The organism is Amorphoplanes friuliensis DSM 7358 (assembly GCF_000494755.1).
Taxonomy (GTDB): domain Bacteria; phylum Actinomycetota; class Actinomycetes; order Mycobacteriales; family Micromonosporaceae; genus Actinoplanes; species Actinoplanes friuliensis.
This window is the reverse complement of record NC_022657.1, coordinates 2,106,295-2,163,965: the sequence shown is the minus strand read 5'-3', so window position 1 is coordinate 2,163,965 and position 57,671 is coordinate 2,106,295. Positions and strand designations below refer to the sequence as shown.

46 protein-coding genes, 1 pseudogene and 1 riboswitch (2 of these 48 only partly in view) are annotated in these 57,671 nt (G+C 70.8%); of the genes and pseudogenes, 23 read left to right on the top strand and 24 right to left on the bottom strand.

Annotated elements, in window-relative coordinates; all coding sequences use genetic code 11:
• The 6 genes from AFR_RS10095 to AFR_RS10070 all read right to left on the bottom strand — a co-directional run.
• Window positions 1–596: the beginning of a UDP-N-acetylmuramoyl-L-alanyl-D-glutamate--2,6-diaminopimelate ligase gene (locus tag AFR_RS10095; protein ID WP_023360017.1), read on the bottom strand. Its footprint begins 919 nt before the window's first position; only the first 596 of its 1,515 coding nucleotides appear in the window; its start codon is at window positions 594–596; the stop codon falls past the left edge of the window.
• Window positions 597–650: 54 nt separating this feature from the next.
• Window positions 651–3,050: a peptidoglycan D,D-transpeptidase FtsI family protein gene (locus AFR_RS10090; protein WP_023360015.1), complete on the bottom strand. Its 2,400-nt coding sequence runs from the start codon at window positions 3,048–3,050 to the stop codon at window positions 651–653.
• A 2-nt stretch (window positions 3,051–3,052) separates the two neighbouring features.
• Window positions 3,053–3,643, bottom strand: a complete 591-nt coding sequence (gene ftsL / locus AFR_RS10085) for a cell division protein FtsL (RefSeq protein WP_023360013.1) — start codon at window positions 3,641–3,643, stop codon at window positions 3,053–3,055.
• A gap of 99 nt (window positions 3,644–3,742) precedes the next feature.
• On the bottom strand, window positions 3,743–4,708 hold the full coding sequence (gene rsmH, locus AFR_RS10080; RefSeq protein ID WP_023360011.1) for a 16S rRNA (cytosine(1402)-N(4))-methyltransferase RsmH: 966 nt from the start codon (window positions 4,706–4,708) through the stop codon (window positions 3,743–3,745).
• A 218-nt stretch (window positions 4,709–4,926) separates the two neighbouring features.
• Window positions 4,927–5,358 (bottom strand): division/cell wall cluster transcriptional repressor MraZ, encoded by a 432-nt coding sequence (gene mraZ, locus AFR_RS10075; RefSeq protein WP_023360009.1) that lies wholly within the window; start codon window positions 5,356–5,358, stop codon window positions 4,927–4,929.
• 409 nt (window positions 5,359–5,767) lie between these two features.
• Window positions 5,768–6,541 (bottom strand): C40 family peptidase, encoded by a 774-nt coding sequence (locus AFR_RS10070; RefSeq protein ID WP_023360007.1) that lies wholly within the window; start codon window positions 6,539–6,541, stop codon window positions 5,768–5,770.
• Between the two features lie 39 nt (window positions 6,542–6,580).
• A riboswitch (cyclic di-AMP (ydaO/yuaA leader) is annotated at window positions 6,581–6,744 on the bottom strand.
• A 461-nt stretch (window positions 6,745–7,205) separates the two neighbouring features.
• On the opposite strand from AFR_RS10070, the gene AFR_RS10065 reads away from it, so the two are divergent.
• Both AFR_RS10065 and AFR_RS10060 read left to right on the top strand, forming a co-directional pair.
• Window positions 7,206–8,426 carry a Mur ligase family protein gene (locus AFR_RS10065; RefSeq protein ID WP_041841983.1) on the top strand — a complete coding sequence of 407 codons (1,221 nt, stop codon included), beginning with the start codon at window positions 7,206–7,208 and terminating at the stop codon, window positions 8,424–8,426.
• Window positions 8,416–9,132 carry a type 1 glutamine amidotransferase gene (locus AFR_RS10060; RefSeq protein ID WP_023360003.1) on the top strand — a complete coding sequence of 239 codons (717 nt, stop codon included), beginning with the start codon at window positions 8,416–8,418 and terminating at the stop codon, window positions 9,130–9,132. Before AFR_RS10065 ends, AFR_RS10060 begins: the two co-directional genes overlap by 11 nt.
• Before the next feature lie 117 nt (window positions 9,133–9,249).
• Here the strand turns inward: AFR_RS10060 and AFR_RS47715 are convergent, their stop codons facing one another.
• The gene (locus AFR_RS47715) at window positions 9,250–9,438 is read right to left on the bottom strand and encodes a hypothetical protein (protein ID WP_238547259.1); all 189 of its coding nucleotides are present in this window, start codon (window positions 9,436–9,438) and stop codon (window positions 9,250–9,252) included.
• Window positions 9,439–9,442: 4 nt separating this feature from the next.
• On the opposite strand from AFR_RS47715, the gene AFR_RS47710 reads away from it, so the two are divergent.
• A complete protein-coding gene (locus tag AFR_RS47710; RefSeq protein ID WP_338012115.1) occupies window positions 9,443–9,913 on the top strand; it encodes a TVP38/TMEM64 family protein in 471 nt (156 codons plus the stop codon).
• A 1,555-nt stretch (window positions 9,914–11,468) separates the two neighbouring features.
• Here AFR_RS47710 and aroA read toward each other — a convergent pair.
• Both aroA and leuS read right to left on the bottom strand, forming a co-directional pair.
• Window positions 11,469–12,725: a 3-phosphoshikimate 1-carboxyvinyltransferase gene (gene aroA / locus AFR_RS10050; RefSeq protein ID WP_023359997.1), complete on the bottom strand. Its 1,257-nt coding sequence runs from the start codon at window positions 12,723–12,725 to the stop codon at window positions 11,469–11,471.
• Window positions 12,726–12,799: 74 nt separating this feature from the next.
• Window positions 12,800–15,619, bottom strand: a complete 2,820-nt coding sequence (gene leuS, locus AFR_RS10045) for a leucine--tRNA ligase (RefSeq protein WP_023359995.1) — start codon at window positions 15,617–15,619, stop codon at window positions 12,800–12,802.
• 409 nt (window positions 15,620–16,028) lie between these two features.
• Between leuS and AFR_RS10040 the strand changes: the two genes are divergently transcribed.
• From AFR_RS10040 to AFR_RS10030, 3 genes are read left to right on the top strand one after another with little or no spacing between them, the layout of a single operon-like run.
• Window positions 16,029–17,078 carry an AAA family ATPase gene (locus AFR_RS10040; RefSeq protein WP_023359994.1) on the top strand — a complete coding sequence of 350 codons (1,050 nt, stop codon included), beginning with the start codon at window positions 16,029–16,031 and terminating at the stop codon, window positions 17,076–17,078.
• A gap of 1 nt (window position 17,079) precedes the next feature.
• The gene (locus AFR_RS10035; RefSeq protein ID WP_041840750.1) at window positions 17,080–18,369 is read left to right on the top strand and encodes a DUF58 domain-containing protein; all 1,290 of its coding nucleotides are present in this window, start codon (window positions 17,080–17,082) and stop codon (window positions 18,367–18,369) included.
• A gap of 13 nt (window positions 18,370–18,382) precedes the next feature.
• The gene (locus tag AFR_RS10030) at window positions 18,383–20,845 is read left to right on the top strand and encodes a transglutaminase TgpA family protein (RefSeq protein ID WP_041840749.1); all 2,463 of its coding nucleotides are present in this window, start codon (window positions 18,383–18,385) and stop codon (window positions 20,843–20,845) included.
• 977 nt (window positions 20,846–21,822) lie between these two features.
• Here AFR_RS10030 and AFR_RS10025 read toward each other — a convergent pair.
• The 10 genes and pseudogenes from AFR_RS10025 to AFR_RS09980 all read right to left on the bottom strand — a co-directional run bounded on the left by AFR_RS10025 (window position 21,823) and on the right by AFR_RS09980 (window position 37,347).
• On the bottom strand, window positions 21,823–22,209 hold the full coding sequence (locus tag AFR_RS10025; RefSeq protein WP_023359988.1) for an SCO2097 family morphological protein: 387 nt from the start codon (window positions 22,207–22,209) through the stop codon (window positions 21,823–21,825).
• A gap of 92 nt (window positions 22,210–22,301) precedes the next feature.
• Window positions 22,302–23,597: a DNA polymerase IV gene (locus tag AFR_RS10020; RefSeq protein WP_041840748.1), complete on the bottom strand. Its 1,296-nt coding sequence runs from the start codon at window positions 23,595–23,597 to the stop codon at window positions 22,302–22,304.
• A 30-nt stretch (window positions 23,598–23,627) separates the two neighbouring features.
• Window positions 23,628–24,770 (bottom strand): alkaline phosphatase family protein, encoded by a 1,143-nt coding sequence (locus AFR_RS10015; protein WP_023359984.1) that lies wholly within the window; start codon window positions 24,768–24,770, stop codon window positions 23,628–23,630.
• The gene (locus AFR_RS10010) at window positions 24,767–25,513 is read right to left on the bottom strand and encodes a methyltransferase (protein WP_041840747.1); all 747 of its coding nucleotides are present in this window, start codon (window positions 25,511–25,513) and stop codon (window positions 24,767–24,769) included. Before AFR_RS10010 ends, AFR_RS10015 begins: the two co-directional genes overlap by 4 nt.
• A gap of 80 nt (window positions 25,514–25,593) precedes the next feature.
• Window positions 25,594–28,890, bottom strand: a complete 3,297-nt coding sequence (locus AFR_RS10005; protein WP_023359980.1) for a S8 family serine peptidase — start codon at window positions 28,888–28,890, stop codon at window positions 25,594–25,596.
• Between the two features lie 105 nt (window positions 28,891–28,995).
• On the bottom strand, window positions 28,996–29,520 hold the full coding sequence (locus tag AFR_RS44505; RefSeq protein ID WP_023359978.1) for an SSI family serine proteinase inhibitor: 525 nt from the start codon (window positions 29,518–29,520) through the stop codon (window positions 28,996–28,998).
• Between the two features lie 91 nt (window positions 29,521–29,611).
• Window positions 29,612–32,953 (bottom strand): error-prone DNA polymerase, encoded by a 3,342-nt coding sequence (locus AFR_RS09995; RefSeq protein ID WP_041840746.1) that lies wholly within the window; start codon window positions 32,951–32,953, stop codon window positions 29,612–29,614.
• A gap of 11 nt (window positions 32,954–32,964) precedes the next feature.
• A complete protein-coding gene (locus AFR_RS09990) occupies window positions 32,965–34,938 on the bottom strand; it encodes a Y-family DNA polymerase (protein WP_023359974.1) in 1,974 nt (657 codons plus the stop codon).
• Between the two features lie 457 nt (window positions 34,939–35,395).
• Window positions 35,396–36,131, bottom strand: a pseudogene (imuA', locus tag AFR_RS44975) (DnaE2-dependent mutagenesis accessory factor ImuA'); the annotation flags it as partial.
• 706 nt (window positions 36,132–36,837) lie between these two features.
• Complete coding sequence (locus AFR_RS09980) at window positions 36,838–37,347, bottom strand: SAV_6107 family HEPN domain-containing protein (RefSeq protein WP_023359970.1); 510 nt, start codon at window positions 37,345–37,347, stop codon at window positions 36,838–36,840.
• 711 nt (window positions 37,348–38,058) lie between these two features.
• On the opposite strand from AFR_RS09980, the gene AFR_RS09975 reads away from it, so the two are divergent.
• The 9 genes from AFR_RS09975 (at window position 38,059) to AFR_RS09935 (ending at window position 46,452) form a co-directional block, all read left to right on the top strand.
• Complete coding sequence (locus AFR_RS09975) at window positions 38,059–38,868, top strand: SDR family NAD(P)-dependent oxidoreductase (protein WP_023359968.1); 810 nt, start codon at window positions 38,059–38,061, stop codon at window positions 38,866–38,868.
• 17 nt (window positions 38,869–38,885) lie between these two features.
• Window positions 38,886–39,800: an EamA family transporter gene (locus AFR_RS09970; RefSeq protein WP_063749592.1), complete on the top strand. Its 915-nt coding sequence runs from the start codon at window positions 38,886–38,888 to the stop codon at window positions 39,798–39,800.
• A gap of 74 nt (window positions 39,801–39,874) precedes the next feature.
• Window positions 39,875–41,236 (top strand): ferredoxin reductase family protein, encoded by a 1,362-nt coding sequence (locus AFR_RS09965; RefSeq protein ID WP_041840744.1) that lies wholly within the window; start codon window positions 39,875–39,877, stop codon window positions 41,234–41,236.
• A 124-nt stretch (window positions 41,237–41,360) separates the two neighbouring features.
• Entirely contained in the window at window positions 41,361–41,849 is a 489-nt protein-coding gene (locus AFR_RS09960) for a YbaK/EbsC family protein (RefSeq protein WP_023359962.1), read from the top strand.
• A 23-nt stretch (window positions 41,850–41,872) separates the two neighbouring features.
• Complete coding sequence (locus tag AFR_RS09955) at window positions 41,873–42,574, top strand: spheroidene monooxygenase (protein WP_023359960.1); 702 nt, start codon at window positions 41,873–41,875, stop codon at window positions 42,572–42,574.
• The gene (locus AFR_RS09950) at window positions 42,571–43,152 is read left to right on the top strand and encodes a GNAT family N-acetyltransferase (RefSeq protein ID WP_023359958.1); all 582 of its coding nucleotides are present in this window, start codon (window positions 42,571–42,573) and stop codon (window positions 43,150–43,152) included. The genes AFR_RS09955 and AFR_RS09950 overlap by 4 nt, the downstream gene beginning before the upstream one ends.
• Before the next feature lie 2 nt (window positions 43,153–43,154).
• Window positions 43,155–43,922, top strand: a complete 768-nt coding sequence (locus tag AFR_RS09945) for a carotenoid biosynthesis protein (protein ID WP_023359956.1) — start codon at window positions 43,155–43,157, stop codon at window positions 43,920–43,922.
• A complete protein-coding gene (locus AFR_RS09940) occupies window positions 43,919–45,013 on the top strand; it encodes a glycosyltransferase family 2 protein (RefSeq protein WP_023359954.1) in 1,095 nt (364 codons plus the stop codon). Before AFR_RS09945 ends, AFR_RS09940 begins: the two co-directional genes overlap by 4 nt.
• Window positions 45,010–46,452 carry a phytoene desaturase family protein gene (locus AFR_RS09935; protein WP_041840742.1) on the top strand — a complete coding sequence of 481 codons (1,443 nt, stop codon included), beginning with the start codon at window positions 45,010–45,012 and terminating at the stop codon, window positions 46,450–46,452. Before AFR_RS09940 ends, AFR_RS09935 begins: the two co-directional genes overlap by 4 nt.
• A gap of 4 nt (window positions 46,453–46,456) precedes the next feature.
• Here AFR_RS09935 and AFR_RS09930 read toward each other — a convergent pair whose 3' ends face one another.
• Complete coding sequence (locus AFR_RS09930; protein ID WP_023359950.1) at window positions 46,457–46,885, bottom strand: MarR family winged helix-turn-helix transcriptional regulator; 429 nt, start codon at window positions 46,883–46,885, stop codon at window positions 46,457–46,459.
• A 92-nt stretch (window positions 46,886–46,977) separates the two neighbouring features.
• Here AFR_RS09930 and AFR_RS09925 point away from each other — a divergent pair, with 92 nt between their 5' ends.
• Window positions 46,978–47,730 (top strand): NAD(P)H-binding protein, encoded by a 753-nt coding sequence (locus AFR_RS09925; RefSeq protein WP_023359948.1) that lies wholly within the window; start codon window positions 46,978–46,980, stop codon window positions 47,728–47,730.
• On the opposite strand, the gene AFR_RS09920 is transcribed toward AFR_RS09925, so the two are convergent.
• Window positions 47,717–49,057, bottom strand: a complete 1,341-nt coding sequence (locus AFR_RS09920) for a phospholipase D-like domain-containing protein (protein ID WP_023359947.1) — start codon at window positions 49,055–49,057, stop codon at window positions 47,717–47,719. The genes AFR_RS09925 and AFR_RS09920 overlap by 14 nt on opposite strands.
• Window positions 49,058–49,067: 10 nt before the next feature.
• Window positions 49,068–49,997: a LysR family transcriptional regulator gene (locus AFR_RS09915; protein WP_041840740.1), complete on the bottom strand. Its 930-nt coding sequence runs from the start codon at window positions 49,995–49,997 to the stop codon at window positions 49,068–49,070.
• Window positions 49,998–50,200: 203 nt separating this feature from the next.
• Between AFR_RS09915 and AFR_RS09910 the strand changes: the two genes are divergently transcribed.
• From AFR_RS09910 to AFR_RS09885, 6 genes are all read left to right on the top strand, one after another.
• A complete protein-coding gene (locus AFR_RS09910; protein WP_023359943.1) occupies window positions 50,201–50,833 on the top strand; it encodes a succinate dehydrogenase cytochrome b subunit in 633 nt (210 codons plus the stop codon).
• 1 nt (window position 50,834) lies between these two features.
• Window positions 50,835–52,763 carry a fumarate reductase/succinate dehydrogenase flavoprotein subunit gene (locus AFR_RS09905; protein WP_023359941.1) on the top strand — a complete coding sequence of 643 codons (1,929 nt, stop codon included), beginning with the start codon at window positions 50,835–50,837 and terminating at the stop codon, window positions 52,761–52,763.
• Window positions 52,763–53,506, top strand: a complete 744-nt coding sequence (locus tag AFR_RS09900; protein ID WP_023359939.1) for a succinate dehydrogenase/fumarate reductase iron-sulfur subunit — start codon at window positions 52,763–52,765, stop codon at window positions 53,504–53,506. The genes AFR_RS09905 and AFR_RS09900 overlap by 1 nt, the downstream gene beginning before the upstream one ends.
• Window positions 53,507–53,641: 135 nt before the next feature.
• The gene (locus tag AFR_RS09895) at window positions 53,642–54,055 is read left to right on the top strand and encodes a pyridoxamine 5'-phosphate oxidase family protein (protein ID WP_023359937.1); all 414 of its coding nucleotides are present in this window, start codon (window positions 53,642–53,644) and stop codon (window positions 54,053–54,055) included.
• Between the two features lie 73 nt (window positions 54,056–54,128).
• Window positions 54,129–54,671: a nucleoside/nucleotide kinase family protein gene (locus tag AFR_RS09890; protein WP_238547258.1), complete on the top strand. Its 543-nt coding sequence runs from the start codon at window positions 54,129–54,131 to the stop codon at window positions 54,669–54,671.
• Between the two features lie 3 nt (window positions 54,672–54,674).
• Window positions 54,675–55,244: a cadmium resistance transporter gene (locus AFR_RS09885; protein WP_023359933.1), complete on the top strand. Its 570-nt coding sequence runs from the start codon at window positions 54,675–54,677 to the stop codon at window positions 55,242–55,244.
• Window positions 55,245–55,251: 7 nt separating this feature from the next.
• On the opposite strand, the gene AFR_RS09880 is transcribed toward AFR_RS09885, so the two are convergent.
• Entirely contained in the window at window positions 55,252–55,869 is a 618-nt protein-coding gene (locus tag AFR_RS09880) for a TetR/AcrR family transcriptional regulator (protein WP_023359931.1), read from the bottom strand.
• A 104-nt stretch (window positions 55,870–55,973) separates the two neighbouring features.
• On the opposite strand from AFR_RS09880, the gene AFR_RS09875 reads away from it, so the two are divergent.
• Entirely contained in the window at window positions 55,974–57,413 is a 1,440-nt protein-coding gene (locus tag AFR_RS09875; protein WP_023359929.1) for an FAD-dependent monooxygenase, read from the top strand.
• Here the strand turns inward: AFR_RS09875 and AFR_RS09870 are convergent.
• Window positions 57,379–57,671, bottom strand: the end of a protein-coding gene (locus tag AFR_RS09870; protein WP_023359927.1) for an MFS transporter. Its footprint extends 865 nt past the window's final position; 293 of the gene's 1,158 nt are visible here — the last part of the coding sequence; its start codon lies off the right edge, out of view; the stop codon is at window positions 57,379–57,381. The genes AFR_RS09875 and AFR_RS09870 overlap by 35 nt on opposite strands.

The window sequence follows — 57,671 nt, the reverse complement described above, 5'->3', positions numbered from 1 at the left end:
CCCATGACCAGCGCGTGGCTGGACACCTCCATCACGACCGCCGTGACACCCCGCTCGAGGGCGGACGCCAGGATCGCGTGCAGGTCGGTGGCCTCGGGTGTGGTGCGCACGCTCTGCACGACCAGGTCACCGAGGCGGGTCTCGACGGTGCCGATCAGGCCCGTGGTCAGCCCGGCGGCCTGCAGCCCGGACTCGACCAGGTACGCCGTGGACGTCTTCCCGGCCGTACCGGTGAGACCGATGACCGTGAGCCGCTCGGTGGGATCGCCGTAGATCCGGGAGGCGGCCACGCCGAGCACCTCGCGGGGATCCTCGGCGACGAGGACCGGCAGACCGGCCGCGACCGCCGCGTCGTGACCGGCGGCGTCGGTCAGGACGGCGAGCGCCCCGGCCTCGACCGCACCCGCGACGAACTCGGCGCCGTGCCGGTTGGCACCCGGCAGCGCGGCGTAGAGGTCGCCGGGGCGGACCTCGTTGCTGGCGTGCGTCACGCCGGTGACCTCGGCGTCCGCACCGGTCAGACGAGCACCGATGAGGGCCGCGAGGTCGGCCAGCCGGGTAGGCCGGACGCTTCTGGGACGGGGAATGCCGGACACGGCGTCAGACCCTACCCGGTGTCCCGGATCCGACTGCGAACGCCATGGGCGCGCCTACTGCTTCAGCTTGAAGGTCTGCGGTTCCGTGCCCGACGGCGGCACCTTGAAGTGCCGCAGAGCGGACGCCATCATCTGGCTGAAGGCGGGCGCGGCCACGTCGCCGCCGGTGCCGTCGGCCACGTCGGCGAAGACCCCGATCACAAAACGGGGGTTGTCGGCCGGCGCCATGCCGATGAACGAGCCGGCGTTGTGCTTGGTGTAACGGCCCTCGACCAGCATCTTGCCGGTGCCGGTCTTGCCGGAGATGCGGTACCCGTCGACGGCGGCGCGGGCGCCCGTACCGCCCTTGGCGTCGACGACCGACTCCATCATGGTCCGCAGCTGGGCCGCGACCTCGGGGCTGAGCACCTCGTGGGTCTCGGGGGCCGGCGTCGGGATGACCTTGCCGTCCTTGCCCGAGATCGTGGCCTGGATCAGCCGGGGCTGGATGTAGACGCCGTCGTTGGCGATGGCCGCGTACCCCGCCGCCATCTGGATCAGCGTGGCGTCGACGCTCATGCCGATCGGCACCGAGCCCCACGCCGAGCCGCTCCACTCGTCCGGGGCGAGCAGCCGTCCCGTGGCCTCACCCGGCATGCCCTCGTTGGTCGCCTGGCCCAGGCCGAACCGGCGCTGGTACTCGTACAGCTTCTCCTTGCCGAGCTTCTGCGCGATGCGGATCGTGCCGATGTTCGACGAGTAGGCGAGCACACCCGGAATGGTCAGCTTGGTGCCGGCCGGGAACCTGTGGGTGTCGGAGAACGGCTCCCCGCCGAGGATCAGCCCGGGGCCGACCGTCACGGTCGAGTCCGGGGTGATGACACCCTCCTGCAGGGCGGCGCCGATGGTGAACGCCTTGTGCGTCGAGCCCGGGTCGGCGATGACGCTGCTGGCGACGTCCTCACGCTCGGTCGGCTTGAAGTCGAACGGCTTCGCCGCGTTGTACGCCGGATAGCTGGCCTGCGCGAGCACCTCACCGGTGTGCGTGTCGATGACCACGGCGGCGCCGATGGTGGCGTCGACCTTCTCCATCTGGCGGCTCAGGATGCCCTGCACCTCGTACTGGAGGTCGCGCTCGATGGTCAGCTGGATCGACGAGCCGGGCTTCGCGGGCTGGAAGGAGCTGTAACCGCCCGGGATCTCCTTGGCGAGCATGCCCTTCTGGACGTCCGGGTTGCCGCGCTCGAACACCCGCTTGCCGTCGGTACCGCGCAGCAGGTCGTCGTACCGGGCCTCGAGACCTTCCAGGCCGGAGTGGTCCTCGCCGGTGAAGCCGATGAGGTTCGCGGCCAGGTCGGCACCGGGCACGTCGCGGCGTTCGTCACGGTCGGAGCTGATGCCGGCCAGGTTCATCCCGGCGATCCGGTCGGCCACGGCGATGTCGACACCCCGGGCCAGGTACTCGAAGCGGGAGGCGCCGCCACCGGGACGCTTCTTCTTCGCCATCAGCTGCATCAGCCGCGACGGGGCGATGCCGAGCAGCGGCGACAGCTTCGCCGCCGTGCCGGGGGCGTCGTTGACCAGCTCCGGGTCGGCGTAGATGTACCGCGCCTCGACGCTGTGCGCCAGCACCGCGCCCGAACGGTCCAGGATGCTGCCGCGCGGTGCGGGCAGGGTGACGTCGGTGAGGCGGCTCTTGCGCTGCTCGAGCAGGCTGTGCGCCGACGCGGGCGTCTCGACGACCTGGAGCACGACGAGGCGTACCCCGATCGTCACGAACAGCGCGAGCGCCAGCACGGTGCCCAGCCGCAGCCGGCGTGTGCTGTTGGCGAGCTTCGGCGGCTCGGCCGGGACCGCGGGTGCGGGCCGTCGCGAGACGGGCCGGGCCGGCGGTGCGGGCCGGCCGGGGCGCGCGACCGGCGTCCGTCGTGGTCCCGCCGGGACCGCGACCTTCCGCTCGCGGGCGATCCGGGCACTCGCTTCGGTACGGGTGGCAGCCGCGCCCCTGCGCGGGTTCGCGGTCGAGCGCGAGCGGGCGGCACCGGCGGTGGTGCGGCCGCCCCGCCGCGGCGCGTCGTCCCACTCGTCGTCGTCCTGCGGGGCTGGAGCGGTCACGCCCCGGCTGTTACGGGCCCTGGGCTCGCGGTCCTGCTTGTCACGCCCACGGCGCTGCGGGGGCGGTGGCTCCTCCTCGGCCTCGCGCCGCCGGTCACGGGCGGGCCGTCCACCGTCGAGCACCTGCAGCGCCGGACGGAACGGGTCGGTGTTGCGGCCGGTACGCGGCGACCGTGTGCGCTGGTCCCCCTCGCGCACGGTCCGGCCCCGCGGGGTGTACGCCCGCGCGTCGCCGATGCCGCCGAAACCACGGGCCCGGTCGTCGTCGCGTCCGGAGCCTTCCGCCGATGGCAGGTCACGCGAAGCGCCGCGCCGGGGCTCCTGGCCCCGGCGCGGCGTCTCGTCGGAACGCGGCGACACGCTTACCGTCCGGTCGCCGAAGTGGCGGCGGAGTCCTGCGCGGTCACGGCGACCTCACCGGTGGCCGGCTTCGGCACACCGAGGATCTTGCCGTCGGGCAGCCGGATGTAGGCGGGGCTGTCCGCCTTGACCAGGCCCAGCCGGCGGGCGGCCGCGTCGAGGCTGCCCGGGCTGTTGTTGGCGGCGATCTGGTTCTCCAGATCCTGCTGCTGCGAGTCCAGCTTCTTCTGCTGCTGCTGAAGCGTGTCGATGCGGAACGAGTTCTCCGCGGTCTTGGTGTTGATCAGCAGGATGCCGATCACACCGGCCACGACCACCGCGACCACGAGCGCGATGAACGGCGCGCGAGGCGCGTTGATCGGTGCCGGCGGCGCGACCCGCAGCCGGGGACGCGCAGCCGTCTCGTGCTGCTGCTCGGCCGTCAGCTTGAGGGCGGCGCTGCCCTCGGTGGCGCCGACGGTCGGGTAGTGGCGCGCCCCCCGGGCGCCACCGCCCGTCGTGGCGCCGGTCTTCGCGGCGGGCTTGCGCCCGCCCTGGCCAACCTGCTCCGCGGTCCGGCCCCCCGACCGCGCAGTGGTGATGCGCTCGCTCATGCCCCTCCCCCTCCTGGTGTTCCCCCGGGCGTAACCGCCCTTGTCCCCCGTGCGTTACAAGCATTCGGGGCCGTTCGCGGCGGCCCGTCCAGCCCGGTCCTACTTGTCGATCTTTTCCGCCGCGCGCAGCTTCACCGAAGCCGCTCGCGGGTTCTCCGCCACTTCCGCCTCGCTGGGCGGCTCCGACCCGCGGGTCAGCAGTCGCACCGAAGGTCCGGTCCCGGGCAGCTCGACCGGCAGGTCGATCGGCCCGGTGCTGCGTGCCCTCGCGGTGAGGGCGCGCTTCACGATCCGGTCCTCCAGTGATTGATACGACATCACCACAAGGCGCCCTTTCGGGGCCAACAAGTCCAATGCCGCCGGTACGGCGGACTCGACTGCGGCGAGCTCCGCATTTACCTCAATACGTAACGCCTGAAACGTTCTTTTCGCGGGATTTCCACCCGTTCGCCGCGCGGCGGCCGGGATCGCGTCCCTGACCAGGTCCGCGAGCGCCGACGACGAGACGATCCGTGACTTGGATCTCTGCTTGACGATCGCCGAGACGACCCGCGTCGCGAACTTCTCCTCGCCGTACACCCGCAGGATGCGGACGAGCTCGCCCGGCTCGTAGCCGTTGACGACCTCCTCCGCGGTGATCCCCCGCGACTGGTCCATCCGCATGTCGAGCGGTGCGTCCCGCGAATAGGCAAAACCCCGGTCGGGTTCGTCGAGCTGCAGCGAGGACACGCCGAGATCGAAGAGCCCACTGTGGAACGCCGGAAGACGGAGGCCGGCCAGCACGTCCGGCAGCTCGTCGTAGACCGCGTGCACGAAGTGCACCCGATCGCCGAAACGGGCCAGCCGGTGCCGGGAGTGCGCGAGAGCCTCGGTGTCCCGGTCGAGTCCGATGAGGACCACGTCCGGGTACCGCTCCAGCACGGCCTCGGCGTGCCCGCCCAGGCCCAGCGTGAAGTCGACGTGCACCGCGCCCGGCAGGACCAGGGCGGGGGCGAGCAGCTCGAGGCAGCGCTCGAGCAGCACCGGCACGTGTGTGCCGCGAAGCTCCCCCATGTCGACCCCCATTGCCTGCTCTTTCCGCGCTCACCCGGTGTCCTGCGACGACCGGTCGTCTGTCCGTACCGCCAGATCCCCATCCGCTCGTGCCCGTTGCCTTCGGGCGCGCCCGACCGGACACACGCCTGGCACCGGGGAAGAGGCGCCAGGAGCGGGAGCGGCTGGAGATCTCGCAGTACGGCGGCAGCGACGTCCGGACCGTGTCGACGGCCCACAGGTGCCACGCCTCACAGTCCGCCGGGCAGCACCCCCTCCTCGATGTCGGCGAACTCGTCCTCGCTCGCCGAGAGGTACTGCTCCCAGGACTGCTTGTCCCAGATCTCCACCCGCGTGCTCGCGCCGATCACGACGAGCTCACGATCCAGCGCCGCGTACTCCCGCAAGTGGCCCGGGATGGTGACCCGGCCCTGCTTGTCGGGGATCTCGTCGTGCGCGCTGGCGAAGAACACCCGGCTGTAGGCCCGGGCGGCCTTGTTCGTGACCGGTGCCTCACGGAGCTGCCCCGCGATGCGCTGGAACTCGGGCATCGGGAAGACGTAAAGGCAACGTTCCTGCCCCTTGGTGATCACGACACCTCCCGCCAGTTCGTCACGGAACTTCGCCGGGAGGATCAGCCGGCCCTTGTCGTCGAGGCGCGGGGTGTGAGTGCCGAGAAACATCGGCCTGACCCCCCTGCCCCCGGCGGTTTCGCGGACCGCCTGTCGTCTGGGCCGGCAACCCCCTCGGAGTCAGCTCCTCAGGCCCTGCCACTGCGCTCCACTCTACTCCACTTCCCTCCACTCGCAACAAGAATGGACCGGTCTGCGAAGCCGATTCGCGGATGAATGCGCACGTCAGAGCCGGTGAGGTGGAAGTGGAGGGGTTCGGGCCTCCGACCATGGTCCACTTTCCGACATGCCGCCCAGGCGGGCACGAAAGTCCCCAGAAATCGGGCGTTCTTTACCGCCCGCGAACCCTCCTCCCGCGATCCGGGGAGCGAAGTGGAGGGAATACGACAGTGGGGCGTGACCCGAAACGGGTCACGCCCCACTGACTCTCGTACTGCTCTTACTACTTCACTGCTCTACCTCACGCGGCGACGAGGCGGCGCACGACGTAGTTCTTGCTCCAGATCTTGTGCTTGCCGACCCGGGCGCCCGAGTGCGGCGAGTCCCACATGTACCCGTTGCCGGCGTAGATGCCGGCGTGGGTGCCGTAGGAACCCGACCGGACGACGATCAGGTCGCCGATCTTCTTCTTGCTCTTGGCGACCGCCTTGCCGTACTTCTGCTGCGAGTTCGCCTTGTGCGGGAGCTTCTTACCCGTCGTCTTCTTGTAGACGTACTGGGTGTAGCCCGAGCAGTCGAAGCGCTTGGGGCCCGAGGCACCGAACTTGTACAGCGCGCCCTTGTGCTTCTTCGCCTGGGCGAGAACCTTCGCCCCGCTGCTCTTCACCGTGATCTTGATGGCCCCGCTGGTCGCCCAGCGGATGTTCGTGGCCCCGGTGTACTGCGTGCGGAAGTAGCCGGTGATGTGCGGCTCCGCGGTGAGCTTCACCGTCCCCTTCGAGGACAGCTTCTTCGTCACCCAGGTGCGCCACTTGCCGTCTCGCTTGGCCTGGAGGCGTACCGAACCGCGGGTGACGACCTTGCCGGTCTTCGGGTCGATCACCTTGGCGGTGACGCTGACCTTCTTGCCCCACGCGACGGAGCGGGTCGCGGAGTTGGTGATCTTCGGCTTGACCGCCGGCGCCGCGGCTGCCGCCGTGACGACGGGAGCGGCGGATGCCGCCGGCGTACCGATCAGCTGGCCGGCGCAGAGGCACGCACCCAGGGACAGTGCGATGGTTCCGGTTCCGGGCATGCGGCGGCCACGGCTCGAACTGCGTTCGTGCACGGTAGAGATATCCCTCCGGCACGCCTGCGAGGTTAGCTGTCGGGTTCGGGCGGGAAGGTGTGCCCGGTCGCCAAAAGGTGACTTCACCCCAAGGTCCGCAACTGCCGGACCGGATCTGGGTCCCCCGTCCCTGCCCCCGTATGCCTGTGTGGTTGAAGCTGCTTCCGTGGTCGTGCCGCGCGGACCGGGGCAGGGCTCGGCGTGGTCCGGTGCGGTACGAGCGGCGAGCGGATGCTCACCGGCAGGGACCTTGCTACCCGATTTCCGGGCCGACTGTCGGGCCTTGCTTGGTTACGCAGCGTATTTGGCATACCGGAGCCTGTCCGGTTTGTAACCACCCCGTGACAAATGCCAGCGCTTTGCGTAGTTCTGTGATCACGCTCCGGTGAAGGTTACGGGTGAAACACAACACACAAAAAGCCGCAGCAGGGTGGATCATGCGCGTGTCCGAGGTCGGGAGATTGCCGTCGCAAACGCCCCCAGCGGGCCAAACACGACGCCGGGCGGCGGGGTGGAGATCATCCGTTCGGCCGAGCTTCGGCCTGCGGACCCCTCCCAGGCCGCGCGGGCCGCTCCACCACTCGACGTAGTGTCCGTTTCCGGTACCCTCGTCGCCGTGACGGACGGGAAATTGCCCCTACGGGCCAAGGTCGCGACCTCCGTGTCGCGAACCGCTGCGGCGCTCTCTCGGGCCGCGGGACGCGGTGACGGCTCGGTGATCGGCGGGTGGATCGGTCTCAAGATCGATCCTGACCTGCTCAGGAACCTCGCCGCCGGCCGTGCGATCGCGCTCGTGTCGGGCACCAACGGCAAGACCACCACGACCCGGTTCACCGCCGCCGCCCTCGGCGTCCTCGGCCCGGTCGCCACCAACTCCTTCGGCGCCAACATGCCCACCGGGCACACCTCGGCGCTGGCCAAGGCCGGTGCCACCCCGTTCGCGGTCCTCGAGGTCGACGAGCACTACCTCGCCCGGGTGATCGACGAGACCACCCCGCGTGTGGTCGCCTTGCTCAACCTGTCCCGCGACCAGCTCGACCGGGCGAAGGAGGTGGCGATGATGGCGCAGATGTGGCGCACCGCCCTCGCCGCCCACCCCGACATCCACGTCGTCGCGAACGCGGACGACCCGATGGTCGTCTGGGCCGCGATCAACACCGCCAATGTCGTCTGGTTCAGCGCCGGTCAGCGCTGGCACGACGACTCCTTCGTCTGCCCCGAGTGCGGCTCCCCCATCGAGCGCGCCAACGGCGAATGGTGGTGCACCGGCTGCCCGCTGCGCCGCCCCCAGGCCCAGTGGACCGTCGAGGACGAGGGTGTCCTCGACCCCAAGGGCGACTGGCACCTGGTCAAGCTCCAGCTCCCCGGACAGGTGAACCTCGGCAACGCCGCCACCGCGCTGGCCGTCGCCGCCGAGTTCGGCGTCCGGCCCATAGAGGCCGTCCCCCGCCTGGCCGGTGTCGCCTCGGTGGCCGGCCGGTACGCCCAGGTCGAGCGCGACGGCCGCAACATCCGGCTGCTGCTGGCCAAGAACCCCGCCAGCTGGCTCGAGGCCTTCGACATGGCCGAGGTGGCTCCGACACTGCTCTCCATCAACGCCCGGGACCCCGACGGCTTCGACACGTCGTGGCTCTACGACGTCGACTTCTCCCCTCTGCGCGGGCGGCAGGTCCTGATCACCGGTGACCGGGCCTACGACCTCGCCGTACGACTGGAAGTGAACGATGTGGCCTTCCGCCACGTGACTACCTTCGACGAGGCAGTGCGGGCGAGCCCGCCGGGACGCCTCGAAGTGATCGCGAACTACACGGCGTTCCAGGACATCCGAGCGGAGTTGGACCGTGTCAACTGAGAGCACCCTCCGGATCGTCTGGATCTACCCGGACCTGCTTTCCACGTACGGCGACCGCGGCAACATGCTGATCCTCGGCCGCCGCGCCGCCCAGCGGGGCATCCCGGTGGAGACGTACGAGGTCCGCTCGGACCAGGCCATGCCCACCACCGCCGACATCTACCTGATCGGTGGCGGTGAGGACGGCCCGCAGGCGCTCGCAGCCCAGCGCCTGATCGCCGACGGCGGCCTCCACCGCGCCGTCCACCAGGGCGCGGCCGTGCTGGCCGTCTGCGCGGGTTACCAACTCTTCGGTCGCTCGTTCTTCGCCAAGGGAGCCCAGTGCGCCGGGCTCGACCTGATGGACCTGTACTCCGACCGGGGCGAGACCCGCGCGGTCGGCGAAGTTCGCGGCGACATCGATCCGCGGCTAGGGTTGCCCCCGTTGACCGGTTTCGAGAACCACGGCGGCCGCACCCACCTGGGCCCCGGCGTAGCCCCCCTGGCCCGCGTCACAGCAGGCATCGGCAACGACAGCCAGACCGAGGGCGCCTGGCACGGCAAGATCCTCGGCACGTACGCCCACGGCCCCGCTCTCGCTCGCAACCCAGCTATAGCCGATCTGCTACTGCGTTGGGCGATCGGCGCGGATAGTCTTCAACCGCTCGACGACACCTGGGCCGACCGGCTCCGAGGCGAGCGACTCGCCGCAGCCGGCGCCGCATGACCCGCACCTCAGTCCTCGACCGACGAGAAGTAGGGACACGCCTGCATGACTGACACCCTGATCGCCCCGCGGGGCATCACAACCCCCGCCACGGACCCTCAGGTCAGCACGCAGCCCTCAACCGGCTGGCGCCACCGCGCCCTCCGCTTCGGCGTCCTCGGCGCCGTCGTGGCAGGCCTCGGCGTCGCCGCCGCCGTCCTCCCCCTGCAGGCCATCGCCGACTCGGTGGTCGCCCTCGGCCCCGCCGCCGCCGTGGCGATCGCCGTGGTCGGCGGCCTGCTCCTCTCGGTCCTGGTCCCCCCGCACCGCCATCACCCTGGCCTGCGGCGCCCTCCTCGGCCCCGCCACCGGCGCAGTCACCGCCCTGGCCGCAGCCATCATCGCCGCAGTCGCCACCTACTACGCAGGCCGCTGGGCCGGCCGCGGCGCCCTCGGCTCCCGCGCGGGCGGCAAGCTCGAGCGCCTCGACGGCTGGCTCAACCGCCGCGGCCTGTCAGCGGTGCTGCTGGTCCGCTTCCTGCCGCTCGCACCGTTCGGCCTGATCGGCTACGCCTACGGCACGACCTCGGTCTGCCGCAAGCGCTACCTCCTCGGCACCACCCTCGCTTCGGTCCCGTCCGCGGTTTCGTACGCCGTGATCGGCGCGGCGGTGACGTCGCCGGGCTCGATGAACCCGCTGACGCTGGCCCCGGCCGCGATCGGCATCGGCCTCACGACGACGATCGTCCTGCGCTGGCGCCTCGCGGCCCGTCGCAACGCCGCCGCTCTCGCCACTGCCTGACCCTCAACCACCGAAAAGGCCCGCCACTGGCGGGCCTTTTTCGCATCCACCCCCGGTACTCAAGTTGTGCTGGTCAACCCACCTCAGCAGCGGGGCGCCCCCAAGCGCTCCAACGGCTCGGTCCCCTGACGCGCCACCGCACCGCACCCCGCCATCGCCCGGCGGCCGTCGACCACGCCCAACTTCCTTGAAGTCGGGCCCTCCGGCGCCACGGAAGGCCCAACTTCCGCGAAGTTGGGCCTTAGGGCCGCCCTGGAAGGCCCAACTTCACCGAAGTTGCGCTGATCAACCCACCTCAACAGCGCGGGACCAACGAGCACCCCAGCACCTGCCCCGACGCCTCACGGCACCGCCAACACGCCTAAGAGTGCCCACCCACCAACCCAGCCCGGCCGCCGGCTGTGCCCACCTTCCTTGAAGTCGGAGCCACCAGGCGGCGCAGAAGGCCCAACTTCATCGAAGTTGTGCTGATCAACCGACCCTCAGGCCGCCCCGAAGGTTCTGCCCTCCAGGAGCAGGTAGCCGGCGCGGCGGCGCCAACCGCTCCAACGGCTTGGCCCCTGACGCCTCAAAAACCGCCACCACACCGTCGAACGGCCCACCCGCCGTCCGTGGATCTCCGCCACGCGGTGTGTCCGCAGCCCTGGCCGCCGTCCGCGCCGCACCCGGCTCGTCGGCCACGCCCAACTTCCTTGAAGTCGGGCCTCAGGCGCCATGGAAGGCCCGCCTTCGCGGAAGTTGGGCCTCCACCCGCCTTGGAAGGCCCAACTTCGCGGAAGTCGGGCCTTCCGCCCACCCTGGAAGGCCCGACCTCACGGAAGCTGGGCCTTCCGCCCGCCCAGGAAGGCCCAACTTCACCGAAGTTGCGCTGATCAACCCACCTCAACAGCGCGGGACCGCCGAGCACCCCAGCACCTGCCCCGACGCCTCACGACACCGCCAACACGCTTCAGAGCGCCCACCCAGCCGGACCGCCGGGCTGTGCCCAACTTCCTTGAAGTCGGGGCCTCAGAGCGCCACAGAAGGCCCACCTTCGCGGAAGTTGGGCCTTCCGCCTGCCCTGAAAGGCCCGACTTCACGGAAGTTGTGCTGATCTACCCTTCTCAGGCCACCGCCGAAAGTTCCGTCTCCAGCAGCGGGTTCCCGGCACGGCGGCGCCAAGCGCTCCAACGGCTTGGCCACCCCTCGCCGCGCCGCGACCCCGCCGTCAAACGGCCCACCCAGCCGCCCGTCGACCGCCGGCCACGCCCAACTTCCTTGAAGTCGGGGCCTCAGAGCGCCACGGAAGGCCCAACTTCCGCGAAGTCGGGGCCTCAGAGCGCCACGGAAGGCCCAACTTCCGCGAAGTTGGGCCTTCCGGCCGCTCCGGAAGGCACAGCTTCAAGGAAGTTGGGCATGATCAAGAGGGTGAACAGCCGGAGTCTTGGGTCGGCCGCTCAGCGCTCGACCGGGGCCGAAACAAACTCTTCCGCTGCCGAGCCCCACCCCACCAGCCCCGAACCGCAGACCGATTCGGCGTAGGCGCGGCCAGGACGCCGGGCACAGGTAGGTGGGGTCAGGAGAGGGCGGCGAGGTCGGTGAAGTACGCGGGGTAGGTCTTGGCGACGCAGCCCGGGTCCGCGATCTCGATCCCCGGCGACCGCAGCCCGAGCAGCGACATGCTCATAGCCATCCGATGATCGTCATACGTGGCGATCCGCGTAGGCCGCGGCGCCCCGGGCCGAATGGTGAAGCCGTCCTCATCCTCGGTAGCGTCGATGCCGGCCCGGCGCAGCTCGGTCACCACGGCGGCGAGGCGGTCGGTTTCCTTACGGCGGATGAAGCCGATCCCGCGGACCCGCGTCGGCGAGCTCGCGTACACCGCGACCGCCGCCAACGTCTGCGCCGTGTCCGAAATATCAGACATGTCGACGTCGACGCCGCGCAAAGGGCCGCTGATACGGACGGTCAGCGAGTCCGAGGTGCGGGAGACCTGGGCCCCCATCTGTTCGAGGACGTCCGCGAAGCCGACGTCACCCTGCAGGCTGCCAGTGCCAAGGCCGTCGATCGTCACGCGGCCGCCGGTGACTGCGGCCGCGCCCAAAAAGTAGGACGCGGCGCTCGCGTCGGGTTCGATGGCGTAGTCGGTCGGGCGGTAGGAGCCCGGGGTCACGGTCAGACCTTCCACCGGTACGCCAAAGGCCGCCATCACCGCCTTGGTCATCTCGACGTAGGGCACCGACACCAGCGCCGAGGTCAGTTCGACGTCGAGGCCGTCGGTCATCAGCGGGCCGGCCATGAGGAGGCCGGACAGGAACTGGCTGGAGATGTGGCCGCTGACGCGTACCGGGCCGCCGCGCAGCGGGCCTTGGACGGTGGCGGGCAGGAACGAGTCGCTGGAGACGGAGGCGCCGACGTCGCGGAGCGCGGACAGCACGGGCCCGAACGGCCGGGATCGGAGCTGCTCAGACCCGTCGACCACCGTACGGCCGGGGCGCAGGGCCGCGGCCGGGAGGATGAAGCGGGATGTGGTGCCGGAGTACCGGGCGTCGACCGCAGCGTCCGTGGTGCCGAGTCGCGGGTCCACGCCTGTCACCGTGACGGTCGCGGCTTCCGGGTCGGCGGCGACGGTTGCGCCGAGCGCCGAGATCGCGCCGAGCATCGCCAGGGTGTCGTCGGCGAAGAGGACGCCGGTCAGCGTCGACGTGCCCGGGGCCAGGGCGGCGCAGAGGAGCGCGCGGTTGGTGATGCTCTTCGAGCCGGGCGGGCGTACCGAGGTGTCCAGGGGTGCGGTCAGCGGGGTGATGGGCAGGACTTGCGGGAGTTCGGGCACAGCAGAGAGTCTTCCGGGCACCGGTGCCCACGCCTGGACGTGTGGGTACCGGTGCCCGGAATGTGGAACCGGGGTCAGACGACGACGCTGACCAGGCGGCCCTTGACGACGATGACCTTGCGGGGTTCGCGGCCCGCCAGGACTTCGGCGATCGACTCCAGCGCTGCTGCGCGTACCAGATCCTCGGTCGTGTCGGGCGCGACCTCGACCCGGCCGCGGACCTTGCCGTTCACCTGGACGGGGTAGGTGATCGACTCGGCGACCAGGTGGGCCGGGTCGGCCACCGGGAACTCCGTGTAGGCCAGGGTGCCGTCGTGGCCCAGCTTGCGCCACAGCTCCTCGGCCAGGTGCGGGGCGAACGGCGACATCATCAGCACCAGCGGCTCGATCGCCTCCCGTGACGCCGTTCCCAGCGGGGTCAGGGTGTTGGTCAGCTCGATCAGCTTGGCGATGGCGGTGTTGAAGCGCAGCTCGTCCATGTCGGTGCGGACGCCGTCGATGATCCGGTGCAGGACGCGCCGGGTCTTGGCGTCCAGCGGGTCGTCGGTGACCCGGACGGCGCCGGTCTCCTCGTCGACGACCAGGCGCCAGACCCGCTGCAGGAAGCGCTGCGAGCCGACGACCGCTCGGGTGTCCCAGGGGCGCGAGACGTCCAGCGGGCCCATCGCCATCTCGTAGACCCGGAACGTGTCGGCGCCGTACTGCTCGCTCATCTCGTCCGGGGTGACGACGTTCTTCAGGCCCTTGCCCATCTTGCCGTACTCGCGGGCGACCTCGGCGTCACCCAGGTACCACTTGCCGTCCCGCTCGACGACGTCGTCGGCGGGCACGATCATCCCGCGGGCGTCACGGAACGCGTACGCCTGGATGTAGCCCTGGTTGAACAGCTTGCGGAACGGCTCGAAGGACGAGACGTGACCCAGGTCGAACAGGATCTTGTGCCAGAAGCGGGCGTACAGCAGGTGCAGGACCGCGTGCTCGACACCGCCGACGTACAGGTCGACGCCGCCCGGGTCGCCCTGGCGCTGCGGGCCCATCCAGTAGGCCTCGTTGTCCGGGTCGACCAGGACCTTGTCGTTGTGCGGGTCCAGGTAACGCAGCTCGTACCAGCAGGAGCCGGCCCACTGCGGCATCGTGTTGGTCTCGCGGGTGTACTGCTTGGGGCCGTCACCCAGGTCCAGCTCGACGTTGACCCAGTCCTTGATCCGGGACAGCGGCGTCTCCGGGGTCGAGTCGGCGTCGTCCTGGTCGAACGTGCGCGGCGAGAAGTCGTCCGTGTCGGGCAGGACCACGGGCAGCATCGAGTCGGGCAGCGCGATCGGCAGGCCGGTCTCGTCGTAGACGATCGGGAACGGCTCGCCCCAGTACCGCTGCCGGCTGAACAGCCAGTCACGCAGGCGGAACGTGGTCGCGCCGCGGCCGTGGCCCTTCTCCTCCAGCCAGGAGGTCATCGACGCCTTCGCGTCGACCATGCCCATGCCGTTCAGGAACTCGCTGTTGATCACCACGCCGTCGCCGGTGAAAGCGCCGTCGTGGTCGTCCGGGGTCTCGATGGTACGGATGACGGGCAGCTCGAACGTCTGGGCGAAGTCCCAGTCGCGCTCGTCGTGGCCCGGCACCGCCATGATCGCGCCGGTGCCGTACCCGGCCAGCACGTAGTCGGCGATGAACACCGGGATGCGCGCGCCGTTGACGGGGTTGGTCGCGTAGGCGCCCGTGAAGACACCCGTCTTGACCTTGGCGTCGGCGGTCCGCTCCTCCTCGGTCTTCGCGGCGGCCTCCGCCCGGTACGCGGCGACAGCCGCCTCCGGGGTGCCGTGCCCACCGGTCCACGCGTCCTTGGTCCCCTCGGGCCAAGCAGCCGGGACGATCGAGTCGACCAGGCCGTGCTCGGGTGCCATGACCATGTAGGTGGCGCCGAACAGCGTGTCGGGACGCGTGGTGAAGACGGAGATCGTGTCGTCGCCGTCCATCGGGAAGTCGACGTGCGCACCGCGCGAGCGGCCGATCCAGTTGCGCTGCATCAGCTTGACCGGCTCCGGCCAGTCCAGGGCGTCCAGATCCTCGACCAGACGATCCCCGTACGCGGTGATCCGCATCTTCCACTGCTTCAGGCTGCGCTGGAAGACGGGGTAGTTGCCGCGCTCGCTGCGGCCCTCGGGCGTGACCTCTTCGTTGGCCAGCACCGTGCCCAGGCCGGGGCACCAGTTGACCGGGGCCTCGCTGACGTAGGCCAGGCGGTAGTCGTTGATCACCGCACGCTGCTCGGCGGGCGACAGCGCCGACCACTCACGGCCGCCGGGCACGGCACGCTCGCCGGAGGCGAACTGGTCCACCAGTGTCGCGATCGGGCGGGCCTTGCGCAGCGACGGGTCGAACCACGAGTTGAACACCTGCAGGAAGATCCACTGGGTCCACCGGTAGTACTCCGGGTCCGTGGTGGAGAAGGTGCGGCGCTCGTCGTAGGCCAGGCCCAGGCGGCGCAGCTGGCCGCGGTACCGCTCGACGTTCGCCTCGGTCGTGGTCCGCGGGTGGGTGCCGGTCTGGACCGCGTACTGCTCGGCGGGCAGGCCGAACGCGTCGAAGCCCATCGGGTGCAGGACGTTGTATCCCGCCATCCGCTTGTAGCGGGTGTAGGAGTCCGTGCCGATGTAGCCCAGCGGGTGCCCGACATGCAGGCCGGCACCGGACGGGTACGGGAACATGTCCTGGACGTGCAGCTTGGGCGCACCGGCCCGGGGGTGGTCGGGATCGGCCAGCTCACCGGCGGGGTTCGGCGCGAAGAACGTGCCGTTGTCGGCCCAGAAGGCCTGCCAGCGGGGCTCGATCTCGGCGGCCATGGCCGCTGTGTAGCGGTACGGCGGGACGTCCGCGTTGGTCTCGGACTCGCTCATCGTCACCATCTCGTTCTTGTGAAGTCAGTGGACAGGGTCGCCTACTTCAGGGCATAAAAAAGCCCCTCTCGCAGGAGGGGGCGCCGCGCTGTTCTCTGCTAGGAGATCAGTGCGGCCAGCTAAGAAGCAGGAAAGACCGAGCCATGGGTACACCTTACCGCGAGCACTAAGTCCGCGGCGACCGGTATCAGCCCGTCCCAATTCGTAACCCATCCGATATGCGTGTCTGGTTGACCACGTACCGCAATGGGAGCTAGTGCCCCACTCGGCAGGTTGCTGTGACCGGGCTAACCTGTGGTGAACGGGCGGCGAGCGCCGGAGGCCCACGGACCGCCGGCCGCCCGCGAACCTTCGGTTTCCTTTCTACGTGGCCACGTAGAAAGGGGCTTGAACGACATGGAGGAGGCCCGTGACAACGCCAACCTGGGACCAGCCCGGCGGTCCCCTGCCGAGCGATGAGTTCCTCGCCGCAAGCGGGGCCATCATGGCCAACATCGAGCAGGTCATCGAGGGCAAGAGCGCGACGGTCCGGCTGGCTCTGGCCGTGCTCCTCGCCGAAGGTCACCTGCTGATCGAGGACGTGCCGGGCGTCGGCAAGACCAAGCTCGCCAAGGCGCTGGCCCGCTCGATCGACTGTTCGGTCCGGCGCATCCAGTTCACGCCCGACCTGCTGCCCAGCGACGTGACCGGCGTCAGCGTCTACAACCAGGAGACGCGCGACTTCGAGTTCAAGCCGGGCGCGGTCTTCGCCAACCTGGTGGTCGGCGACGAGATCAACCGGGCCTCGCCCAAGACCCAGTCGGCCCTCCTCGAATGCATGGAGGAACGCCAGGTCACGGTCGACGGCACCACGTACGAGCTGCAGGCTCCGTTCATGGTGATCGCGACCCAGAACCCCATCGAGATGGAGGGCACCTACCCCCTCCCCGAGGCGCAGCGCGACCGCTTCACCGCCCGGATCGCGATGGGCTACCCGGACCCGCGCGCCGAGATGGCCATGCTCAACGGTCACGGAGCGCACGACCCGCTGAACGACCTGCGGTCCGTCGCCGACGCCGCGCTCGTGCGCCGGCTGATCGCGACCGCCCGTGACGTGCACGCGGCCGAAGCCGTCCAGCAGTACGCGATCGCGCTTGTCACGGCCACCCGGGAGGCACCGGAGATCCGCCTCGGCGCGTCACCCCGGTGCACCCTGCAGCTCATCCGCACGGCGAAGGCGGTCGCAGCCCTCGAGGGCCGTGACTACGTCCTGCCGGACGACCTGCAGACCCTGGCCGTGCCGGTGCTGGCCCACCGGATCATCCCGACGGCCGACGCGCAGCTGAACAGGCGCACCACCGACGCCATCGTGGCGGAGATCGTGCACCGGCTCCCGCTGCCGCACGACCGCAGCCGTTCGCCGTACGACACCCGCAGCACGGGTGGACCGGTCGGGCAGTACGAGTCGCGGGGACGCTGACATGCGGGAGGCTATGCGGGGAATGACCACCCGCGGCCGCTCGTTCCTGGCGGCGGCCGCGGCGGCCGGGATCTCCGCCATCGTGCTGGGCGAGAAGGACCTGCTGCGCGTCGCGATCCTGCTGGCGGCCCTGCCGCTGCTGGCCGCGGCGTACGTCGGGCGCAGCCGGTACAAGCTGGCGTGCACCCGCTCGCTGGAGCCCGGCCGCGCGCCGGTCGGTTCCAGCGCGCGGGTCATCCTGCGCCTGCAGAACATGTCGCGGCTCCCCACCGGCACGCTGCTCCTCGAGGACCGTCTCCCGTACGCCCTGGGCAGCCGCCCGCGGGTCGTGCTCGAGCGGCTCGGGGCGCACCAGGCGAGCTCGGTGGCCTACACCGTCCGCGCCGACGTGCGCGGCCGGTACCCGGTCGGCCCGCTGGTGATCCGCCTCACCGACCCGTTCGGCCTGTGCGAGCTCACCCGCTCGTTCCCGAGCGTCGACCGGCTGACGGTCATCCCGCAGGTCGTCCCGCTGCCGGCGGTGCGCCTCGCCGGTGAATACGCCGGTACGGGCGACAGCCGCGCCCGGTCGGTGGCCGTGCACGGGGAGGACGATGCCGCGACTCGCGAGTACCGTCGTGGCGACGACTTGCGGCGGGTGCACTGGCGCTCCACCGCGCGTACCGGTGAGCTCATGGTCCGCCGCGAGGAGCAGCCCTGGGAGAGCCGGGCCACGGTGGTTCTCGACACCCGGCTGGACGCGCACCGGGGTGAGGGACCGACGGCCAGCTTCGAGTGGGCGGTGTCGGCGGCCGCGAGCATCGCGGTGCACCTGCGCCAGTCCGGTTACAAGCTGCGGCTGGTCACGGGGACGGGCATCGACGTGGATGCCACCGAGATCGGCGGCGAGGGCGCGATCCTGGACACGCTGGCGGACGTGAAGCTCAGCGCGGCCGGCGACGTGTCGGTGCTGGTCGAACAGGTGCGGCGACGCTCCGACGGCGGTCTGGTGATCGGGCTCTTCGGCACGCTCAGTGTCGCCGAGGCCGAGGTGCTGACCGGGCTGCGGGGCAACGGCGCGACCTGCATCGGGTTCGCGATCGACAGCTCCACCTGGGTGAACATGCTGCCGCCGGACCGCACCGAGGCCGACCGGCTCCACGGCTCCACGGCCCTGGCGCTGGTCCGCAGCGGCTGGCGATCGGTGCCGGTCGCGCACGGCGATTCCCTCGCCGCGCTGTGGCCGGCGGCGGGCCGCGGGTCGCAGGGCTTCGCGTACCGCGCGGCGATGGCGGAGACAGTAGGACGATGACGGGAGTGCTGCAGTGACCGGGCGACGACGACTGGGGCTCGTGGCAGCAGCCGCGACCCTCCTGGCGGCGGCACCGCTGAAGGCGATCTTCGACAGCTGGACGTGGTTGCTGGAGTGCATCCTCGCGGTCGGCCTCATCGCCGGCGCAGCGGTGCTCGCCCGGACACTGCGGTTCCCGACCTGGGCCCAGGCCCTGTCGATGGTGTCGGTGCTGCTGCTGACCCTGACCTGGATGTTCCCCAGCGGCGACGAGTTGTTGTCACTGCTGCCCTCACCGGCCACGTTCAACCACTTCGGGCAGCTCTTCACCGACGCCGGGAACGACACCCGCTCGTACGGCGTACCGGTGCCGGACCGCAGTGGTCTGCTCTTCATCGCCGTGCTGGGCATCGGCACGGTCGCCATCGCGGTCGACCTGCTCACCGTGGTGGCCCGCAAGCCGGCCCTGGCCGGTCTGCCGATGCTGGCGATCTACTCGGTCCCGGTCGCCGTCTACGTCGACAGCGTGCCGGTGCTCCCGTTCATCGTCGGCGCGACCGGTTTCCTCTGGCTGCTGGTCGCTGACAACGTCGACCGGGTGCGCCGCTTCGGCCGCCGCTTCACCGGCGACGGCCGCGACGTGGACGTCTGGGAGCCGTCACCGCTGGCCGCCGCCGGACGCCGGCTCGCCGTGATCGGTGTTGCGGTCGCCGTACTGCTCCCGCTGGCCGTGCCGGGCCTCAACACCGGCCTGCTCAACTCCCTGACCCAGGTCGGCACGGGCAACGGCACCGGCAACGGCTCGGGCGGCACCGGCCGCATCAACCTGTTCGCGTCGCTGAGCGGCCAGCTCAACCAGACGCAGACCACCAACTACGTCCGGGTCACCACGAACGAACCCGACCCGTTCTACCTGCGCTTCGGCGTCGCCGACGTGATCACGGCCGAGGCGGTCACCAACCGCACGCCGACCGGCCGGCCGATCTCCCGCGGCCTCGACGACCCCCGGCAGAACAACACCTCCGGCCGCGCGAACTACCAGCAGTACCGCGCCGAGGTCGAGATCACCGAGGACTTCGGCCAGACCCTCGCCCCGGTGTACTCGTCGGTCATCGACACGGACGGCCTCGACGGCGCCTGGTCGTTCGACCCGAACACCCAGGTCGTCTTCTCGAACCGGACGACCACCAAGGGCAAGAAGTACTCGTTCGACTACGTGCGGGCCAAGTTCACACCGGCCGAGCTGCGGACCGCCGAGGCCCTCCCCCGCGACAACCCGCTGCGCACCCAGTTCACGGCGGTCCCGGACGACCCCAAGGTCAAGACCCTGGTCGCCAACCTGACCAAGAACTCCAACACCGAGTACGACAAGGTGTCGGCGATCTACCGCTACTTCTCCCGCGACAACGGCTTCTCGTACAGCCTGGCAACCGTCGACCCGGCCGCCGGCGCCTCTGCGATCTCGTCGTTCCTGGACAGCAAGGCCGGCTACTGCCAGCAGTACGCGGCAGCGATGGCCTGGATGGTCCGCGAAGCCGGCATCCCGGCCCGGGTCGCCTTCGGCTTCACCCGCGGCAGCACCCGCGACGGCAACGCGTACGTGCTGACCAACCGCAACGCCCACGCGTGGACCGAGGTCTACCTGGACGGCTTCGGCTGGGTCCCCTTCGACGCCACCCCGGCAGCGTCCGTGGTCGGCTCGACCCGGTCCGCATGGGCCACCGACACCGACGCCGTCGAAACCCCGTCGCCCACCTCCACGGCCTCCCTGGCCCCGGGCGCCGACGCCTCAGCCGCCCCCGGCGCGGCCGACCGTCCCGACCGGGACCTCAACGACGGCGCCCTCGACGCCCCGGGCGCCTCGTCCGACGCGGGCATCTCGACGACCACCCTGCTGACCGTGGCCCTGATCGCGCTGCTCCTGGCGCTGCTCACGATCCCCGCGCTACGCCGCCTGATGGTCCGCAAGCGCCGCCACGCAGCAACGATCCCCAAAACGGCAACCGTCGCGACCGGTCCCGCACCACCGGGCAGTCGCGAAGTCGTGGTGACCACGGAGGCGGTCCAGGCCCGCGAGGACGCCCACGCGGCCTGGGACGAACTGGTCGACACGATGGTCGACTACCGCGTACCGGTGGACCCGACCGAAACGCCGCGCCACACCGCGCAGCGGCTGGTCCGCGAGGCCGACCTGGCCGGCCCCCCAGCCGACTCGGCGACCCTGCTGGGCCGCGCCGAAGAACGCGCCCGGTACGCCCGCCAGCCGCTGCAGGGCGGTGAGCTCACAGCGGCCCTGAACCAGGTCCGCAAGGGCCTGGCCAAAACCGCCACCAAACGCACCCGCCTCGCAGCGGTCCTGCTCCCCCCGTCCGTGCTGATGCGCTGGCGCCTGAGCGTCGGCGACGTGTCGGCCCGCGGAATGGGCTTCTTCAGCCGCGGGCGCGACGTCCTGGTCCGCTTCAGCCCCCGCCGCCTGCTGGCTAGCCGCGCACGCTGACGCTCCACACTGCCGCCCGGCTGGACCTCGGTCCACCCGGGCGGCGTTCTCTTTGCTGGCTCCACCGCTCTGTCCGCTGGCCTGGCCTGTAGACGCCGTCTTGGGCGGTAAGGCCCTGCTGGCTTCACACCCGGGACAAGCTCCGAACGCGGCAGCTCTCGGCCGCTGGACTCAACCAAGGGTGGCTCGACCGGTTGGGCTGGGGCGACTCGGCGCAGCTGGGCGGCTCGGCTGGGGCGGCTCGGTCGGGGTGACTCGGCTTGGGTGGCTCGGCCGGGCCGAACGGCCGCTTCGGGCAGAATCAGTGACGAACAGCAGCGCTGATCATGCAGGGGCCAGCGTCGGCTGATGCCTTCTCGACTAACAGGCCTATTGAAGGCCCAACTTCAAGGAAAACGGGCTCACCCAAGCCCGCCGAGAGCCCAACTTCAAGGAAAACGGGCTCACCCAAGCCCGCCGAAGGCCCAACTTCAAGGAAAACGGGCTTATCCGGGCCTACCGCATCAGAAGCACCGGCCGTGCCGGAGACCGATCAGACCAGCCAACGGACAGGCCGCGGTCACCAGGTGAGTCACGCGGGCCATCTCGCGCATTAAGCCAGGCAACCGGACTGGCAAGGCCGTAACGGCGGACCAGGCCCGGCGATCAGCCGGGCAGCGCGGTCAGCCCCGCAGCGCAGGGGTCACGCCACCCCACATGGCAAGGCAGCAGGTTGCTCGCGCAGTGTGAGGGCGGACGGCACCGGGCCGGGCTGCGCATTCAGTATGCCGATCGCCGACCCAAGACCGTCACCGCGCAAAGGCCGGCATGCGGTCGAGCCCCGGACAAGCCGTCGGCGAGCGCAGCGGGCGTAGCAATCAGCGGCGTCCCCCCAGGGACGCCGCTCAGGTGTTTTCAGGCTCGTCGGCGGGGGCGAGCCTGAAGATACGGCGATGGCGGCCGGGTGGCCGCCATGGGTTGCCGCTGGTTGTACGGGTTCAGCGATGGCCTTCGGGGCGCTGACGCCAGCGGTCCTCGAGGCGGTCGATGAAGCCGGCTTTGCGGGTTGTGCGGGTGCGGCGGGTCGCGGTGCCGCCGACGGCGTGCAGGTCGGGTGCCTGCCCTTTCCGGCGGCTTTGCATCGCGAACGCGGCCGAGGCCAGCATGACCACGAAGCCGGCCACGCCGAGCGGCGTATTGCTGCTCACCGTGCCGTAGACAACCAAGGCGAGTCCAGCGACGATCACGAACGCGGCGACGACGAGTCGGCGCCGGGCGTGGAAACGCGGGTCGCTGGCCCGCACAGCCGAGGCGAATTTGGGGTCCTCGGCAAGCGACTGCTCGATCTGGTCGAACAGCCGCTGCTCGTGCTCCGAGAGCGGCACGGCATTCCTCCCCGGGCGCATGTCCGGCCCCCCGGCGGTGGTGCAGGCGGGCCGATGGTGCGAGACAGCCGACTGGCTGCCTTGGCGCAAGTCTACGAGGGCGTCGGCGGGTCGGAAAGCGGGACGACCGTCGAGTGCGGGTGATTTTCGGTTCTGCGGAGATCGGTTTGTCCCAAAAGACTGGCCGGTCCGACGATGGAGCGACCGAACCGGGCCGAAACGGCGTCCGCGGCGGCCTCGGCCTCGCGCCAGCCGCGTTCCGGTTCGCCCAGGGTGAGCTGGCGTGATGTGGTCGCCGCGGAGGCGAGTCCTTCGACCCGGACGCCGACGAGGCGGATCGACTCGCCCGGGGCGAGGGCTTTGAACAGGGCCCAGGAGGTCTCGAAAATCTCCCGTGCCACATCGGTGGCTGTCGGCATCTTGCGGGACCGGTTGACCGTGCGGAAGTCCGCCATGCGGATCTTGATGGTGACGGTGCGGCCGACGTGGCCCGCGGCGCGCAGGCGGGCTCCGACCTTGTCGGCCAGCGCGAGCAGGCTGCGGCGGATCACGGCGGGGTCGGTGACGTCGATGTCGTAGGTCATCTCGGCGCCGACCGACTTCTCCTGGTGCTCGGAGACGACCCGGCGGGGGTCGCGGCCCCAGGCGAGCTCGTGCAGGTGGGCGGAGGACGCCTCGCCGAGCGCGCCGCGCAGCATGCCCAGCGGCGCCGCGGCCAGGTCGCCGACCGTCATCAGGCCGAGCCGGTGCAGCGTCTCGGCGGCCTTCTCCCCCACACCCCAGAGCGCGTCGACCGGCAGGGGGTGCAGGAAGTCGAGCACCTGGCCGGCCGGGACGACGATGACCCCGTCGGGTTTGGCGCGGGTGGAGCCGAGCTTGGCCACGAACTTGCTCGGCGCGACACCGACCGAGCAGGTCAGCCGCTGCTCCTCGGCGACCCGGGCGCGGATGTCGCGGGCGATCACCGCGGGGCGGCCGAGCAGTCGCTGGGCGCCGGCCACGTCGAGGAAGGCCTCGTCGAGCGAGAGCGGCTCGACCAGCGGGGTCACGTCCCGGAAGATCTGCATGACGGCGCGGGAGGCCGCCGTGTATTCGCTGAAGTCGGGCGGCAGGAAGATCGCGTGCGGGCACAGCGCCCGGGCGCGCATCCCGGGCATCGCGCTGCGGATGCCGTATCTCCGGGCCTCGTAACTGGCGGAGCTGACCACACCGCGGGGGCCGGCGCCGCCGACAACCACGGGCTTGCCGCGCAGCTCGGGGCGGCGGCGGACCTCGACGGCGGCAAAAAACGCGTCCATGTCGACGTGCAGGATCGTGCACCCCGCGTCGTCGGCCTCCGGCCCGAACCGCGGATCACGTCCCCGGCCGATAGCCTGACTTCGTCCCACACCAGCACGCTATCCGCGGGGTACGACAAGTCAGCGGGCGACCAGCAGCGGGATCGTCATCTCGGCCGCCGTCACCGACCCGTGGTACGCGATCAGCTGCCCCACCGCGGGCGGTTCCCAGCCACCGGCGAGCACCACGGTGCGCCCCTGGCAGATCACCACGACGTCGCCGAGGCGGCTCAGGTGGGCCGGAGGCACCGGCCCGTAGAGGCCCGAGGCGATGGCTTCCTCGCGGGTGAGCACCCAGGCGGCGTCCCCGAGGACCTCTCGCCACGCGGCGACGACGTCATCGAGTGCCCCGTCCTCGACGTACAGGTAGCGGACCCGGGGTTCACCCGCGACGGCGGTGAGGCCGGCGGCGAGCCGGGGGTCGGCGGACAGGTCGATGCGGCCTTCGAGGGGCACGTTGAGCTGTCCGTGGTCGGCCGTGACCAGCAGCGCGGCATTCGGCGGGAGTCCGTCGACCAGCCGTGACACCAGCTCGCCGACCTCCGCCGCGGCCGCACGCCAGGGCTCCGAGTCGACACCCGAGGCGTGCCCGTGGTGGTCGAGATCGGGGTGATAGCCATAAACGAGACCCGGGCGGGACAGGGCGGCGAGCATGCCCGCCGACAGCGCCTGCGGGTCGGCCCCACCGGCGAAGGTGGCGCCGCGGTTCGCCGCCACGGTCAGGCCGGTGCCCTCGAACTCCGGCCGGGTCACCTGCGTGACGTGCACGCCGGCGGCCATCGCCTGTTCGAAGCGCGTCGGCACCGGCTGCCACTGCGCCGGGTCGGGGTCGCTTCCCCACTTGATGTGGTTGAGGATGCCGCCGTCCGGCTTGCGCAGGGTGAAACCCAGGACCCCGTGCGCCCCGGGCAGCGCACCCGTGCCGAGCGTGACCAGGCTGACCGGGGTCGTGGACGGAAAACCCGCGGTCAGCTCCCGGCCCGGGAGCTCCTGCAAAATCGGCGCGTACGCCGCAGCGACCGGAATCTGGTAGCTGCCGAGCCCGTCGACGAGCAGCACCGCGATCCGGTCGACACCTTCCAGCTGCGCACCGAGCCCGAGCACGTCAGTGGTCCCCGGCACCCCGAGCAGGGCGGAGACGCTGGGCATCAGATCGGCGAGACTGCCCTCCCCGTACGCGGGCAGAACCGTCCCGAACGCCTCGGCCGGCAGCTGATCGGTCATGGGCGCCGCGCGAAGAGGTGCAGCTGGGAGGCGATGTCGCGGAACGGCGGGCGCGCCGCGAGGGCCAGTTCGAGGTCCAGCATCGCCTGCTGGTCGGCCTCCACGACCGCGGCCGGGACGAGGTCGGCGAGGACGCGTACCCCGTGGATCTCCTCGACGGTGAGGCCCGCCGAGCCGAGCAGCGCCGACGCGGTCTCCGCGTCGTAACGCCGTCGCAGGGTGTCGCGTGTGCCGGCGCGGCCGTCCGTGTCGTCGAGCAGCGCCGTCGCCGCGCCGAGGTGGCCGTTGATCGCCCGGCCCAGCACGGCCGCGGCCCGCCCGGCGACGAGCAGGCTGACCGCACCGCCGGGGCGCAGCGCCGCACCGATGGCGGCGACGACCCCGGCCGGGTCGTCGACGACCTCGAGCACGGAGTGGCACAGGATGAGGTCGGCGGTGGCCGGCTCGACCAGTCCGGCGAGCGCGTCACCGTCGCCCTGGACCGCGTGGACCCGGTCGGCGACTCCCGCGTCGGCGGCCCGGCGGGTCAGGGCGGCGAGGGCGTCGGGGCTGGCGTCCACGACCGTCACGGTGTGCCCGGCCTCGGCCAGCGGCACGGCGAAGCCTCCCGTCCCACCGCCGACGTCGAGCACGGTCAGCGAGCGTCCGGCACTGCGTTCGAGCTCGCGCCGCAGCACGGCCCAGACGGCGGCGGTACGCACGGTGACAGGCGGTCGGGGGGTACGCGTCGATGCGGTGTCCACGTGCGCAGCGTATCGGCCGGGTACGACGAGGGGGTGGCGACCGCAGCCACCACCCCCTCGTCACTCCGCAAAAAGCGTGGTCAGCCGATCGCGTACGCCCGGATCACGGTCTGGGTGACCGTGCCGCCGTGCTGATCGGTGGCGGAGGCCCGCAGGGACACGAAGCCCTTGCCCCGCGGGTGCCACACGGCGGCGACACGGTGGTCACCGGAGCCGGCCACCGGAGCCTTCGTCCAGGTACGCCCGTCGTCGTACGAGACGTCGACGGTGACCTTGTTCGCCGTACCGGTGCCGGCCTGGTGGTCGACGTGGACCGGGACCACGAAGGGCCGGCCCGCCGGTGCGCTGTTGCGGTCGTCGAGCTTGGGGCTGAACCGCAGCGTCGACAGAGCGACCTGCTTGGGTGTCTCACCGGCGACGTTCCCGGAGCGGAACGTCCACGTTCCCGACACCTGCGTCGAGAACTGGTGCGGTGCACTGCGGGTGACGGACTTCTCCAGGCGGTAGTCGGCCGCCGCCGCGGGCAGCTCGACCTCGGCCCACTCGGTGTCGACCTCGGTGACCAGCGTGTTCCCGCGGTAGAGCGCGGTGCGGGCGGAGTCGATCGTCGAGAAGCCGGGGTGGCCCGGACCCTCACCGAAGCTCGGCATGCCGACCCAGAGCAGGTCACCGAGGCGGCTGACGTAGTCCCAGTCGTACTCGGCGCCGGCAACCGTCGGTGCGAACACCGCCCGGTTCCACTCCTGCTGGTAGGTGCGGCCGCCGCGGAAGGTCGCCGGCGTCGCCGTCGCCGAGGCGAGCGTCTCCGGCCAGCCGTCGCCGACCGGCGGCAGCTGCTGCTCGAAGGCCGAGCTCCACTGGGCCTTGTTGTCCGTGTTGACATATTCGGTACGCCGGAACGGCGGGTCGAACGGAATGAACACACCCCAGTACGAGCCGTCGGGGGTGTACCGGGCCGAGTTGGCCTTGACCCCCTGCGCGCCGGTGGCCTCGGTGGCGTACGTGGCCTTGATCGTCGCCAGGTCCTTGGCCTTCACGTTCTTGCGCAGCCCGTCGAGCATCTTCTGCTCGCGGAAGTACGCGAGGTCGTAGACGTACGGGCTGTTGACCCCGTCGCCCTGGGCGAGCGCGATGACGGCCGAGCTGAGGAACCCGTCGAAGCTGGACTTCGGGTCCCGCTGACCGGCGAAGAGCTGGTCGAACTCCAGGCCGATGATGCCGGCACCGATGACACCCTGCTCGATGGTCCAGTCGGCGCCGAGCACGATGAACGTCGGGACGGCGTCGGCCCGCGGCACCTTGACGTCGACCGGCTTGGCGTCCCGGGCGTCGACCGTGATCGTGGCCGGGCCGGTGATCGCGAGCTTCGGCTGCGCCACCAGGGAGGACTCGGTCTCGCTGTCGATGAAGGAGTACATGCCGTACTCCGCCTTCGGCAGCCGCTTGGCGGAGTCGGCCCCGAAGATCTGGTACTGCGTACCGGTCTTCAGATCGAAGAGCGAGATGTACGCGTTCTCGGCCGCCGCGCCGTCGCGCCCGAGGGCCTTGAACGTCAGGTCGTAGCTCTCCGGCTCACGGTTGACGGCGATGGGCGTCTCGACCTTCAGGCCGTCCGCACCGGTCGCGGTCAGGTAGCCCGACAGCAGGCCTTCCGGACCGTCGACGCTGGTGTCGGAGGTCAGCGTGGTCGTGGCCGTGCCACCGGCGGGCACGGTCAGCGTGCCGGGGCTGACGGTGAAGAGGCCGGCCGGTCCGGTGGTGTCCACCGCGAGCGTCAGGGTGACCGGCGCGGTGCCGCTGTTGCGGTAGGTGACCGTCTTCGACTCCGGGGTGTCATCGCCGTGCGGCCACTGGCCTCCGGTGAAACTGACCGAGCCCTCGTCGACGCCGACACTCTGCTTGATCGCCCGGGCCACGTCGACCCGGCCGGCGCCCTGCGCGAAGACGTCGAAGCCCTCGGTGGGCTTCGCCGCTCCCATCAGGACGGTCTTGCGCTGCTGCGAGCTCCAGTCCGGGTGCTGCTGCACCAGGATCGCGGCGGCACCCGCCACGTGCGGCGCCGCCATCGACGTGCCGGACAGGGTGGAGTACCCGGCGACGGGCGCGGGTCCGCCGATCACGTCGTGGGCGGCCTTGGCAGCGACGATCTCGACACCGGGTGCCGTGATCTCGGGCTTGATCGCGTTGTCACCGACGCGGGGTCCCCGGCTGGAGAAGTCCGCGACCTGGTCGTCGCGGTCCACGGCACCCACCGCCAGGGCGGCATCGGCGCTGGCCGGCGAGCCGACCGGGGCAAAACCGCCGGCGTTACCGGCGGAGACGACAAACAGCGTGCTGTAACGCGCGGTGAGGTCGTTGATCGCCTGCTCGAGGGGGTCGATGCCCTCCAGGTCGTCACCGCCGAGGCTTATGTTGATGATCGGCGCGCGCTCGGCCGCCCAGGCCATGCCGGCCAGGATCGCCGACTCCTCGCAGAACTCGGTGCCGCACACCTTGCCGATCAGCAGCTTGGCACCGGGGGCGACACCCTTGTAACGACCGTTGGAGGCCGCACCCGTGCCGGCGATCGTCGACGCGACGTGAGTGCCGTGCCCGACGTTGTCGTCGGCGTCCGGCGCGTCGGTGAAGTTCTCCGCCGCGACGATCTTGCCGGCCAGGTCGGGGTGGGTCGCGTCGATGCCGCTGTCCAGGACGGCCACGGTGACGCCGGTGCCGTCGAAGCCCGCCTGCCAGGCCGTCGGCGCGCCGATCTGCGGCACGCTGACATCCAGATTGATCTTGCGCTTGCCGTCGAGCCAGATCCGGTCGATGCCGGGCTGCAGGGTGCGTGCTGCGTCCGTACCCCCGGTCATCGCCTCCCAGAGGGACGCCCGGGCGGCGCGGTCCGCACGGACCGCGAGGGCGCCGACCGCCGACAGGTCGCGCGTCACACGCGCGCCCTGCACGGTGGTCGCGCTGCGTGCTTTCCCACCCTGAGCCTTCGGGTACGCGACCAGCAGCGGAAGCTCGCGGGTGCGCTCGTCGGTGTAGCCGGCGGCGGTGAGTGCGGTGAGGTCGAACAGCCGCGCGTCGAGCTTGCCGGCCCGCAGGAGCCGCAGGGCGTCGACCGGGACGACGTGGCGCCCGGTCGCGGTGCGGTAGGTGGCGAACCTCATGTCACGACGGCCGGGTCCGGGCTCGACGGAGGTGGTGCCGTCTCCGCGAACGGTGACCCGGTCGCCGGTGATCAGCGTGACCGAACTCGTGGTGCTCGGTGCTGGTTTATCGGCCGGCGCTCCGGCCGGCAGAGCCTGTGCGGCCGGGGCTCCGGCCAGGGTCGCGCTCGCGGTGATGGTGACGACACCCAGCAGAAATGCGGGTAGCTTTCGTCGGCGCATGCGTCCTCCCCCATGTCACCGGGACGATCCCGGCATGAGATAGACGCTTGCAAATAGCTGAATGTTGCACACCCATCTGACCAATTGGCGACAGGCGCCGCGCGGTCAGAAAGCCATGAGGACACCGGTCGTGCGGATCATGTCGCAGCGGTTGCCGAACGTGCGCGACCAGTCGACCTTGCGGCCCTGCCAGGTGCCCTTGATCTCGGCGGTGATCGGGGCGTACTCCATCGTGCACATCATCTCGGCGGGCTTGAGCCGGGCCGGGTTGCCGTTGATGCGCGTCAGGGTCTGGCAGGCCTTGACCTTCTTCGGGTGGGCGCCGCCGGCCGGGTCGCACCGCAGCACCACCGCGGTGGCAAACCCGGCGTCGGCCAGGTAGCTCAAGGTCAGCTCGGTCTTCTTCTTCGCCGGCTTCTTCACAGCTTTGTCGACCGCGCTCTGGTCGGCCGTGAGCTTCTTCGCCACATCGGCCTGCTTCGCGGCGACTGCGCTGATCATGGCGGCGGTCGGGCTGCCGGTCCCGGTCTGAGCGGAGCCGCCGACCGCCGCGGAGGCGGGGCCGGCGGTGGCCAGACCGGCCGTGAGCAGGAGTGCGGCGGCTGCCGTGGCGGTGACGATGCGGATCATGGTGAGCTCCCCCGGATGCTGCGTTTTCGGTGCGCATCCGGTTTACGCCACAAAAGGTGCCAGACACGCAGAACGGAAATATAGTGTCCGTTCACCGGAAATCGCGGGACGCCGGGCTGATCGGCGGGGTGACCGCCTCCAGCCGGTCCGCCACCAGGTTGAGCACACCCTCGGTCTTCTCCAGCCGGCCCCGCACGATCAGCGCCGCGCTCGTGCGGGCCACCTTCCGGTAGCGCTGCCACAGGCCGGGCGAGCAGGTGACGTTGAGCATCCCTGTCTCGTCCTCGAGGTTGATGAACGTGACGCCGCCCGCCGTCGCCGGGCGTTGCCGGTGGGTGACGATGCCGCCTACCCGGATCCGCGTACCGGCCTCGACCCGGCCCAGCCGCGAGATCGGCAACGCGCCGGTCCGCTCGAACTCGCCCCGGATGAACTGCGCCGGGTGCGCGTCCGGGGACAGCCCGGTCGCCCACACATCCGCGACCAGCTTGTCCACATCAGCCATGCCGGGCAGGGTCGGCGCCTCGGTGCCGGTGACCGTACCGGGAAGGCGGTCCGGTTTGTCCTGGGCGGCGGCCCCGGCGGCCCAGAGCGCCTCCCGGCGCGAGAGCCCAAAACCGGCAAAGGCATCGGCGGTCGCGAGGGCCTCCAGGTGGGCGGTCGAGCATCCGGTCCGGCGGGCCAGGTCCGCCATGTCCCGGTACGCACCATGCGCACGCCGCTCGTCCTCGATCTTCTTCGCCAGATCGTCACCGAGGGTACGGACGCTGCTCAGCCCCATCCGCACCGCCGGACCGCCGAGCCCCCACGCGTGCGGCGGCTCGTCGGCGGCACTGCCCCACCGGGTCTGCGCGGTCGACTCGAGAACAGCCGCCGCGTCACTGAGGTTGATGTCCGGCCGCCGCACCTCGACCCCGTGCCGGCGGGCGTCGTCGACCAGCGACTGCGGCGAGTAGAACCCCATCGGCTGCGCGTTGAGCAGCGCGGCGCAGAACGCGGCCGGGTGGTACCGCTTCAGCCAGGCACTGGCGTAGACCAGGTAGGCGAAGCTCATCGCGTGGCTCTCCGGGAAGCCGTAGTTGGCGAACGCGGACAGCTTCACGAACAGGTCGTCGGCGAGTTGGCCGGTGATCCCCCGCTCGGCCATGCCGGCGTAGAGCCGGATCTTGATCCGTTCCATCTTCTCCACGGACCGTTTCGACCCCATCGCCCGGCGCAGCTGGTCGGCCTCGGACGGGTCGAAACCCGCGACGTCGATCGCGAGCTGCATGAGCTGCTCCTGGAAGAGCGGCACACCCAGGGTCTTGGCCAGGGCGTTGGCCATGAGCGGGTGCGGAACCTCGGGTTTCTCCAGCCCGTTTTTTCGGCGTATGTAGGGATGCACCGACCCGCCCTGGATGGGTCCAGGACGAATCAAGGCCACCTCGACCACCAGATCGTAGAATTTGTCGGGTTTGAGCCGCGGCAGCGTGGCCATCTGCGCCCGGCTCTCCACCTGGAAAACCCCGACAGAATCGGCCCTGCACAACATCGCGTAGACCTCGGGATCGTCCAGCCGCATCGTGCTGATGTCCAGGTCGGACTCGATCATGTCGTACGCGTAGTGCAGCGCCGACAGCATCCCCAGCCCCAGCAGATCGAACTTGACCAGCTCGATCGCGGCGCAGTCGTCCTTGTCCCACTGCAGCACCGTGCGTCCCGGCATCCGCCCCCACTCGACCGGGCACACCTCGATGATCGGCCGATCGCAGATGACCATGCCGCCGGAGTGGATGCCGAGGTGCCGCGGAAAACTCTGCACCTCGTTGGCGTACGCGACGACCTGCTCCGGGATGTCCTCCACGTCGACCGTCGCGACACTCCCCCACCGGTCGATCTGTTTGCTCCACGCGTCCTGCTGCCCGGCCGAAAAACCGAAAGCCTTGGCCATGTCGCGGACGGCCGACCGCGGCCGGTACGTGATGACGTTGGCGACCTGCGCGGTGTGCTCCCGGCCGTACTTGCCGTAGACGTGCTGGATGACCTCCTCGCGCCGGTCCGACTCGATGTCCACGTCGATGTCCGGCGGCCCGTCCCGCTCCGGCGCCAGGAACCGCTCGAACAGCAGGTCGTACTCGACCGCGTCCACATTGGTGATCCGCAGCGCGTAACAGACCGCCGAGTTCGCCGCCGAGCCCCGGCCCTGGCAGTAGATGCCCTCGTCCCGGCAGAACTTCACGATGTCGTAGACGACCAGGAAGTACCCGGGGAAGTTCAGCTCGTCGATCATCTTCAGCTCGTGCTCGAGCTGCGCGTACGCCCGGGGGTGGGCCTGGGGTGGCCCGTACCGTTCCTGGGCGCCGCGCATGGTCAGCTCCCGCAGCCAGCTCATCTCGGTGTGCCCGATCTCCGGGATCGGAAAGTCGGGCAGCTTCGGCGCCACCAGGTTGAGGTCGAACGCCAGGTCCTCCCCGAACATCGCGGCGTTCTCGACCGCACCCGGATAACCGGCGAACCGCCGTTTCATCTCGGCCGCACTCCGCAGATGCGCGGTCCCGGCCGCCGGCAACCACCCGTCCATGTCGTCCAGGCTGCGCCGCGCCCGGACAGCGGCGAGCGCGGTCGCGAGTTTGCGCCGGGCCGGCGTCGCATAGTGCACGTTGTTGGTGGCGACAACCTCCAGCTGCCGGCTGAGCGCCAGCTCGTACAGGGCGTCGTTGCGGTCGTCGTCGTACGGGTCACCGTGATCGGTCAGCTCCACCACCACATTGCTCCGGCCGAACAGAGCAACCAGCCGATCCAACTCGTACGCCGCAGCCGGCATCCCGCCCTCCGCCAGCGCCCGCGGGACACTCCCCTTCCGGCACCCCGTCAGCACCAGCACATGATCACGAAGCACCGCGGCGACGTCCTCCAGGTCGCCGTACACGGGTTTGCCCTTCTCCGCGCCGTCGAGCTGCCCCCGGGAGATGGTGCGCGCCAGGCGGGCGTACCCCTCAGGACCGTGAGCCAGAGCAAGCAGATGGCGTCCCTCGGGGTCGGCCTCACCGTTCTGCGGCCTGGACAGATCGAGGGAAAGCTCGGCCCCGAAGATCGTCGGCAGTCCCAGCTCCCGCGCCGCCTGCGAAAACCGCACCACCCCGTAGAACCCGTCATGGTCGGTGACGGCCAGCCCGGTCAGCCCCAGCCGCGCCGCCTCCTCGGCCAGTTCCTCGGGATGGCTGGCCCCGTCGAGAAAACTGAAGTTCGTGTGACAGTGCAGCTCGGCATACTTGTCCGCGCCGGGCGCCCGGATGAACGCGGGCGCCTGATAAGGCTGCCGCTTCCGGCTCCAGGCCGGCGAATCCCCGCCGTCACCATCCACCGCCAGCGGATCGACAACATGCAGGTGCTTCTTCCCCGACAGCGTCCCCTCGAGCGCCGACCAGGGCATCCGCGGATTATGAAACCCCATCGCCCACGCCCCTAGTCATAGATCGCCTCCACCGCCCAATGCCCCGCCACCAGCGACAACAGCAACGCCCGCCCATCAGCGACAACAACCTGAAACCGCGCCCTCCGCCGCGCCTCCCCCGGCGCCCACCACCGCTCGTCCACCGGCCACGGCCCGGCCCACCCGGTGATCTCCACCGGCCCGCCGTTCTCGATGAACAACAAAGCCGGCTCCCCGGAAAGCTCGAGCCGCGCACTCACCCCCACCGCCTGCCCCTCCCCGTCCAGAACAACAGCCGGCAACGCCTGCGGAAGCACCAGCGCGGGCGCCGGCCGGGGCAGCCGTCCGGGCCAGGGCGGCTGCGGAACGGGCTTCCTGACCCCCCGCCCCCTCTTCCCCCGCCCCTCCCCCACCGCCCGATCCACCGCCCCTTCCTGCGCGGCCAACCCTTCGTGCGCGGCCGGGCCTTGGTGGGCCGGGCTTCTTTCCGATGCGGAGTTCTGCTGCTCGCCCGCGTCTTCTCGCCCAGCTGGATTTACCGGCGCTGCCAAGCGTTTGCCCAGCTGGATCGTCTTGGCCCTGGTCTCTGTCCCGGACGCTTCCCCAGTCCAGGACGGCCCGATAACGCCCGTCCGGGACTCGGCATCCGGCACTGCTCGCAGGGCGCGGCGGGTGTGCTCGGGTGCTTCCCCTTCGCCGTCGCGTGGTGGCGGCGCCAGTGCGGGAGAGGCAGCCAGCGGTGCCACCACCAGTGCATCGGTTGCCGGTAACGGGGTAGCCGCCTCCCCCGCGGCCCGTGCCGGGACTCGTTCGTCGCCCCAGGGCACCAGGCGTACCTGGTCGTCGGCGGACCGGCCACCGCCCAGCACGGCGGTGACAACGGCCTCGGGACCCAGGAGGCCTTGGATGCGGCTCAGCGCACGATGGGCGCGTTCTTTCTCCGCGCCCACGTCACCCCAGAGACCCGGCTGCAGTCCAAGATGGACGATCACGCCGTCCGGGACGAGCTTCAACCGGACGAGCCCGGCGGTGGGCCGGTTGGTGGCGCCGCGCCGGGCGCCGGTGAGCCAGCCGTCGAGCTGCCACCGTACGCGTTCGGCGATGGCCGCGGCCGTGAGTGTGCCGTCGTGCCGCCAGACCCGGTGCAGCTCCTGCCCGTCGGCGGTGACCGCCTCGATGCCGAGCTGGGTGCAGGCCAAACCGTGCGCGGCGAGCCGTTCGTGCAGCCGCTCGGCCAGCACCCGCCCGGCGAACGCGGCCACGTCGACGCGTTCGAGCGGCTCGTCGTAGGTGTCGGAAACCTCGAGGTCCGGCGGCGGCCTCCGCACCGCCAGCGCCCGGTAGTCGAGCCCCCCGGCCAGCCGATGCGCCAGCGCCCCGTCGAACCCGAACCGGCTCAGCACATCGGACGCCGGCAGGGCCGCAAAATCCCCGAGACTCTTCACCCCCAACCGCCGCAGCAGGTCGGTCAGCTCGGGCCGCTCCAGCGCCTCGACACCCACCCCCGCCAAAAACTCCCTGGTACGCCCGGCAGCCACGATCTGTCCACCCCGAGCCGCCAGCCCGGCCGCAAAAACCCCGTCCGCGATCCCGACCTGACTCTCCACGGAACAGGCCTGAGCCACCTGCTCCACGATCCGCTCGGCGGCCTGCTCCTCACCCCCGAAATACCGTGCGGGGCCCCGCGCGGCCAGAGCACAGGCCCCGGGCCGGATGACCTCGACCCCGACAGCGACCTCTTCGACAGCAGCGACCACCGCCTCGAAAGCCCGCGCGTCCCGCCCCGCATCGTGCTCGACAACAACAAGCTGCGGACACCGGCTCTGCGCCTCCCGCCGCCGCAACCCCCGCCGCACACCCTCGGCCCGAGCCGCCTCCGAGCACGCAAAAACCCTGTTCCCGTGCAGCACAACAACAGCCCCCGAAGCCGCAACCCCCTCCACAATCTCCGCGGCGATGACCGGCCAGTCCGGGCACCAGACCAGCAGGGTCCGCACCCCACTCACCCGAACCCCACCTCCCCCAAAACTCCCGAACCAAGCGCCGCCACAGTGGGCGGGACTACCGCCGGTGGGGTGCGCAGGACCCTCGCCGCCGGCGGCACACCGCGCGAAGCCCCCAGCGACGATTCGATCCGCACCACCGAAGCAAGCGGTGGTGCGCCCGACCCGGCAGACGCACCCGACCGGGCTGCCGGACCCGGCGCGGCAGGCGAAACCAGCCCGGCCGACACACCCGGTGCCGCAGGTGCACCCGGCCCGGTGGGCGAAACCGGGGCGGTGGGCGAAACCGGGGCGGTGGGCGGTCGGGGTGTGGCGATTGGGGTTACGGAAGCGAGGGGGCCAAGGGCCGTGGGGGCCGGTTTGTCCACCGGCATCGGCGGCGGTGGAAGGGGCGCCGGGTTGCGGGTGGTGTCGGGGGTTGAGCGACCGGGGATGGGTGGCTGTGGAGGGGACAGGGAGGTTCCTGGCATCCACATGGTGATTTCTTTTGGGCGGGCTGCGGCGCCTCGGCCTCGCGCTACGACGGTGACTTTTCGGCGGCGTAGGCGGCCGCGGCCGGTGTGTAGGCCTTCCCATTGGCCTTGGGTGACCTGCAGGGTGACGTCGGCGCCATCCCAGCGGCCGTAGGGCACCAGGACGCAGCCGCGCTGGCGGGCGCGGGCGACCAGGCGGCTGGTTATCGAGGTGGAGACCTGGTCCGGGACGGCGATGACGACCACGTCCACGCCGTCGATGAGGGCGGCGGTGACGGTGGGCCATTCGGGGCCGGGGTTGGGCACCAGGGCGAGCCGGTCCAGGGCGATGCCGCTCTCGGCGGCGGCGATCGCGCCCAGGGCGGGTACTCCGACAACCGCGCACCAGGAACCGGCGTGCGAAGCCGCGGCGAGCAACGCCAGCAGCAGCGAGGTGTTTCCGCTTCCTGTCTCCGAGGTGGGTTGTGCCGAATAACCACCGGCATCGAGCTGTCGTGAAGAACCGCCCCGTGAGGCGGTGGGAAGAGCACTGCGCGGGGCGGTCGGGCCGGGGGTGATGCCGATGGCGATGGTGCTTCCCCGGCGAAGACCCCGGCTCGGCAGCAGGTTGCCCAGTTCCGGCAGCACCGGCAGCACCCGGTGCGTCCCGAACTCGTCGGCCTCGGAAGCCGGGCGGATCAGCTCAGCAAGAGCCGCAGCACCGTTGATCATGCGCCCGGCCATTGTCCCGCCCCGTTTTTGCCTGTACATCGAAGTTGATCTTTAAAGTCACGACCCGCCAGGGACCATGACGTGAAGCAAGGACAAATTCAGCCGGCGAGTGACGTCGGCGCGACGGAAACCGTCGCGCCGACCGGCCGAGGAGCCCGATGGCCGTTAACACGACCGGAAGACCATCGCCCGGGCCGCGCCAAGACCGGCCAACCATCACCGCGACCCGACAACCGAGCCACCGGGCAACCAGGCCAACCGGGCAACCAGGCCAACCGGGCAACCGGGCAACCGGGCAACCGGGCAACCGGGCAACCGTCAACGCGATCCGAAACCGGGCTGACCGGGCAACCGTCAACGCGGCGGAAGACCCTCGTGCCGGCCCACCCAAGGAAACCGAGCAACCCGTCGATGCGATGGAAGACTGTCTTGCCGGCCGAGCACGGAACCGAGCGACCCCGTTGATGCGATGGAAGACCGTCGCGCTCTCCGACCAAACCAGGTGGCCGTCGGTGCGGCGGAAGACCATCGCGCCGGCCGGCCGACCGGGTAACCGTCAAGGGGACCGGTAGACCATCGCGCCGGGGAGCCGTCCGTGCGGCGAGCGGGCCTGCCACCGCGAGATAGCTGCCTGTCGATGTCCGGTGCGGCGCGGTGGGTCCGGCGCCGGCGTTGGTGGACGGCCGGTGGTTGGCGGCGGGGCGCTCGGGGCGGGTGGTCAGGCGGCCTCGAGGGTGGGCTGGTAGGCCAGGCCCAGCACCGACTCGACCAGCGACACGAAGTGTTCCGCCGCGCGGAGCAGGTCGTCTGCTTCGCGTTCGGTGACCACTCTCGGGATGCCGGCTTCGGCGGCTGCTCGTTTGGTCGCGCCCTGGGCGAAGTAGCCGGCCCAGTCGCTGAACTCCGGGGCCACCAGGACCAGGAGTGACCAGGCGCTGGTTACGCGGCTGCGCTTGGTGGGCGCCGCCGGTCTGGCGCGGGCGGCGAGCACCGCGGCGGCTGCGCGCAGCGCTGCCAGGTGGGCCGTCGCGTAGCGGAGGCCGTCCGGGCGGGTGCGTGCCGCCTCCGCCAGGCCCTGACGGGCGATGGCGAGCAGCTGGGCGGGCGTACGGTTCGGCAGCAGATTGGCCGGAACCGTGGGTGCCGTCTGGGCCGCGGCCGTGGGTGCGTGCGCCAGCGGGCCGGGGCCCTGTTGCCGGGGCACCGGGTAAGCCGGGTTGCTCACCATGGTCTCTCCTCGCGTGTGTCGCATCCGACGTGCTGGTCGAACCGATCCGCTGCAGAGGAAGGCACAGCGGTGTGGCAGCCGGCCGGGTGTGAAGCTTCCCCACACCACACCCGGCCGGGCTTGCCGGCGGGTCCGTCGCCCGCCGCCCGGGGGTCGAGGGCGGCGAACGACGGTCCTGCCTTTGTGCCGGCCCGGACCCGCGAATGCCCGGACCTCGTGCGCGGCGCTTCGCGGGCGCCGCACCCGGGAGCCCCGCCGCGAACGCGGCTCCCGATCGGTCAGCCCGAGTGATCGTCTGGCACAGGAGTTCGAACCAATCGAACACTCGTTCTAACTACGAATGAGAGTACACCGCGGGTACGACAAAAAAGCAACACACGCGGCGGTGGGTCGGGCGGGTGGAGATCACCTTCAGAAAATGCTGATTCGGACAGAGAGTCCCAGGTCACAGCCCGGGCCGGCTGCCTGCCGGATCAATCGGGAACACCAGCCGAAGAGGGACGCGCGGCCCGGCCGAGGCCATCAGGGCAGGCGGGTGACAGCGCCGGGGCCGGCCAGGACGACACAGAACAGGTACGACGGCGCAGGCCTGAGGCTGCGAGACACGAGCAACAGGTGAGGAGGGCGGCCCAGCGGGAAATTGTCGGTGGCAGGGGGCACGATGAACGGCGCCGGGTTGCCGGTGGTAGATCGAGGAGTTGGGGGTACGGGATGCCGCGCACCGTTGTGATCACCGGGGCCAGTTCCGGGGTGGGGCTGGCCGCCGCCGTGCAGTTCGCGGCGCGGGGCGATCAGGTGGTTGTGGTCGGCCGCGATCCGGGGCGGCTCGGTGCGGCCATGGCGCAGATCCGGGCGGCCGCGACCGGGCCCGAGCCGGACGAGCACCGGGCCGATTTCGAGTCGCTCGATCAGGTGCGGGAGCTCGGTGAGAAGGTGCTCTCCGCGTACCCGAGGATTGATGTGCTGGCGAACAATGCCGGCGGGATGGTGGGGTCCTACGTCCGCACCGCGGACGGTTTTGAGGCCACCGTGCAGGGCAATCATCTGGCGCCGTTCCTGCTGACCCACGTGCTGCGGGACGCGCTGCGTGGGGGCCGGGTCGTGAACACCGCGTCGCAGGCGCACCGGCGGGCGCGGGTGAGTCTCGACTTCACGCAGAAGGCGGAGGATTACAGCTCCTGGCGGGCCTACGGTGCGGCCAAGGCGGCGAACATCCTGTTCGCCTCGGAGGCGGCGCGGCGCTGGCCGGACATCACTTCCGTGTCGTTCCATCCGGGTGTGGTGCGCAGCAATTTCGGGGCCGGGACAGCGACGCGGTTCTTCTGGAAGTACGCGCCGTTCCTGACCACGCCGGAGAAGGCGGGCGAGTTGCTGGTCTGGCTGGCCGACGCGGAGGTCACCGACGGCGCGTACTACGTCGGGCACAAGGTGACCGTGCCGGACAAGACCGCCGACGACGACAAGCTGGCCGCACAGTTGTGGGAGGCCAGCGCCGCAGCTGTCGGCGTACGGGAGCAGTGACCCTCCGCGGGGTGATCATGGTGCTCGCCGCGGCGGGCATGTTCGGGATCAACGGTGCAGTGTCCAAGCTGGTGCTGCAGGCGGGGTTCACGGCACCGCAGCTGACGCTGTTGCGGGCGGCGGGCGCGTTCCTCGGGCTGCTCGTGCTGAGCGCCGTGATCCGTCCGGGCGTGCGCAGGCTGAGGGTCACCCGCGGGGAGCTGCCGCTACTCCTCGTCTACGGGCTGAGCGGCTTCTTCCTGGTGCCGATGCTCTATTTCGTGGCGATCAGCCGGATCCCGGTCGGGATCGCCCTGCTCTTCGAATACACCGCACCCCTGCTGGTGGTGCTGTGGGCACGGTTCGGGGACAAGCAACGTGTACGCCCGCGGTTGTGGGGTGGTCTTGCGCTGAGCCTGGCCGGGCTGGCCTGCGTGGCGGAGGTGTGGGGTGACCTGCGGCTGAACACCGTCGGTGTGGTCGCGGCGCTGGTCAATGCCGTGCTGCTGGCGGCCTACTACGTGCTCGGCGCGCGCGGGGTGGCCAAGCGGGACACGTTGTCGCTGACCACGTGGGCGTTCGGGGCGGCGGCGGTGGCCGGCCTGATCACCCGGGCGGTCACCGCGGGTGCGGGCGGCTGGGAGCCGATCGCGGACGTCAAGATCGCGCTGCTGTGCGCGTACGTGGTGGTGTTCGGGTCGATCTTGCCTTATCTGCTGGTGGCGGGGTCTCTGCGCTATCTGCCGGCGACCAGCGTCGGCATCCTCGGGATGGCCGAGCCGGTGATCGCGGCCGCGTTCGCGTGGGTCACGCTGGGTGCGTCGGAGGCGTTGAACGCCGCGCAGCTCGCCGGGGGTGCGCTGGTGCTGACCGGGGTGGCGATCGCGGAGACGGCACGGGTCCGGCTGGACGCACCCGAGGTTAGGGAGACGGCCGGGGTGCCACCCGGATAACCACTATTCGCCGGCTCGTCGACCTTCTCACTCACCCCTCCCCACCAGCGGAAACCCTTTGTACGGTAAGCACCGTGCGTCCCCGCGTGTCCCCCACTCCCCGCTGGTGGGCGGGTGCGGCCGGGACCGCCGCCGGGCTCAGCCTGGTCGTCGTGACGGCGCTGTGGACGGCAAACGAGGGGCTGTCGGAAGTGGCCCGCGGCGGCTGGACGGGGGCGGGGGCCGCGGGGCGCCTGGCCGCGCTGTGGTCGGCCGACCTGATGCTGCTCCAGGTGGTGCTGATGGCGCGGATCCCGCTGGTGGAGCGGGCTTTCGGCCAGGACAAGCTGGCGCGGTGGCACCGCTGGACCGGCTTCACGTCGTTCCAGCTGCTGCTCGTGCACATCGTGCTGGCCACGCTCAGTTACGCGCAGGGTGAGCGGGTCGTCGCCCAGTTCGTCGAGTTCGTCGCCGACTATCCGGGGATGCTGCTGGCCACCGCGGCGACGGCCGCACTGGTCCTGGTCGTGGTGACCTCGGTACGCCGCGCCCGCCGCCGCCTGCGGTACGAGTCCTGGCACCTGCTGCACCTGTACGCGTACCTCGGGGTGGCCCTGGCCCTGCCCCACGAGATCTGGACGGGCCGCGACTTCACCGGCAGTCCCGCCGCACGGGCGTACTGGTGCGGCCTCTACGCCGCGGCCGCCGGCAGTGTGCTGATCTTCCGGCTGGGGATGCCGCTGTGGCGCACCGCCCGGCACCGGCTGGTCGTCGACCACGTGGTGCCGGAAGCGCACGGGCTCGTCTCCGTCTATCTGCGCGGGCGGCGTCTCGACCGGCTGCCGGTGCGGGCCGGGCAGTTCTTCGTGTGGCGGTTCCTGGACGGGCCGGGCTGGTCGCGCGGCAACCCGTTCTCGCTGTCCGGGCCGCCGAACGGCGACCAGTTGCGGATCACCGTGAAGGGTCTCGGTGACGGCAGCAGCCGCGTCTCGACCCTCCGGGCGGGGACAAAAGTCCTGATCGAGGGCCCGTACGGGCGGCTCACCGCCGAGTCGTACCGGGGCGGCCCGGTGACCATGCTGGCCTGCGGGGTCGGCATCACGCCGCTGCTCGCCCTGCTCTGGGACCTTCCGTACGGCCACGGTCAGGCGACGCTGGTCTATCGCGCCCGCCGCGCCGAGGAGGTCGCGTTCCTCGACGAGATCGAGTGGCTGGCCGACCAGCGGGGTGTACGCCTCGTCCCGCTGATCGGCCCGCGCGCGCATCAGGCGTCGTGGCTGCCCGCGGAGTACGCCGACTACTCCGACGCGGAGGCGCTGCGCGAGATCGCACCGGACATCGCCGGGCACGACCTCTACCTCTGCGGCCCGGACCCCTGGACCGCGGCCGTACGCACTGCGGCCCGGGCTGCGGGCGTACCGGCCGCGCAGTTGCATCGTGAACGTTTTGGCTGGTGAAGCGGGTGATGACATGCGCCGGGTGATTTTGTGGCTGCTCGCGACGACAGCCGTGCTCGTGCTGTTGTTCAGTTACCACACCTCGACGATGGGGCCGCCGGGGTGAGGACGGCACAATGACCGGATGGAGAACCATCCCAATGTTCAGGCTGTCCAGGCCGCCCTCGAGAACGCCGATGCCCGTACGGCTGCCGGCACCGCGCCGCAGATGGTCGTCTTCGACGAGGGTGTGCACACCGCCGCCGCGGCCGCCGCGGCGCTCGGCGTCGAGGTAGGACAGATCGCCAACTCGCTGATCTTCGAGGCGGACGGCGAGGCGCTGCTCGTGCTCACCTCCGGCGCGCACCGCGTCGACACGAAGAAGGTCGCGGCCTCGCTCGGCCTGGCCAAGCTGGGCCGGGCCAACCCGGACTTCGTCCGTGCGCACACCGGCCAGCCGATCGGTGGTGTCGCTCCGCTGGGCCACCCGAAGCCGGTCCGCACCCTGGTCGACACGGCCCTCGAGCAGTACCCGGAGATCTGGGCAGCGGGCGGCGTGCCCCAGGTCGTGTTCCCGATCACGTACGCCGAACTGCTCCGCGTCACCGGCGGCACCGCGACCGACGTCGCGTGAAGGTCACGACGTAACGTGGCGGGATGAACGCCGTCCCGCCGCTGGTCACGCTGCACGTCTGGCGGGTGCCCCGACGTGCGCTCGGCTCTGCCCTGCTCCGGATGGCGCTCGATCCGCGGCGGCTGCGGGCCCGGCCCGGTGTGCGCTTCGGCAAGCTGCTCGGCACGGGCACCGGGACCGGCTTCGGGCCCGGCGATGCCGATCTGACCCGATATGCCGCCGTGATGGTCTGGGACGACCCGGACGGTGGTGAGCTCGGACCGGCCGGTGCCGCCTGGGACAGCATCGCGGCCCAGTCGGCCCGCGTCGACCTGACTCCGCTGGTCAGCCGGGGCAGCTGGTCCGAGCAGACGCCGTTCGGTGATCCTCCCGGCGGTCGCGCCGAAGGGACCGTGCTCGCGCTGACCCGGGCCCGGCTACGCCCGGTGAAGGCCCTGACCTTCTGGCGTGCGGTGCCGCCGGTGGCCCGGGAGTTGGCCGCGGCCCCCGGCCTCCTCGCCCGTTTCGGTATCGGTGAGGCGCCGATCGGCTGGCAGGGAACCGTGAGCATCTGGCGCAGCGCGGCAGATCTGACCGGCTTCGCGTACCGTCAGCCGGAGCACCGCGCGGTGATCGCGCGCACACCGGCCGCCCGGTGGTACGCCGAGGACCTGTTCGCCCGGTTCGCGGTGCAAGGGATCAGCGGCGACAAGGCCGTGCTGGGCTGGCATGAAGGAGCGCGATGAGGCTCGTTCCCTGGCAGCCGGACGACATGCTCCGGCGGCTGGACGACGTGGTGAGCGTCTACGGCGAGGCGATGGGTTACCGCGCCGAGCTGCTGCAGACCCGCCGCGGCTACATCGGCGCGCACGTGCGGCGGGCCGGGTTCCGGGCCGTGGCCACGCTGACCACCGACGGGCACCTCGCGGGTTTCGGCTACGGGTACGCGTCCGGCCCCGGCCAGTGGTGGCACGACCAGGTCCGGTCCTCGCTCGACGAGCCCGCCCGGCGGCACTGGCTCGGCCACTGCTTCGAGGTCGTCGAGCTCCACGTCCGCCCGAGCGCCCAGGGCCACGGCATCGGCGCCCGCCAGCTGCGTGCCCTGCTCTCGATGGCTGACGGCTCGACCGTGCTGCTCTCCACCCCCGAGGCCGACGAGCAGAAGTCCCGGGCCTGGCGGCTGTACCGCCGCTTCGGCTTCGAGGACGTGCTCCGCGACTTCATCTTCCCCGGCGACGAACGCGCCTTTGCGATCCTCGGCCGCGGCCTGCCCCTCGCCGGCCGCCCCGCCACCGAGGACGCACCCGGAATCGTCGGCATCTGACGGTGACCCGCGTACTGCCGTGGGCGCTGCTCGGCGTCCTGATCCTGACCCAGATCTGCTACCCGCTCACCAGCGACGGCCTGCGCGCCGCGCTGACCGTGACGACCGTGGTGCTCGGCTACCTGCTGTCGGTGTCGCACGCCCTGCTCACCCGCGGGCTGCGAGTGGCCGGCGCCCTCATCGCCACCGCGACCCTCGGCGGTTTTGCGGTGGAGGCGATCGGCGTCGCCACCGGCTTCCCGTTCGGCACCTACGACTACTCGGGCCAGCTCGGGCCCAAGCTCCTCGGCGTGCCGCTGATCATCCCGCTGGCCTGGACCTGGATGGCCTGGCCGGCCTGGCTGGCGGCGGTACACCTGACCCGGTCCCGCGTGGCCCGGATCGCGCTCGCGGCGGCCGGCCTGGCGACGTGGGACCTGTTCCTCGACCCGCAAATGGTCGCCGAGGGCTACTGGTCGTGGCGGTCCCCGACACCCGCACTGCCCGGCGTCGAGGGCATCCCGATCGGCAACTACCTGGGCTGGCTCGGCTTCGCGCTGCTGCTCATGGCCGCTCTCGCAGCGGCTGCGGGCCCCCGCGCGGCGGTGACCACCGACGGGGACAGGCCGATGTTCGCCCTCTGGATCTGGACGTACGCTTCGTCCGTGCTCGCCCACGCGGTGTTCCTCGGCCTCCCGGCCTCGGCGCTGTGGGGCGGTGTCCTGATGGGCGCGGTAGTGATCCCGCTGATCGTGCGACTCTCCCCCTACCCGCGGCCGGCCCGCTCGTGATCTGGCCGGCGCTGCTGCCCTGGGTCGCGCTGACCGGGCACACGATCGTGAACGCCGCACTGCTGCGCCGGCTGTCGGCCGGACAGACTTCGGCCGAGCGGATCGCTGTGCTGCTGCCCCTGCGCAACGAGGCCGAGCGGGTGACGCCCTGTCTCGAGTCGCTGCTCAACCAGCGCGGTGTCCGGAACCTGGAAATTATCGTGCTGGACGACGGCTCGACCGACGGCACGGCCGACGTGGTCCGGGCGGCGGCCCCGGGCAGCACGGTGCGCCTGCTGACCGGCGCGGCCCTTCCGCCCGGCTGGCTCGGCAAACCGCACGCCTGCGCCCAGCTCGCCGACGCAGCAGCCGACGCCGACGTCCTCGTTTTCCTCGACGCCGACGTGGTCCTCGCGCCCGACGCCATAGCCGGCGCTGCGACTCTCCTGCGCAAGACCGGCGTCGACCTGCTCTCGCCCTACCCGCGCATCGTCGGCGCGGGACGGCTCGTGCAGCCCCTGCTGCAGTGGTCGTGGCTGACCTTCCTGCCGTTGCGGATCATGGAACGCTCACCCCGCCCGTCGCTCGCCGCGGCCGGCGGTCAGTGGCTGGTCGTCGACCGCGCAGGTTATGAACGCGCCGGTGGTCACGCCGCCGTCCGTGACGACGTGCTCGAGGACATCGGCCTGGCCCGGGCGGTCAAACGGTCCGGCGGCCGCATCGCCCTCGCCGACGCCTCCGGCTTCGCGGACTGCCTGATGTACACCTCGTGGCCGGACCTGCGGGACGGCTACAGCAAGTCGTTGTGGGCGTCCTTCGGATCACCGGCGGGGGCAGCGGCCGTGGTCACCCTGCTGATTCTTCTGTACGCGGTACCGCCGCTGGCCGCGCTCGTGCTGGCCGCGAGCCACCCCGTGCTTGCTCTGTGGAGCCTGGCCGCGTACGGGATCGGGGTTGTGGGAAGGGTCGTGTCGGCGCGGGCGACCGGGGGCCGGGCCTGGCCCGACGCGCTGGCCCACCCGATCTCCGTTCTGATCTTCGGATGGCTGGTGGTGCGTTCGTTCAGGTTGCGGAGGCGCGGGTTGCTGGCCTGGCGCGGGAGGCCGGTATGAGCAGGGTTGTGGTGATCGGCGCGGGTGTCGGCGGCCTGGCCGCGGCCGTGCGGCTGGCGGAGGCCGGGCACGACGTCGTGGTGCACGAACGCGCGGCGACCGTCGGCGGCAAACTCGGCCGGTACGAGCGGGACGGCTTCCGTTTCGACACCGGCCCGAGCTTGCTGACGCTCCCCCAGGTGTTCGCGGATCTCGGACTCGGCCTCGACCCCGTGGCCCTGGATCCGGTGGTGCGGCACGTGTTCCCGGACGGTTCGGTGCTGGATTCGAGCAGCGACCCGGCGGTGTTCCGGGAGCGGATCGAGAACGCGTTCGGGGCTGCGGCCGGCGCGGACTGGGCGCGTTTCTGGGCGCGGGCCGAACGCATCTGGGCAGCATCGTGGCGGTCCGTGCTGCAGCAGGAGGTCACACCCGCGACGCTCGCCGCGCTGTCCTGGCGGGTGGGTGATCTGGCGGCGATCGCGCCGTGGCGGTCGCTGCGCGGGCTGGGCCGCCACTATCTGCGCGACCCGCGACTGCGGATGCTGCTCGACCGGTACGCGACCTACACCGGCGCCGATCCGCGGCGGGCCCCGGCAGCACTGGCCGCGATCCCGTACGCCGAACTGGCCTTCGGCGGCTGGTACCTGCCGGGCGGCCTCGGCGTGCTGGCCTCGGCCCTGCTGGACCGGTGTGCGGCTCTGGGCGTCCGGATCACGACGTCGTCCCCGGTTGCGGGCATCACCACGACCGCCGGACGCGCGGCCGGTGTCCGCCTCGACTCCGGGGAGGTCGTCGCCGCCGACGTGGTCGTGTCCAACGTGGACGCCGTCACGACGTACCGTGAGCTGCTGCCGTCGCCGGGCCGCCTCGCCGGGCTGGCGGATCGGAGCCTGGCGGGGTTCGTGATTCTGCTCGGCGTTCGCGGGTCGACTCCCGAGCTCGCGCACCACACGGTGTTCTTCCCCGGCAACTACAACGCGGAGTTCGACGCGGTTTTCGGCTCGCCGGGCACCGGTGTGCGGGCCCGGCCGGCCTCGGACCCGACGATCTTCGTCACCCGTGCCGAGGACCCGGCCGTGCACCCACCGGGTACGGAGGCGTGGTTCATCCTGGTGAACGCGGCCCGCCACGGCACCGACTTCGGCGCTGTCGACTGGCGCCGGCCGGGCCTGGCGCAGGCCTACGCCGACCACATCCTGAAGCGGCTGGCGGCCCGCGGTGTGGACGTCCGCGACCGGGTGTTGTTCGCCGAGACGCGGACGCCGGCCGATCTGGCCGAGTCGACGGCCGCGCCGGGCGGCACGATCTACGGCACGGCCGGTGGGCTGCTGCGGCCCGGCAACCGCGGGCCGGTCGACGGCCTCTTCCTGGTGGGCGGCTCGACCCACCCGGGCGGTGGCCTGCCGATGGTCACGCTGTCCGCGAAGATCGTCGCCGACGAGATCGGCCCGGCGTAGGGCGTCACAGGTCGCCGGTCGCCTGACGGCCCGTCTCGGCGGTGCGGCGCAGAAAGTCCGCGATGACCTCCAGCTCGGCCGGGCTGTAACCGGCGCAGATCTCGTCGATCCCGCGGTTCATGCCGGCGAGCAGCGCGTAGAGCTCACCCTTCCGGTCACCGACCGAACGGATTAGCACCGCACGCCGGTCGTTCTCGGCCCGTTCGCGGACCACCCAGCCGCCGCGGTCGAGGCGGTCGAGGATGCCGGTCAGCGTGGCCGGGTGCAGTCCGGTGAGCCGGGCCAGGGCGGTGGGGCTCAGCGGCCCGGCCCGGTCGATCAGGTCGAGACAGTCCAGGTCGGCGTCCTTGAGCTCGAGGCGGGTGCCCACCTGTCGGCTGAACACCGACAGCTGGTTGCGCGCCTCACGCAGGGACTCCTTCACCGCCACCACGAGCCGTCGCCGAGATGTTACGGGTGTCATATTGTACGAACTCCAAAGTAATTTACTATGAGACTCATATCTTACGGCGGAGGGAAAGCATCATGATCCTGGTGACCGGAGCCACCGGAAATGTCGGGCGCGAGGCCATGCGCCTGCTGGACGGGCAGGGGGCCGGGCTCTCCCGGAGCACACCCCCGCCGCCGTTCACGGGTGTCGAGGCGGTGCTCTACAGCCCGCGGGCCGGCACTCCCGAGCTGCTCACCCGGGCAGCCGAGCACGGCGCGAAGCGGGTGGTGGTGATCTCGGCGGCGACGGTGGTCCAGCCCGTGGGTGATCCGCGGTTCATCGCCGAGTTCACCGCCGCCGAGGAGGCCGCCCGCGCCTCGGGTCTGGAGTGGACGATCCTGCACTGCGCGGACTTCGCCTCCAACACGCTCGCCTGGGCGCCGCAGATCCGGGCCACCGGCGTCGTCCGGGGCGCGTACGCCGACGCCGTGACCTCCACGGTCGACGAGCGGGACGTCGCGGCTGTGGCCGTACGGGTGCTTCAGGAGGCCGGGCACGCCGGGCGGGCGTACCTGATCACCGGGCCGCAACCGCTCACCCAGGCCGACAAGGTCCGGGCGATCGGGGCGGAGCTGACCTTCGAGGAGGTCACGCCGGAGCGGGTGCGGCAGGGGATGCTGGCGGCGGGCCTGCCGGCGGAGATCCCGGACCGCCTGCTCGGCTCGCTGGCCGATTACGCGCGGACGCCCGGGCCCTCCTCGACCACCGTGGCGGAGGTGCTCGGCCGCCCGGCTCGAACCTTTGCCGAGTGGGCGGCCGATCACGCCGGGGTGTTCAGTCCTCGATGAAGCCGGCGGCCGCGGCGTCACTCAGCACGGTTGTCGCCGCGGCGGTCGCGGTCGTCTTGCCGCTGCAGAAGTCGCGGGCCTTGTAGAAGTTGTTGCGCAGGTAGGACTCGTGCACGGCCGCGTTGCGGATCCGGACCAGCGACTCGTCGGCGCTCCGCAGGGAGGTGACCGAGAAGTTGTGACTGCCTGTGAAGACGCGCGGGATCTGATCGTCGTCGTAGGCGCCGTCGATCAGCATGTACTTGCTGTGCGTCTTGATGGTGCGGGTGCCGAACTTCGCCGCACACGCGGTGATGCCGATCTTTTTCGAGTCAGCCGTCTCCAGCTGCTTCAGCACCGGGGCACTGACAACCGAGTAGACGATGTCGACCCAGCAACCGTCCTTGACAAGGTCGGTGAGCTTCTTCGCCACGGCGTCCCGGGTGAAGGACCACATCAGGATCCGGATGTCGGTCTGGTGCGGCAGCCCGTCGGCCTCGCCCACGTACGAGCACTGCACCGAGTCGAGCACGCTGACGATCGTGTCGGTGGACGCCTGGTGGTAGTCCCCGTTCGTCTCCTTGCGGGGGAAGAAGTGCGTCTTGTACTCGTCCGCCGACGCGCCCACCCGGTAGTAGTTCTCGACCCCGGTGCTGCTCGTCCGGTACTTCTTCAGGTCCGCGAAGTACGCCTTGTAGTTGGCGTACGACGAGGCCTCGGTCCAGGTGATCGCGTTGTTGTACGCGGTGTCGGCGTCCCACGTGCCGAGGTTGCCGGACGACTGGAACACCACACCCGTCTTCACCGTGCCGTCGTTGAGCACGACCTTCGAGGCAAGCAGGAACTTGTTGTGGTTGTACGCGTCGGCCGTACCGACCTTGCGCTTGCCGATGCAGCCCTTGTCCTGCGCGCACAGCAGCAGGTAGGACGCGGCATTCTCGTCGGTGCCGAGCTCGGGCTTCAGGCGCAGGTAGGGCGCCTGGGTGGCGGTGACACCGGCATCGTCGTTCAGGAGGATCCGGACCTTGACCCCGCGCTGGTGCGCGCGGATCAGCCGGTCGGTGATGTTCGGCCGCGACGCCGTGTCGGCGTAGTCGGGCGTCTTGAACTCGAACCACGACATCTCGATGGTCTCGCCGGCGGGCACGCGATCGATCACGCGGGCCAGCTGCTGGAAGATCGCGTACTGCGCGGTCTCGGTGCCGATCGGGTCGTTGAACACCGGTGCCCCGAGAACGGGGTCCGGCTCGACCTCGGCAGCGGACGCCTGGGTCGCGACCACCGCGCCGGTGACGGCGAGCAGAGCGCTCGCAGCGAATGAGAAGAAGATTCTGGCTGCAGATTTCAAGGGGCCGACCCTAGCGACTTTGCTCCAGGGTTTCGACCCCGATCGGAAGCTCGCCGGTCGCGAGGTGCGCCAGCAGCGTCGCGCGCAGGGCTTCGGCCGCGTGCGGCAGGATCGCCCGGCGCCGGTGGGCCAGGGCGATCGTGCGGCGCATCCCGGGCGGCGCCAGCGGTGTCGCCCGCAGCAGGGGCCGGTTGGCCAGGACCATGCTCGGCACCAGCGCGACACCGAGCCCGGCCTCCACAAAGGCCAGCACGGCGTCCATCTCTCCACCCTCGACGGCGAAGTGCGGGGTGAAGCCCGCCCGCCGGCACGCCTCGAGGGTGACGTCCCGCAGGTCGTACCCGGGCCGGAACATCACCAGCGGCTGATCGCGCAGCTCGTTGAGGTCGAGTTGCACGTGGGTCGTCGGCGGCGGGCCCGAGCGGACCGAGGCGACCACCAGGCTCTCGCGCAGCAGCGGCGCGGCGTGCAGGGCCGGGTCGACACCGTGCTCCGGCTGGACGATCAACGCCAGATCGAGGTCGCGGGCGAGCAGGTCGGCGATGAGGTCCTGGGAGCTGCCCTCGTTGACGTGCAGCTCGATGTCGGGGTGCTCACCGCGGAAGCGGCGCAGGACCGTCGGCACCAGCGACGAGCAGAGGCTGGGGGTGGCGCCGACGCGGACCCGGCCGCGGCGCAGGCCGACGATCTCCTGGATCGCGTCCCGGGCGGCGTCCGCGTCCGCGACCATCCGGCGGGCCAGCGGCAGCAGGGTCTCGCCGGCGGCGGTGAGACCGACCGCGCCGCGGACACGCTCGAAGAGCGGCGCGCCGAGTGTTTCTTCGAGGGTGTGAACCTGCTTACTCAAAGTCGGCTGTGAGACGCCCAGAGAATCAGCTGCTTGGGTGAAATGCCGGGTTTCTACCACTGCCAGGAAGTATCGGAGCTGCTGAAGCTGCACGACGATAGCTTATCTCTATGACCACCCCGTCGATCATGCATTAGACGAATCGCCCGCAGGTTCCTACCGTCCAGGGTGTGGCGGTAGACATCAGCACTCCAACTCCGAGGGCGACGGCGGAACCGGCGAAGAAGACGCTGGCGAAGAAGCCGGCGCTCAAGCCCCGTCGTGGCGCCCGCTCGTCGCTCGCACTGAAGATCCTCATGGCCGTGACCGGCCTGCTGCTCGTGGGCTTCCTCTACGCCCACATGATCGGCAACTTGAAGATCTTCTTCGGCGCCGAGACCTTCGACCACTACGCGCACTGGCTGCGCACCCTGGCCGAGCCGCTGCTCCCCCGCGGCTGGTTCCTGTGGATCATGCGTTTCGGCCTGCTCGCCGCGGTGGTCGGGCACATCGTCGCGGCCGCGATCCTGACCCGCCGCGCCCGTGCGGCCCGGCCGGTGAAGTACGCCCGCCGGCCGAAGGTGCAGGGCAGCTACGCAGCCCGGACGATGCGCTGGGGCGGCGTCATCATCGTGCTGTTCGTGATCTACCACATCCTCGACCTGACCACCGGCACGCTGAACCCGGCCGGCGGCGGCACCGACCCGTCGGAACGGGTCATCGCCGACTTCAAGGCCGAGCAGTGGTACGTGACGCTGTTCTACGTGCTGTCCATCGTGGCCGTCGGCTTCCACCTGCGGCACGGCCTGTTCAGCGCCGTCCGCACCCTGGGCCAGCGCACCGCCCGCGGTGAACGGATCGCCCGCGGCGCCGCCCTCCTGCTCTCCGTCGTCCTGGTGGTCGGTTACCTGTCGGTGCCGTTCGCCGTGCTCACCGGATTGGTGGACTGACATGTCGTTCTGGAACGACGGCGAGGACATCGCCGACCAGGCCGCACCCGACGGCCCCATCGAGACCCGCTGGGAACGCCACCAGTTCTCGGCCAAGCTGGTCAACCCGGCCAACCGCCGCAAGCTCAGCGTCATCGTCGTCGGCACCGGGCTCGCCGGTGGTTCGGCCGCGGCGACACTCGCCGAAGCCGGCTACCGCGTGCGGTCCTACTGCTACCAGGACAGCCCGCGCCGCGCGCACTCGATCGCCGCGCAGGGTGGCATCAACGCCGCCAAGAACTACCGCAACGACGGCGACTCGATCTACCGGCTCTTCTACGACACGGTCAAGGGTGGCGACTTCCGCGCCCGCGAGTCCAACGTGTACCGCCTCGCCCAGGTCAGCGTGAACATCATCGACCAGTGTGTGGCGCAGGGTGTGCCGTTCGCCCGCGAGTACGGCGGCCTGCTCGACAACCGCTCGTTCGGCGGCACCCAGGTGTCCCGCACGTTCTACGCCCGGGGGCAGACGGGTCAGCAGCTGCTGCTCGGCGCGTACCAGGCGATGGAACGGCAGATCGGTCTCGGCAACATCGAGATGTTCGCCCGGCACGAGATGCTCGAACTGGTCGTCGTCGACGGCAAGGCCCGCGGTGTGGTCGTCCGTGACCTGGTCACCGGCGAGATCACCACGGACCTGGCCGATGCGGTCGTGCTCGCCTCCGGCGGTTACGGCAACGTCTTCTTCCTGTCGACGAACGCCAAGGGCTGCAACGTCACGGCGTCGTGGCGGGCCCACCGCAAGGGCGCGCTCTTCGCCAACCCCTGCTACACCCAGATCCACCCCACCTGCATCCCCGAATCCGGTACGCACCAGAGCAAGCTCACGCTGATGAGCGAGTCGCTGCGCAACGACGGCCGGGTCTGGGTGCCGCTGGCCCGCGGGGATTCCCGGGCGCCGGGCGACATCCCGGAGGACGAACGCGACTACTACCTCGAGCGCATCTACCCGTCGTTCGGCAACCTCGTCCCCCGTGACATCGCGTCCCGCGCGGCGAAGAACGTCTGCGACGAGGGCCGCGGTGTCGGCCCCGGTGGTCTCGGCGTCTACCTCGACTTCGCCGACGCCATCGAGCGCCTGGGTCAGCCCGCCGTCGAGGCCAAGTACGGCAACCTCTTCGAGATGTACCAGCGCATCACCGGCGAGGACCCGTACCAGGTCCCGATGCGGATCTACCCCGCCGTGCACTACACGATGGGCGGCCTCTGGGTCGACTACGACCTGCAGTCGACGATCCCCGGCCTGTTCGTGATCGGTGAGGCCAACTTCTCCGACCACGGCGCGAACCGCCTCGGCGCGTCCGCGCTGATGCAGGGCCTGGCGGACGGCTACTTCGTCCTGCCCAACACGATCAACAGCTACCTCGCGTCCGGCCCGTTCGAGAAGATCTCGCCGGACAACGAGCAGGTCGTGGCGGCCCGGACCCAGGTCGAGGACCGCCTCGCCAAGCTCCTGGCCGTCAACGGCGACCGCACCGTCGACTCGTTCCACCGCGAGCTGGGCCACATCATGTGGGAGTACTGCGGCATGGAACGTACCGAGGAAGGCCTGACCAAGGCCATCGGTCTCATCCGGGGTCTCCGCGACGAGTTCTGGACCCGGGTGAAGGTGCCGGGCACCGGCGAGCAGCTCAACCAGAACCTGGAGAAGGCCGGCCGTGTCGCCGACTTCTTCGAGCTCGGCGAGCTCATGTGCATCGACGCCCTGCACCGCGCCGAGTCGGCCGGCGGCCACTTCCGCGCGGAGAGCCAGACCCCCGACGGCGAGGCGCTGCGCCACGACGACGAGTTCAGCTACGTCGCGGCCTGGGAGTACGGCGACACGCCCACCCTCCACAAGGAACAGCTCGACTTCGAATACGTCCACCCGAGCACGCGGAGTTACAAGTAATGGACATCCAGGTACGCGTGTGGCGCCAGCAGGGCCCGGCGGACAAGGGCCGCATGGTCACGTACGACGTCAAGGACATCTCCCCCGACGCCAGCTTCCTGGAGATGCTCGACGTCCTCAACGAGAAGCTCATCCTCGACGGCGACGACCCGGTCGCCTTCGACCACGACTGCCGCGAAGGCATCTGCGGCATGTGCGGCATGATGATCAACGGCGTCGCGCACGGCCCGGAGCGGGCCACCACCACCTGCCAGCTCCACATGCGCCACTTCAAGGACGGCGACACCATCGACGTCGAACCGTGGCGCGCCGCGGCCTTCCCGGTGATCAAGGACCTGGTCGTCGACCGCGGTGCCTTCGACACGATCATCCAGGCCGGCGGCTACATCACGGCCCCGACCGGCACCGCCCCGGACGCCCACGCCACCCCGGTCCCCAAGCCGGACGCGGACGCGGCCTTCGAAGCAGCCACCTGCATCGGCTGCGGCGCCTGCGTGGCCGCCTGCCCGAACGGCTCGTCGATGCTCTTCACCGCGGCCAAGGTCGCCCACCTGGGCCTCCTCCCCCAGGGCCAGCCGGAACGCTCCAGCCGCGTCGTCGACATGCTCGAAGCCCAGGACGACGCGGGCTTCGGCGGCTGCACCAACATGGGCGAATGCACCACGGTCTGCCCGAAGGGCATCCCGCTCACCCTGATCGGCCGCCTCAACAACGACTACCGCAAGAGCATCGGAAAGCGGTAGATCAACAGCTTTTTGGCGACGGTCCGTGCATGGTGCGGACCGTCGCTCCCGCCGACAACGGGCGGGGGCCCACCTGACGGTGGCCCACGCCCTGCCAGGTCCGTGCTCCCCGAAACCGCGGCTAAGGTCGTGGGCATGTTTCGTGATGGGGATCTCGAGCTGCTGGGGCGGCCGCTGTATGCGTTTCTGACCGTTGCGCCGAAGGGTGAGCGGTGGCCGGCGCCGCGGCCGGTGTGGTTCGAGGTGACGACGGAGGGCGATCTGCAGATGTTCTCGCTTCCGGACTCGCCGAAGGTCGACCGGCTCCGGGAAAATCCTCGCGCTTCGGTGGTTGTCTCGGCGCCCACCGGCGAGCCCGAGCACTGGGTGTCGGTGGAGGGCACGGTCACGCTCCATGATGACGGCGGCCCGGAGCTGACCACCCGTCTTGCCGGCCGGTACTGGGACGTCGACGACCCGAAGATTCAGAAGCTGCTGCAGGAGTGGCGGGACGGCGGCGTGGTCCGCCTTGTCCTGCACCCGGAGAAGGTCAGCCGTTACTCCGTCTGAGCCCCGGAAGCAGCTGCTGGCCGCGGTCGCCGACCGGATCCCCGAGGGCGCCGGGCGGGTGGCGGTCGACGGGGTGGACGGGGTCGGGAAGTCCACGTTCGCGGCGGAGCTGGCCGCTGTGCTCGAGGAGCGGGGCCGGCCGGTTGTGCACGTCTCGGCCGACGGCTTCCATCATCCGCGGGCCGTCCGGCACCGGCGTGGGGCGCGGTCGCCGGAGGGGTTCTGGCTCGACTCGTACGACTACGCGGCGCTGATCGCCAACGTGCTGAACGCGGGAGAACTTTACCGGCCGGCGGTGCACGACGTCCGTACCGATGAAGTGCTTGATCTGCCCTGGCAGGTGCGACCGGACGGGGCGGTGATCGTGGTCGACGGGTTGTTCCTGCACCGGGACGAGCTGGTCGCGTACTGGGATTTCTCCGTGTTTCTGACCGCGCCTTTTGCGGTGACCGTGGCGCGGATGGCCGCGAGGGACGGCTCGGAGGCGGATCCGGATCATCCGAGTCTGGCGCGGTACGTGCAGGGTCAGCGGCTGTACTTCGCGGCGTGCGAGCCGTGGCGGCGTGCCACGATCGTCGTCGACAACAGTGACCTTGATCGGCCGAGGATGGTTTGAGCTGTGGTGCAGACCATGCTGGCGGCGGCCGGGGTGTTCGCGGGCACCAACGTGGACGACATCATCGTGCTGACCGTGCTGTTCCTCTCCGCGCGGGCAGCCGGGCGGCCACGCGTGTGGCAGATCTGGCTGGGGCAGTACGCCGGCATCGCCGTACTCGTGCTGGTTTCGGCCCTGGCCGCGCTCGGCCTGACGCTGATCCCGGACCGGTGGGTTCCGCTGCTGGGTCTGGTGCCGATCGCGCTCGGCGTTCGCGGGTTGATCGGTGCGATCCGCCGCCGCGACGGCGACGAGGAGCAGCCACCGGCCGCGACGAATGCGCTGGCCGTCGCTGGGGTGACCATCGCCAACGGCGCCGACAACCTGGCCGTCTACACGCCGATGTTCCGGACGCTCGGGGTCGGCGACACCGTCGTCACCGTGATCGTCTTCGCGGTCCTGGTCGCGGTGTGGTGCGCGGCGGCGTCGTGGCTCGGGTCGCACCGAAGGGTGATCGCCCTGGCCGAGCGCTGGGGGCAGTGGCTGGTGCCGCTCGTCTTCATCACGATCGGCGTGGTCATCCTGCTGGGCTGACCGGCGGTCAGCCGCCGAGCCCGGAGTAGATGAACGACGTCAGCGTCTCGATCGCCTCGTCGTCGGAGAGCTCGCGGCCGAGCGCCGGCCCCTCCCCCGACTGCCACATCGCGGAGAACGCCGGTACCAGCGTGGTGAAGATCGTCGCCACGACCAGCGGGTCACCCGGCAGCCGGAAGCCGGCCTCGGCGGCACGGGTCAGGTGGTCGGCGATGTGGTGGATGTCCGGCTCGACCAGCGCACGGGACCGTTCGGCAAAACCGGCGTCGACCGTTGCGGCCTGCTGCAGGGCCGAGAGCAGCGTGCGGTTCTCGCGGGAGAACGTCCAGTAGAGCGCCACGTGGTAGCGGACCGCGTCGCGCCGGCTGAAGTCGTCGTCGTGCTGCTCGTCGACCGCCGACACGTCACCCCGCGCGAGCAGGTCGGTCAGCAGCGCTTCGAGCAGGGCCTCCTTGTTGGCGAAATGGGTGTAGAACGACCCCGCCGCCCGGCCGGCCTCGGCGGTGATGTCGGTGATCTTCGTATTGAGATAACCGAGCCGGGCGAAGACCCGGACCGCGGCGGCCTTGAGCTCGGCCTCAGTCTGAGCCGCCTGCTGCCGGCGCACACCCGCGCCCACCACCATCCCGGTCTCCTCCTCGGCCTTTCCTTCAGCTCTTGACGGAGATTAGCAGTCCCTCTACGGTGAATCTCAGTTCACTGAATGTGGATTCAACGAAGGGGACCACCATGACCGTCCTGATCGTCGGCGCCGGGCCGACCGGATTGACCCTGGCCATCGAGCTGCAAAGCCGCGGTGTGCCGCACCGGATCGTCGAGGCGTCATCGGGTCCGTTCGAGGGCTCGCGCGGCAAAGGCATCCAGCCCCGCACCCTCGAGGTGCTCGACGACCTGGGAGTGCTCGACAGGTTCCTCGCGGCCGGCGCCGACTATCCGGCCCTGCGCATCCACCTCCCCGGAGGTGACTTCGACCGGCGCATGGACGAGCTGCGCGAGCCGACCCCGGACGTGCCGCACCCGAACGTGTGGATGGTCCCGCAGTGGCGCACCGGACAGCTCCTCACAGAACGCCTCACCGAGCTGGGCGGCCACGTCGAGTACGGCGTCGCGGTCACCGAACTCGCCGGCGCAAACGTCACGCTGAGCACCGGTGAGACGGTCGCAGCCCGCTACGTGGTCGGCGCCGACGGTGGGCGCAGCACCATCCGCGCCGCGCTCGGCGTCGGCTTCGAAGGCGACACGTACGAGACGCAGCGCATGCTGATCGCCGACGTCCGGCTGACCGGGTTGCCCCGCGACGTCTGGCACGTGTGGCCGGGTGACGACGGCCGTTCCCAGCGCCTCGGTCTGTGCCCCCTGCCGGGCACCGACGACTGGCAGCTGACCGCACCCCACGCCACCTCGGTGGAGGACATCCTTGCCGAGGTCGCGCCCGAGGTCACCCTGACGCACGTCGGCTGGACCTCGCAGTTCCGGGCCAACATCCGCATGGTCGACCGCTACCGCGTCGGCAACGTCTTCCTCGCCGGCGACGCGGCCCACGTGCACTCCCCCGCGGGCGGTCAGGGGCTGAACACCGGTGTGCAGGACGCGTACAACCTGGGGTGGAAGCTGGCGACGGGCGACGACGCGCTGCTCGACACGTACGAGGCCGAGCGTCTGCCCGTGGCCGCGGGTGTCCTCGGCATCAGTACCCGCCTGCACAACCGGCACGGCGGTGACGTCCAGCAGGCCATGCGCCGCGACGACCCCGAGCTGCAGCAGCTCACTCTCGGCTACCGCGGCGGCCCTCTCGCCGACGAACGCCGCCGGCAGCCGGGCACCCTCCAGGCCGGCGACCGCGCACCGGACGCCCCGTGTTCACCGTCCCGGATCTTCGACGCGCTGCGCGGCCCCGAGCCGGTGCTGCTGGCCTTCGACTGCGCTCCGCCGCCCATGCCCGGCGTCCGGGTGGTCCGGGTCGTGCGGCCGGGCATGCCCACCGGCCCGGACACCCTCGTGGACACCGACGGTCACGCTCACCGCGCCTACGACATCCACCACCCCACCCTTTTCCTGGTACGCCCGGACGGCTACGTCGGCTGCGCCGCGGACAGCACCGACCTCGAATCGATCGAGGCCTACGCTCGCCGCATCAGCCCGGCACCACAGAGCGTCGGCGGGCGGTGAGCGTTGCCGCGACCAGGCAGATGATGGCGGCCGCGACCAGCGTGGGCCGGGCACCGAGGTGGACCGCGGCGGCACCCAGCGGTGTCGCCAGGGCGATCGGCCCGAACATCACGGTGTTGGCCGTCGCCGACACCCGACCGAGCATCTCCTGCGGGGTGTGCGTCTGCACGACGGTGACCGCCGCGATCAGCGTCCACGGCAGTCCGATGCCCCCGATCACCGCACCGGTGATCAACGCCGGCCACCACGGCAGGCAGC

Excerpts from the sequence above, each read along its gene's own strand:
- AFR_RS09875 (WP_023359929.1), top strand. The coding sequence starts at position 55,974 with ATGACCGTCCTGATCGTCGGCGCCGGGCCGACCGGATTGACCCTGGCC.
- rsmH (WP_023360011.1), bottom strand. The coding sequence starts at position 4,708 with ATGGGGGTCGACATGGGGGAGCTTCGCGGCACACACGTGCCGGTGCTG.
- AFR_RS09955 (WP_023359960.1), top strand. The coding sequence starts at position 41,873 with ATGAACGCCGTCCCGCCGCTGGTCACGCTGCACGTCTGGCGGGTGCCC.
- AFR_RS10035 (WP_041840750.1), top strand. The coding sequence starts at position 17,080 with ATGCGGGAGGCTATGCGGGGAATGACCACCCGCGGCCGCTCGTTCCTG.
- AFR_RS09900 (WP_023359939.1), top strand. The coding sequence starts at position 52,763 with ATGGACATCCAGGTACGCGTGTGGCGCCAGCAGGGCCCGGCGGACAAG.
- AFR_RS10070 (WP_023360007.1), bottom strand. The coding sequence starts at position 6,541 with ATGCCCGGAACCGGAACCATCGCACTGTCCCTGGGTGCGTGCCTCTGC.
- leuS (WP_023359995.1), bottom strand. The coding sequence starts at position 15,619 with ATGAGCGAGTCCGAGACCAACGCGGACGTCCCGCCGTACCGCTACACA.
- AFR_RS09910 (WP_023359943.1), top strand. The coding sequence starts at position 50,201 with ATGGCCGTGACCGGCCTGCTGCTCGTGGGCTTCCTCTACGCCCACATG.
- AFR_RS44505 (WP_023359978.1), bottom strand. The coding sequence starts at position 29,520 with ATGATCCGCATCGTCACCGCCACGGCAGCCGCCGCACTCCTGCTCACG.
- AFR_RS09995 (WP_041840746.1), bottom strand. The coding sequence starts at position 32,953 with ATGGGGTTTCATAATCCGCGGATGCCCTGGTCGGCGCTCGAGGGGACG.
- AFR_RS09970 (WP_063749592.1), top strand. The coding sequence starts at position 38,886 with ATGGTGCTCGCCGCGGCGGGCATGTTCGGGATCAACGGTGCAGTGTCC.
- AFR_RS09895 (WP_023359937.1), top strand. The coding sequence starts at position 53,642 with ATGTTTCGTGATGGGGATCTCGAGCTGCTGGGGCGGCCGCTGTATGCG.
- AFR_RS09950 (WP_023359958.1), top strand. The coding sequence starts at position 42,571 with ATGAGGCTCGTTCCCTGGCAGCCGGACGACATGCTCCGGCGGCTGGAC.
- AFR_RS09980 (WP_023359970.1), bottom strand. The coding sequence starts at position 37,347 with ATGGTGAGCAACCCGGCTTACCCGGTGCCCCGGCAACAGGGCCCCGGC.
- mraZ (WP_023360009.1), bottom strand. The coding sequence starts at position 5,358 with ATGTTTCTCGGCACTCACACCCCGCGCCTCGACGACAAGGGCCGGCTG.
- AFR_RS10005 (WP_023359980.1), bottom strand. The coding sequence starts at position 28,890 with ATGCGCCGACGAAAGCTACCCGCATTTCTGCTGGGTGTCGTCACCATC.
- AFR_RS09880 (WP_023359931.1), bottom strand. The coding sequence starts at position 55,869 with ATGGTGGTGGGCGCGGGTGTGCGCCGGCAGCAGGCGGCTCAGACTGAG.
- AFR_RS09905 (WP_023359941.1), top strand. The coding sequence starts at position 50,835 with ATGTCGTTCTGGAACGACGGCGAGGACATCGCCGACCAGGCCGCACCC.
- AFR_RS10015 (WP_023359984.1), bottom strand. The coding sequence starts at position 24,770 with ATGACCGATCAGCTGCCGGCCGAGGCGTTCGGGACGGTTCTGCCCGCG.
- ftsL (WP_023360013.1), bottom strand. The coding sequence starts at position 3,643 with ATGAGCGAGCGCATCACCACTGCGCGGTCGGGGGGCCGGACCGCGGAG.
- AFR_RS09935 (WP_041840742.1), top strand. The coding sequence starts at position 45,010 with ATGAGCAGGGTTGTGGTGATCGGCGCGGGTGTCGGCGGCCTGGCCGCG.
- AFR_RS09960 (WP_023359962.1), top strand. The coding sequence starts at position 41,361 with ATGGAGAACCATCCCAATGTTCAGGCTGTCCAGGCCGCCCTCGAGAAC.
- AFR_RS09925 (WP_023359948.1), top strand. The coding sequence starts at position 46,978 with ATGATCCTGGTGACCGGAGCCACCGGAAATGTCGGGCGCGAGGCCATG.
- AFR_RS09975 (WP_023359968.1), top strand. The coding sequence starts at position 38,059 with ATGCCGCGCACCGTTGTGATCACCGGGGCCAGTTCCGGGGTGGGGCTG.